Here is a 57,671-nt window from a genome sequence, read left to right as displayed (position 1 = left end):
TCAGGCGTTGTGTAAGACGTACAACATCCTGGAAGTGAACATTTACATCAACCATTCCATGGCAGATCAGTAAATGGTTCTGTAATCCTGAGGCAAAGTTTATGGGCGAGCTGCGGTGATACGCAATGCTGTCGCTAAAAGGTTCATTTAAAATATTGGAGGTATAGCCATGATTGTAATGGGCCCAATCGGTAACAGGCCTCAGTGCGGCTCCGGCCTCAAAGATAGTAGGTTTTTTGAATAATGCCATTAAAGTTATAAAGCCGCCATACGACCCCCCATATACCCCAATATGCTGGGGATTTACACCACATTCTTTCGCCAGGTAACGGGCGCCATCCTCAATATCGTCCAGGTCTTTACCACCCATATATCGGTAAATGCCTGTACGCCAGTCGCGGCCATAACCCGCGCTGCCCCGGTAGTCCACGTCCAGCACGGTATAGCCATTATCCACCAGCAGGTTGTGGAACATATATTCCCTGAAATAGGAGCTCCACCATTTATGAGCATTTTGTAAATAGCCGGCGCCATGTACAAATATCACAGCCGGTTTGCTGGCATGCGGTTGCGTGGGGCGCATTAACCGGGCATATACTTTGCCATTATCGCGGGCGGTGAAGGTAACCACTTCCGGGTCGCGCCAGTTGTAAGACTTAAATTCCTCGCTTTGCGCCTGATTGGTAATTTGAACAGGTTTTGTCTTTGCTGTAACCGGGGTATTGGGTTGCAGATATAATTCCCAGGGTTTATTACTATAAGAAGATAAAATGGCAATCCATTTTTCATCGGGCGAAATGGTAGCCAGGTTGGAACCGGTGAGCGAAGTAAGGCGTTCCGCCTTTCCGCCTGTTACAGGCAAACGATATAAATGTTGCTCGCCAGGTTGTACTTCATTAGTAGTAAGATAAAAATACTTTTTGCCGGGTCCCAGCTCGGTTTTCAATACTTCATAATTGCCACTGGTAAGCGCCTGTTTTTCTTTTGTTGTAACATTAATTGTGTACAGGTGCGAATAACCGGTGCTTTCAGACTGAAACCAAAACGTTTGGCCGTTCAGCCAGCCTGAGTTATATGCAGGGAAGCCGTTGGTGCTTGGTCCGCCTATCCAGGCTTCATCGTGTTGCCGGTCGAGCAATGAAAGTTTGCCTGTTTCCCCATCGAGCAGGAGTAACCAGCGGTCTTTGTTATCCTGTGCCCTGGCTTCCACCACGGCGTAATTACTGGCTGGTGACCAGGTGGTATTCATGAAATTCAGGGGCCGCAGGGAGGGATGCTGGCTTTTTTCTTTATAAACAGTAGGATAATCTTTTAAATATTCAGGCAGGTCGCGGATGCCGGGAATAGAGTCCGTTTTTATCGCGAACACCGTGTCTTTCTCAGTATCAAAAACAAACAATTCCTGGGTTGGCAGGGGAGCGCCTACTTTAGTACGGGCCGAAAGGTCTTCAGTAAACCCGCTTTCTGTAACATAGCTGGGTACAACGGTGGTTTTGCCGGCCGGGGTTGGAGTTAACCGGTAAGAAATAAAACGGCCATTGTTGCTGATGGTCAGCATGGACGGGGTTTTACCGTCGAGCAGGATCGTGCGTAATGCCTTTTCCTTGAATTGCTTCGAGAGAGAATCGGCCTCGTCTTTATTTTGTTTACGTCGTTGCAGCACAAGAGAGTTTTCAAGTGCTTCCTGGCGTAACCATTTTTCCTGCTGATTATTGGCTGTTGCCGAACGGTTCACTGGTGCTGGTTGATTACCGCGTCCTGCGAAAGTGGTGACTGGAGGGGCAGCGGCGGTTCCCGTTTGAAAGTTAGTGAGCTGACTGGTTTCTCCGGTTTGTACATCCCAGGCCCAGGCATTCTGTTCGCGGGTATATACTATTTGGCGATCATTAAATGAGAATTGTGGATTGCTTTCAACGGCCACTGTTTTGGTTATACGGCGGCGGATGCCGGTTTTTATAGAGGAAAGATAAATATCTCCCTCATAGGCATATACATATTGATCATGTTGGGCGTTGTACCGCGCCTGATTATCGCCAACGGCGGTTTGGCGAAATGCGCCTGTTGATTTTTGTGGGGTAGTGGCGGTGGGGGTAATATAATATAATGAATCTACTACTGCTTTTTCGGGGTTCCAGTTAAACAGCAGGTATTTACCATCCGCTGTCCATTGCAGGTTTGAAGGAGAAGTGCCCATCCATTTGGGATCGCGCATGATCTTTTCTACAGTTAACGGACTAAGCTGGGCATAGGTAATAAGGGTTGATTGCATGGCAATCAGAAACAGCAATTTTCTCATAAATGAAATTTAACGAAAAACCAGCAGAATGTTAAATATTGAATATTGAATGCTTGCCCGTCGGCCGTGAAAACCTTTTACGTCCACATTAGACATTCAATATTTATTATTTATAATAATATACCACTTAAAAATAAATAAGCAACTGAGAAATAAATGACCAGCCCCGTTACGTCAACAAGGGTGGCCACAAAAGGCGCAGAAGAAGTGGCAGGGTCAGCGCCTAATTTTTTTAATAAGATGGGCAGCATGGAACCCGATACCGTTCCCCACAAAACAACGCCTATTAGTGAAAAACCTACGGTACAACCCATTAGCACTGTGTGGCTACCGTAAGTATGAAAAATACTGTTCCATAATACCACCCGAATAAAACCAATGAGGCCTAATATGCTTCCCAGCAACAGCCCCGAAATGATCTCTCTGCGTAGGACCCGCCACCAGGCAGAAATGGTGATCTCACCAACGGCCATGGCCTGAATGATAAGGGTAGAAGCCTGCGACCCGCTGTTCCCACCGCTGGAAATAATAAGGGGAACAAACAGGGCCAGCACCACGGCTTTGGCAATCTCTTCCTCAAAATAGCCCATGGCGGTAGCGGTTAGCATTTCCCCCAGGAACAGCACTATTAACCAAACCACCCGTTTTTTAAACAGTTTGATGATGGGCATTTCCAGGTAGGGTTCGTCCAATGCTTCAGTACCCCCGATCTTTTGAATGTCTTCACTGAACTCTTCGTTGGCCACCCACAATACGTCGTCGATGGTCACAATTCCCAATAGGATGTTTTTATCGTCAACCACCGGCAGGGCCACGCGGTTATTCATTTTAAAGATCTGGTTGGCTACCTCCTGGTCGTCATTTACATTCAGGGTGATATAACGGTTATCAATAATTTCCCCTACCATTTTTTGAGGGTTGGCCAGAATGATCTCCCGGATCCGGATGTCATCCACAAACTCACCCCGGTCGTTCACCACGTATATCACGTCAATGGTTTCACTGTCTTTGCCTACCTCCCGAATATGCTCCAACACCTCCTGCACCGTCCAGTCAACATCAACCGCAATATAATCGGGGGTCATCAGGCGGCCCACACTGCTTTCGGGGTAGCCCAATAGTGAAAGGGTTACCCGGCGTTCGTCGGGATCAAGCAGTTTTATAAGCTCTTTTACCACCTCACTGGGTAATTCTTCCAGGAAGGCGGTACGATCATCCGCGGGGAGCTCGTTCAGCAGTTCGGCCGTTTTAAAGGGGGGTAAGTCCTGTATGATCTCCTTCTGGGCTGCCAGGTCAAGAATTTTGAATACGCTGGAGGCCCGGTGAATACTCATATTGCCGATGATCTGGCTCGAATATTCTGGGAACTCGTTAATGAGCTCCGCCACATCACTGATGTTCTGGTCGTTCAGGAACTCCCGCATCTGTAACATGTCTTCCTGCCCGATCAGGTGCAGAAACTGCTCTTTGGCGTTTTCAATTTCCATGCTCATGGGCCCAAATTTACCGAGTTATAATTTGAAAATACATAATTTGGAAATTTGAAAATAGGGATGACCAATTCTTCCCTTCATTATTCTACATTCGATATTCAATATTCAACATTTACGATGATTTTACCCTGCTTATTTATAGCGCCCACAAAGGAAATGGGGCGGGGCGTATTTACTTCCGAAAAGCTGAAGGCCGGTGCAATTGTAGAAATAGCGCCCGTGATCGTAATGAGCCAGAAAGACCGTGTGCTGATTGACCAAACCTTATTACACGATTATATCTTTGAATGGGGCGATAACCTTGACCAGTGTTGCATGGCGTTGGGCTATGTGCCTGTATATAACCATTCCTATAAATCGAACTGCGAATACGAAATGGATTACGACAGCCACACCATTTCTATAAAGACCGTTCGGGGTATTAAGGCGGGAGAGGAGTTATACATCAATTACAATGGTACCTGGAACGATGAAAAGAAACTGTGGTTTGAGGCGAAGTAAAAAAAACAGTCCCGGCAATATTGACGGGACTGAACGGTGTTAGTTGTAAAAGTGTGTCCAAACAGACTGCTCTATTTATTGTCTGATCTTTTCTTATTGAAGAAGGGCTTATACTTCAGGGCAAATAAAATACCATAACTGTTCATCCGCATTTCACCTTTGCCCAATCCGGTTAAGGGAATTTTTAAATAAGGCTCCGCCTGTACCGAGAAGCGCTTGCCCAAAGAACGTTCCATCCCTACCGAGAGGTTCAGTATAGAGAAAAAGTAGTTTGAATTGGTATCATTATACAAATCCTGCGGATAGGTTGGGCCGCCATTCCACCGGTAATACACATCATAATCTTCCTTATCCATCAGGTAGGTTGACAACCCCGTGCTGGCAAACCACCGGCGTTTTTCGTTAAAGGAAAAATCGTACCGCACATTAACGGGTATTTCCCACATAGAACAGTTCCCCTCTACGCTACTCACTGTTTTCATGTTTGGCATTGAGTAGTCCTTATATTTAAAATGTGAGCTATCTGTCTTGTAGAATTTTTTGGTATAAATAACACCGGTATTTACTGACCAGCGGTCCGAGAACCGGTAGCCAATTTGCAAACCAAAATTATAACCGGGTTTGTACAGTGGCCCAAATGCTACAGCACTCATATCCGGACCAACGATCGCCCCAATTTCCAATGGCTGTTGTATTTTATCCTTCTTCTTTTGTTGGGCTACGGGTTTAGTAGAATCGCCTGCAGACGCTGCCACTGTCTTCTTTACAGAATCAGTGTGGGCGCCGGTAGTTGGATTTGCAGTTACTACTTCATCATTCGTAGTCTTGTCAACGGTTGTGAGGCGGTTTTCAGGTGCCAACGTAGGGCTATTGTTAGCAGAGACTGTTGGTTCGGCTTGTTTATTTTGATTGCTGGTTGTGTTGCTGGAACGCCTGCCTGGTTTTTGTTTGGCTGGTTTATTCGACCTGCTGGTACCAATGACAGGGGCCATAACAGCGTAATTTAATGTGGCTGGCGCTTTCTGTATACGTACGCGGCCTGGTTTTGATCCTTTTTGGGACGTTGGTTTTTCAACCGGTTGGGTGGAAGGTTTGTTGGATGCCGTTACCGGAGCAGCGACCCCCTGGTTAATGCCGGGCTTGCTGGTGTTGATACCCGGTTTTGTTGTAGTGGTAGCAGGGGCAATTGTTGCCTGGTTGCTACCAATAGGTTGTTTTCCTGAATAGGGTGCAGTAGTTACCGGTGTTTCATGGGTACCGGTAACTGCTTCATGCTGGTTAGTGTTGGTGGTACGGGTATTGCCCGTTTGATTTTCTGGTAAAGGGGATGTGTTATCAGCTGCCGGAAAAGCGCTGGATACATTTTTGGCAATTGGGGTTGCCGGGTGATATTTTAAAATACCGGTCAATGCGCCGCCGGTAGTGGCGGTGATCAAAAACAGCCAGAAGAGGAAGCGACGCCGCTTCTTCTCCTTCGGCATTTCAATGTCGAGGCGTTGTTCCAGATGATCCCACCCGGAAGCACTAGCTCCCACCTCGAAACCTTCTGCGGCTTCGCGGCTTAAACGGTCTAGGTTATCGTCATCTAGGGGATACATACGCTTTAATAATATTTTTATTCTGCAAAAGTTTTCTCAGGTTATCTCGCGCTTTTGATAAATTGGATTTTGAGGCACCCACTGAAATACCCAGTGTTTGCGAAATTTCTTCATGGCTAAGCCCTTCTATTACAAATAAATTGAAAACAGCCCTATAGGCGGGTGATAGCAACCGGATGCTTTCTATGATCTCTTTGTAAGATAACATATCAATACCAGTTTCACCTTTATCAGCAATGGTTTCCGATTCATGCGTAAGCACATGGCCATCCACAGATGAATTGCTCTTTCGGTAATGATCTATGCAGGTATTGATTAATATTCGTTTGAACCAACCCTTGAGTGAAAGTAAGGTATCATCCTGCCTGGTCTCATCAAATTGGTGAATGTTCTTAAACAGCTTTACAAACCCTTCATTCACAATCTCTTCGCATTCTTCCATGGCATTGGTGTACCTGTAGCATATTTTCATGGCAAATCCCCGAAGCAAATAATATAGCTCCTTTTGGCTATTGCGCTCATTTTTGCGACAGCCACTCAGTAACGAGGAAATGTTTGAGTTATCTAGCAAGGGTGTTGGTTTGCGGGAATGTTTCTTTGCTAATTAATTGTTTTTCATAACTCAATCCCTATTACGAAGGATCAGTTTGGTCGGTTGCCTTAGGTCGAAAAATATTTCCAGCTGCTAAGGTAGATCAGATGATGTAAAAAAGCAATACGACGGGGTGTTTGTTCTGGGAGGCAGGGGGTAGGAAGTAAGAGGTAAGAAATAGGATGTAAGAAATGGCCCTTACTGGCGCAAACGTAGGGTCCCTTAGCTGGCGCAAGCGTCCGCTTGTGCCAGTATTCCCTCATCAACCCTATCAACCTGTTAACCTTGTCAACCCGTTAACGTGTTAACCAGCCTTCCTGGTCAACTGATCAACTACTTCTTAAGCATACTCGTAGGCGGCTGCCCAATGAACATCATGGTGCCCCGGATATAGGCCTGTATCTGAATATAATCTTTTTGTGGAAGCAGCCCCATCAGCCGGAATTCCTGGAATGTACCGGCAGTGCTCATCCAGGGAGTTACTTCCTGGTTTAAACGGGCTTCTATCACTTTCTTGTTCTTTTCAATAAGCGCAGCAATATCCAGTACCGACTGGTTGGCCAGTTGTTTCATGATCTTTTTCCTGAACAGGGCCTTGGCAATATTCACCATCATGTCTTTGGTGTCAAGCGCAAAGGTTACATCGGGCATCGAAAGCACCTGCTTTTCTGCATCCAGCACAGGTGTGCCTGACAGGTGCAACATCCCTTTGCGGTTACCGGTGAAGGAAACATCTACCTGTATTTTGCCATTATTGGTACCGCTCAGGTTAACCTCTTTTATCACAAAGGTGCGTCCTTCTACTTCAAAGGGCTTGTTTACCAGACTATCGGTCATCAACTTATTAAAGAAGCTATATTGGTACACGGCATCGAGATAAGTGCTGATCCCGGTGGAGTATTGGGAATTGCTGATGGGCGGAAGGGCGGCGTGTGTAACCAGCCGCTGGCTGTCCGACGAGAATTTTGGTTCCCCATTATAGCCAATTGAAAAATATAAGGTATCACGAAATAAATTGAAGTTGCTAACCCGCAAGGCAGATGGATTAAGGTTCAAAAATCCATACGTGCTGATGGGAATAACCCGGCTGCCGCCACTGCGCCATTGGCGCAGCATCTCGTTGTTATTAAGGGTTTGAACAAATTTGTCGAAGGTACCGCAGGTGCTTTCTACAGAGGCTTTAATACTATCGAGTATTTCACCGGTCAGGTCGTTTTGCATCAGGGTGACCTCGCATTTATCCAGCGCGTTTATTTTGTCTAATTTGGTATTGGTAAGCAGCTGGTGATTGGGTAATAAAGTAAGGGCAGAACTGATATTGAGATCGACGCGGCGCAGGGGTTCGTTGCCAAAACCACAGCTGCCACTCACCCAGGGTGATACCTGTTTGTCCATGGCGCACACCGCTTTACTGCCTGCGATCTGGTAACTACCGCGAAAACCGATGGTCACTTTATTGTTTACGCAGCCAAACGTAAAAGGCGAGCGTACAAAACGGAATTTATAACGGAAATCACAACCCGATTGGGTATAGTTGGGCCATTTATCGTTGGTGAATTCTTTAGCGGTGCCGGAATCCATCATCGCCAGTAATGGCTTCATATAGATCTTAAAGGGAATATTGATAATCGAAGAAGGCAGGGGAGGCAACAAGCGGGCCGGTGTTTCGGCTGGGGGTTGAATGGTTACTTTTTTACTGCTGTTACAGGCTGAGATACAAATCAGTAATGCTACTACAGGAAGGAAACCAGGAATGTGTTTCATAGTGGAAAGGGAAAAGTTTCTAGACTCAAATATACTTCTTACCTCCGACTTCTTACCTCCTACCTCCGATTCTCCTTAGCAGAAGGCAATTTTCAGGAACTAAATCTTGAAATTTAAAACTAGGCAACTAAAAGCTAATTTAGTGCCAAGATGACGACGACCTATTCTGCAACCTATCATACGGCAAACGGCCGCTATTATCAGGCGGTTATTTTTTTATCGGCGGTAACCATCACCATTCGTTATCGCAATGAAGAAAACCAGGAAAAGGATGTGAACTGGCTTACAAAAGACATTATTGTATTTAATAAACTGGTTGTAGGGGGGGAATTGCAATACCGGAATGCCAGTGGGGAAATTGAACGCCTGGGTATTAGGGACCAGCAATTGATCGACGCCCTTCAAAAGACCCTTTCACATCATCGCGTGTTTGGAAACGCGCCCACCCGCGTGCTGGGTAACATTTGGATAAAGCTGGGCGGTATAGCCCTCATCATTTTACTTTTGTTGCTGGCGACTTACATATGGTTGGTGCCGGTACTGGGTGAAAACATGGCCAACCGGTTTTCAAAGCAATCAGAGATCAGCATGGGCGAGCAAATGTACCAGTCGGTAAAATCGCAGTACCGCATCGATAGCCAAAAAACAGCTATTCTTAACGAGTTTTATAAACAGCTCCATTACAATGTAGGATATCCCGTTTCCATTACTGTAGTGGAGTCGAATGAAATGAATGCCTTTGCCATTCCCGGTGGACATATAGTCGTGTATGATGCCATTCTGGACCGGATGAAAACACCGGAAGAACTGGCCGCCTTGTTGGGCCATGAAGCTTCTCATATAGCTTTACGGCACTCCCTGCGTAATATCTTTCGCAGTATGGCCCGGCAAATGTTCCTTTCTGTTATTGTAGGCGATCAATCGGGTATAGCATCGGTAGTGGTCAATAATGCCGATGCCTTAAAAGGACTGCAATATTCACGTTCGCTGGAAACCGAGGCCGATGACAATGGGCTGCAATTGATGGTAAAAAACAATATTAACCCGCAAGGTATGAGGCGGCTGATGCAACTGTTGCAAAAAGAAAGCGGTGGCGGTGAACCAGCCGCATTCCTAAGCACGCATCCGGTATTTAAAGACCGGATAAAAAATATTGAAACGAAGCTACAACAGCTGCCCGCTGTAACCACTGCCAATGATAGCCTGAAAACGATCTTTCATTCCATATACGAGTAGGCTGCTTACAGTATAATTTCAGCCACATGTTTTTTGATGTTGGAAGCCATCTTCGTCATAGGTAGATCATTTTCGTCAGAACCAAATGGGTCTTCAATTTCTTCAGCGATCAATTCCAGGCTGGCCAGTACATAAAATATAAAGGCTACCACAGGTATGGCCAGGTAACCCAGACTAATGGCCAGGCTGAAAGGCAGCGTCATTACATAAAAGAAAATGAATTTCTTTAGGAACACGCTATAGGAAAAGGGGATGGGGGTGTTCTTGATACGTTCACAGGCGCCGCAGATATCCGTAAATGAGAGTAGTTCATTATTGAGGATGATCAGTTGATCGCCTTTTATTTTCCCTTCTTCATACAGTCTGTTTACCCGTTGCATCAGCATGGAGGCTACCTGATTGGGCATATGGCGATTGCTATCCAGGTTCAGTTCAGTGTGTTCCTGTTCATCCAGCGCCAGGCGGGTTGATTCTGCATGCAGGTGATGTGCCAGTACCGAGGCATACATGGGAATTGTTTTTCTAAAGAAAGCGCGGTGCGCTTCTTCTTCAACAGGCAGCATACTTTGCAGTTTTATGGCCAGGTTACGGCTGTTGTTCACCAGTGAGCCCCATAGTTTACGGCCTTCCCACCAGCGGTCATACGCGGTATTGGTCCTGAATACGAGCAGCATCGATATCACGAAGCTGAGAAGCGTATGCATGGTAGTTATATTGGTAATATGGCTGTTCTTGGATAGCATAAAGATATGCAGTTCCAGAAAAGTAATGACCCAGCTATATATACAAATAGCTATAATAAGCGGCGATAATTGACGTAAGGTGTCAGCCTTATGAAAGCGGAAAATAAAAGTAAACCAGTCTTTAGGATTATATGTGATCATAGTCGAGGTTCTTACTGGCAAGGTACGGATAAAATAAAAAAAGCATTGAGGCGAACCTCAATGCTCTAAACAGCTTAATTCCTTCAATCAGGTCTGGGACTTAAAATTTATTAGGTTTCGTCCAGGCATTGGCCGGGAACGATGGGTTTAGATCGTAGCTTTCGTAAGTGATCGTTTGAGCGTGTTTACCAGCCTGCATGATCTCAGTATACGGTAACATAATACCGCCTGTTTTCTTGAAATCAGAGTAGGTAATGGTTGTAGTACCACTCAGCGGGTCAACCATGATCAATGCTTCCAGTTTGTTGCTCTTGTTGTTGATGATATAACCGGCACGCATGCTGTTTACTGTTACCATTATGGACGACAGGTCATATTGCGTTGTTTGCAGGGTGGCGGTAGATTTTTCGAGGATGGGTGCTTTTAAACCTAAGATCCCACAATACAGATAGCGTTTCAGTTCTGTTACACGTTGGGGCGTCAAAGCTGCATAACCAGTGCCATCAAAGCTCCAACCGCTGTTGCCTTCCATTTGCTCCAACAAAATGACATTGCCTTGCAACGATGATTCCAAACGTACGATCTGACGGTTGAAATCGGCCATCATTGTCAACGTAAGGTTATTGGTGCTCATCACCGCTTTCAGCGAGTTAAGGTTGTCGAGGCTTTTGCCGCCATGTACCTGGTTGGCTGCTTTCATCAGGTTCATTCCAGCTTCCAGAATATCATTTGATTTACTGGTAGTAACTATTGGTGCGGCGGTGGTAGTAGTTGGTTTTGCGATATCGCCATGTTTGGCCATTTCTTCTTCATCGAGGTAGTAGATATCACCATTGATAACAACAATTTGCTTTTGGTTGTTGTCGTTGAAGAGGCTATAGCTGGCAGTTTTGCCATTGTCGTATTTCAGGCCTAACTGACCCTGGTTGATAGTATAAGAACCGCCATCTCCATTGTTAGTGGTAAGCGTGGCAGTACGTTTAAATTTACCATCGGTAAAATAAAAGCCATCTGTTTTACCGCTCGATCTTACAAATTTGTAAAAACCATTAGGTACAGCAGTGGAAATATTAAGTCTTACAAATGTAGCTGCGCCAGACTGGCCGGTTTCGCCGGTAACACTTAACAGGATAATTTTTTCAGAACCATCGTTGAGGAATTTCATTTTCAACTGATTTCCGGTAATTGAGTAAGTACCGTCAATCCGCTTTTGCCAATCTGCTTTGTCTAAACCACTACAAAAAGAGGAGTTGGGTCTGAAATAAAAAGCATAATCAGTTCTTACCATTGAGCCGGCGTCAGAACTTTGATCATACTCATACGCAGTACCTGCGTATACAGCATTGATAGTTTGTGCTAATAGGGTCGAACTCGAGAACAGTAAGCATAAAAATAATAAAACGCTAGTACGGATTCTCACCAAGGTGTTAAGTGTCATGATAACGTTTACAATTTGTAGTTTCAAAAAGTCTGCCGAAATAAAATATTCCTTATAAAAACAAATCCAATAAAACTCTAGATAAATAATTCATTAGGAGCAAGCAAGTAGGAAAGCCTTTCGTTTTATGTATACTACAGCCATATAAGCCACGTTGCTACATGGAAAAAAATACAAACCGCCACAAAAACGTACAGCGTAACTCGAATATTGTGTTGTAATTCATTTTGTTACATGACATCACGAATTGAGATAAGTGGGTTGAAATGAGGCAGATAGGTGGTCATGTTAGTGAAGAAGAATTCGAAAAGACTGGTTTAGAGCGCATTATTTTTCGATGTAAATGCGCTAAAGCCGTATTTAGCAGGATTGAAAATAATGTAAAATGCCTCCCGGGACCGGAAGGCATTTTATAAATATTATATAATTGTCAATTCAACATTACATGCCTGGGATAAGGGCCCGGCCAATTCCTGGTCTGGACGGCCAGGGAATTGCTGCCAGTATTACCACTAATGCAATTAAAAAGAACCAGAAGGCTTTTTTGTATTTGGCATAATCAGAGATCGATTTTTTTGCCTGACCTCTGCCTACGGTTATAAGTGCAATGGCAATGATCATCATCACCGGATGTTCTACCCAGTAAAAGCGATAAAAAGGATCTTTCATTACGCTTACTCCTTCAGGTGTACCATTTATGATACCAAACTTGCCAACGAACAATAATATTAATCCTATCAGCAAAGTGGTATGGGCACTGATCATGGTAAATAACCACAATTTTTTGTCACCAGCCGATAACGCTTTTTTACCGCTGAAACCTGAAAGGCTCTTTACGATTGATGCCAGTAACAAGATCAAAAGTATCCAACGGAGCCAGCTATGTAGTGCAACTAAAAAATTCATAATGTGGGGATTTGGCCGCAAAGCTAATGGGGGCAAGTTGAAATCTCAAATTTGATTCGGGAATAACCTGTCTTCATTCCACCCAATCGGCAATAAAAATGTTGGTGTCATGGGTACCCCCATTGTTGCGGTTGCTGCAGAACACGATCTTTTTACCATCCAAACTGAACATGGGAAAGGCATCAAACCCTTTGTCCCGGCTTATTTTCTGCAGCCCCCTGCCATCCGCCTGCATAATATACAGGTTGAATGGAAAGCCTCTTTTATATTCATGGTTCGACGCAAAGATGATGCGTTTACTATCTGGTAAAAAAGCCGGGGCCCAGTTGGCTTGTCCCAGATTGGTTACCTGGTGGGCATTGCTGCCATCGGCATCGGCAATGAAAACTTCCATTTGGGTAGGCGCTACCAGGTTTTCGGCCAGCAGCTCCTTATACGATTGCAGGGCTTCGGGTGTTTGCGGTCGTGAAGCGCGCCAGATGATCTTTTTGCCATTGGGGCTGAACCAGGCACCGCCATCATAACCCGGCGTATTGGTAATGCGTTTTTCTTTGCCTGTCGCCAGGTCCATCATGTACAGGTCAATATCGCCGTCTTTAACACTGGTATAGATCATCTTTTTGCCATCGGGCGAAAGCGTTGCTTCTGCATCATAACCTTTGCTGTGGGTAAGCTGCTTAACGATGTTCCCATCCAGATCGGCCATAAAAATATCGTAGCTGCTGTATAGTGGCCAGATGTATTTGTTACCATATTTCGATCGGTCGGGCAGTGGCGGGCAACTGTCGCCACCCAAATGGGTGGAGGCATAAATGATATGTTTACCGTCCCTCGTAAAAAAGCCGCAGGTGGTCCTGCCTTTACCGCTGCTTATCCTTTTGTAAGTGAATGGGGTCCCTGGCGCCGGTATCTTGCCAGCAAAGATCTGGTCACAGGGCAGACCGTCTTTAACACTGGTGCGTTGAAAAACCAGCCATTGGCCATCATAACTGAAATAGGCTTCGGCATTGTCACCACCAAAAGTTAGTTGTTGAATATTCCTGAAATGTTTTTCTTCAGGATAAAGAATTGTGTCGGCCTGTTGCCAGGTAGCCGTTACAGGCAATGGCGCATGGTTAAAAGCAGTGATGAAAAAAACAGTTATAACGGCCAGCAGGGACAGCCTCATATATGTATTTGTACCCATTAAATGAAGATAATTTTGTTAAATAGCTTGCATGTCAGAATATTGTCATAAGTACTAGATAAAAATCGGTTAGTTTTGCCTCGGTCGCCGTAGCTTTAGCGAAGGCGAACCGTTGACAATATTTTTAATACATGCCGGCCTTTGAAAAAAATATATATAACGCAGATGAAAAAATGGTTCTCTTTACAGCCTTTATTGTTAGTTGGCTTGTTTTGTTGGTTATACAGTTGCAGGTCCGGAGGGGAAAAGGAATCGCCCGAAAAAATTTTAAGTTCACCACCCTATGCAGGGTTGACCGATAGTATTAAAAGATTCCCGCAAAATCAGGACCTATACCTGGAAAGAGCCATATTGCTTTCTCAAAACAATCGACATGAACTGGCTGCGGGTGATTATAAACAAGCCTGGGAATTAAAACCTGAGGAACATATCGCCCTGCAATATGTATCGAACCTGATGTTGGTGAATCACCCGAAAGAAGCGATAGACCTGTTAAAAGAATGCATTGTTAAATGGCCCGCCAATCCTGATCTGCACCGCCGTTTAAGCGAGATCTATGCACAAATTGGCGAAACCCAAAAAGCCATTGGTCAATACGATGAATGGGCGCAGCAGGACTCCACTAATTTTGAAGTGTGGTATGAAAAAGGCGCCTTGTTAACCCAGTTAAAAGATACACCCGCCGCCATTACCGCGCTGGAACATGCCTACCGGATAGCACCCATCAATTACAACGGACTGGCCCTGGCGAGTTTGTATGGAGCTACCTTAAATCCCAAAGTGATCACCATTTGCGATGAACTGTTGCGTAAGGATACATCTGATATCACCGATGACGTCTTGTACCTCAAAGGCAGTTATTATTCAGATACCAAACAATACGACAAGGCCTTGCAGATGTTTAATCAATGCATAAGCCGTGACTGGAAATTCACTGACGCCTATATTGAAAAGGGCATTGTCTTACATGACCTGAAGAAATACGACAGCGCCTTGAGCGTATTCACCATGGCTGCCACCGTTACCAATACCAGTGCTGATGCCTGGTACTGGATGGGGCGCTGTTATGAAGCAATGGGTAAAAAAGACAAGGCCCTGGAGAATTATGAAAGAGCTGTGGCCCTTGATAAAAACTTTGAAGAAGCACACGAAGGAATAAGAAGATTGAAAAAGTAGTTTCAACTTTCAACTTTCAACATTAAACTCTGAACTAGCATGGCTATAGTAGCACCATCATTTTTATCAGCTAACTTTTTAAATCTGGAAGCAGATTGTAAAATGATCAATGAAAGTGAGGCCGACTGGTTTCATTTAGATGTAATGGACGGCCGTTTTGTTCCCAACATTACATTTGGCCCCATGATCATTGAGTTTATTCGAAAAACAACTGCTAAAGTTTGTGATGTGCACCTGATGATCGTTGAGCCCGAAAAATATGTGGAAGATTTTAAAAAGGCAGGGGCTGATATCCTCACTGTACACGAAGAATGCTGTGTACATTTACACCGCAACATTCAACAGATAAAATCGCTGGGTATGCAGGCAGGTGTGGCATTAAACCCACATACCCCTGTTGAGTCGTTAAAAGAAGTGCTGGATGATCTTGACCTGGTATTGATCATGAGTGTGAACCCGGGTTTTGGCGGACAGAAATTTATTCCCAATACACTGAACAAGATCAGGACCCTGCGCCGGATGATCGATGAACGCGGGCTATCTACCAAAATAGAGATCGATGGCGGCGTTACCCTGGATAATGCACCCGTGATCATGAAAGCTGGCGCCGACGTACTGGTAGCTGGTAACACCGTATTCAAATCAAAAGATCCCAAAGACACAATAGCACAATTGAAAAAGATAACGAGATAAATATAAAGGGTATGGCAAAAGACCTTTTCAGTAACCAGGCTGCGTTGTATGCACAATACCGACCTGTTTATCCGGTCGAATTATATGACTTCATTTTGCAGCATATAACCAACCCCCAACAGGCCTGGGATTGCGCCACGGGTAATGGACAGGCTGCCGTTGAATTGGCCCGCTATTTTGAAAAGGTAATGGCTACAGACATCAGCGAAAAGCAGTTACAGCAGGCCATTCCAAACGACAGGATCACCTATGCCGTTTCCACCGCTGAGCAAACCCCTTTCCCCGATAACAGTTTTGATTGTATTACCGTAGCCCAGGCATATCACTGGTTCCAGTTTGAAGCATTTGGTAAAGAAGTACAGCGCATTGCCCGCCCAGGGGCTATTGTTGCCATCTGGGGTTATAGTCTCATTGTAGGTGAGGACGAGGCGCTGAATACACTCATCCAATCATTTTACCGCGATACCGTAGGCGCGTACTGGGACAAAGAAAGAAGGTACATCGATGAACACTACACAAAGGTGCCTTTTCCCTATGAGCCTTTGCCCTCGAAAGAATTTCGAATAAACGTTCAATGGCACCGGCAGCAGTTGATCGGTTACTTTAATACCTGGTCAAGCGTACAGCATTTTATAAAAGCGCATCAATATAACCCGGTTGATGAGTTGGCGACCGTTATCGCTAACCTGTGGCCGGATGATAGTATAAAGAGTTTTTATTTTCCATTGTTCCTGAAGTTGGGTAGGGTTGTGAAGTAGGTGGTAGGGAGTTGATCAGTTAACCTGTTGATCAGTTGACCAGGAAGACAGAAGGAGGTAAGATGTAGGAGGTAGGAAGTAAGAAGTAGGAGGTAAGATGTTGGAAGTTAATAGATTGACAAGGAAGTTGATAGAGTTGATGGGGTTGATAAGGAAGTAAGAAGTAGGAGGTATGCTGGAAAAAGTTAAAGGACGAAAGAGGAAAGTTGAAGGATTGAGAGGCAACAGAAAATGAGTGTTTAGAGTGAAATGAATCACGAGCCGAAGGCGAATAGTTGTAATGGATCAACCGAGCCGCAGGCGAGGATGTGAATTGAATTAGCATCGAGCCACAGGCGAGAATTGAGGTTTCCCGGCCGCGTTGCGGTTTTCACGTTTCTCGTTTCCCGACTTGTCGGGATTTCACGACTGCCGATTGCCGATTCAGGATTGCCGATAATAATCGACCCTCTGCAATAAGGACTTTCACGTTTCTCGTTTGACGTATCACGACTGCCGATTGCCGATTCAGGATTGCCAACGACTCAATATACATAAGACTTACTTTAAGAAACAAGCACCTTATAACATGACTCGCATCAAATCAGCAATCATCGGTTGTGGCAAAATGGCCCAGGTCCATGCGCAGGCATTAAAGAACATTGAAGAAACAGAACTGGTAGCTGTGCAAAGCCGCAGTGCAGATAAAGCGGCGGCTACGGCAGCCCGCTTTGGGGTAAAGGCCTATTCGGATATTGCCGAAATGATACAAAAAGAGCAGGTACAGGTAGTGGTTATTTGTACACCCCATCCCGCTCACCGCGAAGGCGCTATAATTGCTATGCAGCAGGGCGCTCATGTGCTCACGGAAAAACCACTGGCGGTTTCCCTGGAAGATTGTGATGCCATGATGGAAGCTGCTGCCAAATACAACAAACAGGTAGGTATGGTAAGCCAGCGCCGGTTCTACCCCGCCTGTTATCGCATAAAGCAGGCCATAGATGCCGGAAAGCTGGGCACACCCATGTTAGGTTCGGTAGTGATGTATGGCTGGCGCGATGAAAAATATTATAAAAGCAATCCCTGGCGTGGCAGTTGGGATAAAGAAGGCGGTGGCGTGCTGGTAAACCAGGCACCACACCAGCTCGATCTGTTGCAGTGGTATATGGGCAGTGAAATGGAAGAAGTGTATGGTGTGTGGCAAAATATAAATCACCCTTATATAGAAGTAGATGATACGGCATCGGCCATTATCAGGTTTAAGAATGGCGCAGTGGCCAATATTATCGTAAGCAATGCACAAAAGCCCGGACTGTATGGCAAAGTGCATATACATGGCTCTAATGGTGCATCGGCCGGTGTACAAACAGATGGAGGCGCCATGTTCCTGCCCGGACAACCAGCCGTGCTGGAACCACCGTTAAATGATATCTGGACGGTACCGGGTGAAGAACAACAATTGGAAGCCTTTCATAAAGCAGACCGGGCCGAATTCAATTCTACCAACGATCCCGTTGAATATTATGTTCGTCAACAGAACCGCGACTTTATAATAGCCATAGGGGAGAACAGGACGCCATTGGTGACGGCTAAAGAAGGAAGAAAAACAGTGGAGCTGTTCACCGCTATTTATCGATCTACAAAGGAACGGAAACCCATTCGCTGGCCCCTGTAAATAATTATCAGCTTCCTGAGAAAAAAAGTCTACAGAAATACTGTTTTATAGAAGCGATTGCACGTAGCAATTTTTGCATCACCCAATAAAACAGTGAGTATGGCAACTGCAAACGGAAAGTCGAAGAAGAGGACGCAAAAGGAAGCTGATAAGGACCTTTCCAAAACCTACAATCAGTTCAAGGAATTTGAAGGGCATAAGTATACAGGAATGAAGATAGGACGTAGTCATAAGTGGTACTACGATAAAGGCGAATGGAAAGAAACAAAAGTAACGCCCGATCTATGGACCATCACCTATGCGGTCACCAAACGGCGGGCAGGTAAAGCACCGGAAGGATCGGGTGTACCCATAGGAACAGAATATCATTGGTATATACTGGCCCATCAGCATGTACGTAAGTTAAATGCGAATGATTATACTACTGCACTCACAGGCCTTAAATATAAACTCGCCCATAAAAGGGCCGATAAAGACAGATGGAATATAAGCGATAAAGCCCAGCGTAAGCGGTTGATAAAAATGTTGAAAGACATGATCGTTCAACTCGAAAACGCACCGGAAAACGTAAGTCAGGCCCCTGAAACGAAGATCGTTCCTGCCCCTAAAAAAGCAATGACAAAACCAGCAGCTGCCTCCACAAGAAGAAAGAAAACTGCTACCCGTAAAAAGAAAGCGGTAAAGGAGGTGTGAAAATAATTCCTCAGCTATCCATGTCGTTAATTTTCAGTAGATAAGCTGAAGTTGGCCATGGCAGCGGATTTGCATAAATATATATGAAGCAAACACTTTGTTATGGTAATAAATGAAAAAGAATTTCCAGTAGTTGTGCAGGCCTATCAACCTGCTGCTGATGGAGAATTATTTGTGGCCGAACAAATGGTGAGAAATCAAGCTGAAACAGATTCGTTCAGCAGCCGATACGCCGGTTATATTATAAAGGCAAGAGTGGTAAAAGAAAATGAATTGGTTACAGATTATGGCAATAACAATGGACATCGTGCAAGACGTACGGCTGTGCATCGCCGGGGAATGCCGGCATGGGCAATTCTTTTACTAATAGTTGTTGTACTGGTTGTGGTGGGATTCACCACTGGGTGGATCCAAAAAACCTTTGAATTAAATTTGTAATAGAGAAATTAAGTTCGTTCCGTTTTCGTTAACCGGAGGATAATTGTTAAGCCGAGTTATAAACGTACCCGCGTTATCCACCGGTTTTTTTAGCTAATTAGTGTTAGGAAAAAATATATGAAAAACCAAAAAAGGAAAGCTTCAAGTTGTAGTTTATATTGTACAGCTTGAAGCTTTTTGTTTTTAATGTGCTGTCTGCTATGGTAATTTATCACCCGGTAAACCCAAACCGGTTACAATTTCATATTCAAAAATACCGGCTTCTATAGCAGGATCTTTATCCATCAGGCGTTTCACTTCTTCTTTATCGATCGTATTATAGATGGCAATAGCTGCCAGGTTGCTGTCATTGTCCTTTATGGGCATGGTCAATACCATGTGGTTATCACGGCGTTGCTCAAACACATAGGGCAGGTGTTCGCTTTGAATGATGCGGGGAGTATCGCTAAGACCATAATTTTCACCCTTCATTAATACTACCAGCGTATAAGGTTTAATACTGGCCAGTTTGGTCATGATCTCGGGTGATACAAATTGAAATGCTGGGTTACTCATTGGTTGATTTTTGATTTAGTATAGATTTGAAATGGAAATCTGCCTTCGGAAATGGGTAAAAGGGCGGGACTTATATAACGCAATTTAATATTTACACCGAATTGCAGCCGGGTCTGTTTTAAATAAGGACAAAAAAAAGGGCCGAATAGACATTCAGCCCTTTATAAAAAACCGTCTTCCTGATAATATGTTGATGTAGTTACAATCAGATTAAGGAACCACCTGATCTTCACATGACCTGCAAGCTGTTTTTTACATCTTGATTCGTCGCATGGTTGATACCCTAATTTCCAACCGAATGCCAAATAAGTAAAATGCTAGTAACCAGTTTTTTAATTTCGTGCCAGTTCCCATGCCAGTCCCCGGTAGGGAACAATTTTCCAGGATTTGGTTGGTATAAGATCACTGGTACATAAAACCACTTATCAGTAAAGCATATGTGTAAATTGATGTTGATCAATTGCAAGTGTTTGTTTGCGTTATAAGTACGGGTTGATAGAGTTGATAAGGGTTGACCGGTTGACGAGTTGATCAAGCAGTTAACACGTTGACACATTAACAAGGAAGAAGAAGATTGAGATGAATTCATTTCCTACTGCACATTCAATGTTGTTCCCATTAACGGACCTGAGCGCAGCGAAGGTCCCGTCTGCCGTCTGCCGTCTGCCGTCTGCCGTCTGCCGTCTGCCGTCTGCCGTCTGCCGTCTGCCGTCTGCCGTCTGCCGTCTGCCGTCTGCCGTCTGCCGTCTGCCGTCTGCCGTCTGCCGATCAGCGCGGCTCGAATGTCGCGAGCCCCCATTGCCCATTGCCCATTGCCCATTGCCTTCTCCCAGTTGCCCGTTCCAACATTTTCAATTAATTTCGACCGCAACAAAAACTTTACCCGGGTGAAAATCGTTCCTTTTTTGCTGGTATTCTTCGCAGTTTGTATATCCGGTAGCGTAATGGCACAGAAAAAGGTAGCGTGGGTATCGGGCCGGGTGGTAGGAGAGAATGAGCAACCATTGAATAATGTGTCCGTCATGATCTTAGGGCGGCTAAAAGGCGTTATTACCTCCGATTCCGGCACCTTCCGCTTAAAAGTACCTGCCGATAAAGCCTTCGCCCTCGTATTCAGTTATACAGGCTATAAAACCGAGCAACGCAATTTCCTGTTGAATGAGAATGAAGAAGAGGCGGTGGCTATCAGGCTCGAACGCGGTGCCCGCGAACTGGAGCCCGTGGTAATTACCGACCAGCGCCAAAGACGGGAAGCCGGCCTGGTGATCATCAACCCCAAAAATGCCATCAACATTCCTTCGCCCACAGGGGGAATAGAAAGTCTGATAAAAGTATTTGTCGGTTCCAACAATGAATTAACCTCGCAGTACTCGGTACGCGGCGGTAACTACGATGAGAACCTGATCTATGTAAACGATTTTGAAGTATTCCGGCCCTATTTGGTACGCAGCGGGCAGCAGGAAGGGTTAAGTTTTATTAATCCCGAACTGGCGCGCAATGTGAGCTTTTACAATGGCGGCTTCCAGGCAAGATATGGCGATAAAATGTCATCGGTGCTGGATATTCAGTATAAAAAGCCAAAGCAATTTGGTGGTTCAGCCTATGTGGGCCTGCTGGAGCAGGGGTTACACCTGGAAGGGATTACTAAAAACAACAAGTTCAGTTACCTCATAGGGGTACGTAACCGCAGTAACCGAAACCTGCTAAAAAGCCAGGAAACACAAGGTAATTATGTGCCTTCATCAAATGACCTGCAGGCATTGTTCACCTATCAGATCAATGCAAAGAACAGCATTGAACTGCTGGGAAATATCTCCCAAACCAAGTTTACCCTGATCCCAGAATACAGCCAGCTTACCTCCTCTGTGTTCTCGCCCTATTTCAGCGCCAACCTGGGTATGGATATCTATTTCTCGGGCCGGGAAGAAGACCGGTACCGGACCAATATGGTGGGATTGTCATTTATACAACAACCCAAAAAGAACCTGAAGCTGAAATGGATGTTAAGCCGTTTTGAGAATGATGAACGCGAAGGGATAGACATTACCGGCGCCTATATTTTTGGGGAGCGGGAATTTGATAAAACGAAGTCCGACTTCGGGCTTATCAATAATCCACTGGGCGCGGGTCTGTATCAGAACTATGCCCGTAACAAACTCAATATCCAGGTTTGGAATGCCTCCCACAAAGGGATGCTCGACCTGGGTAAAAATTACCTGCAATGGGGACAAAGTGCAGAACGGCAAACTGTGACTGATAAACTCCATGAATGGGAATACCAGGATTCAGCCGGTTACAGTCTGCCCTATGACCCCTATAGTTTGGGGTTGAATAAAGTATTGAATTCAAAAGCCGATCTTACCATTACCCGCCTAAGCGGATACGTTCAGGATAATATCATTCTGCACGATTCAATGGGCGTGGTGTTGCAGGCCGGTGTGCGGTATAATTACAACGACCTGAATAATGAATTACTGATATCGCCCCGCGTTGGCTTTAGCTGGAAACCTGCCCACTGGAAGCGGGATGTCATTTTCCGTGGCGCTGCCGGTATTTATAACCAACCGCCTTTTTATCGCGAATTACGCCGGTACGATGGCTCGGTGAACAAAGACCTGAAAGCCCAGAAAAGCTGGCAGGCATCTGCCGGGTTCGATTATAATTTCCGTTCGGGTAACCGCCCTTTCCGCTGGACAATGGAAGCCTATTATAAAAACATGTGGGATGTGGTGCCTTATGATATCGACAATGTACGGTTGCGTTATTTTGGGGAGAACAGTGCGAAGGCTTACGCGGCCGGTTTAGAAACACGGTTGTTTGGCGAGTTGGTTAAAGATGCTGAAAGCTGGATCAGTCTGGGTTTTATGCGCACCCGCGAAAACCTGAAAGGCGATACCTATTACAATTATACGCTCGATTCGCTGGGCGCTTTAAAAGACAGCTCCCTGACAGAAGCAGGCTGGTTACGCCGGCCCAGCGACCGGTTACTTACGTTTGGGATGTTCCTGCAGGATTACCTCAGTACCAACAAGAATTTCAAAGTATATCTTAACTTCCTGTATGGCAGCAACCTGCCTTATAACATTCCGGGAAGTGTAAAATACCGCAATGCGTTGATCATCGATCCATATATCCGGATCGATATCGGGTTCAGCGCCCTGTTGCTGGATAGTGAAAAAAGCAACCGTCGTAGCCATAGTCCCTTCCGTAATTTTGAGAATATTTGGGCTACCCTCGAAGTGTTTAACCTGATTGACAGGGATAATACGATCTCCTACATGCTGATCAAAGACTTTTCCAACACCGTTTTTGCCATGCCAAACCGGCTTACACCCCGGTTGTTGAATTTGAAGCTGGTAGCCAGGTTCTAAGGAAAAGAGATCATTAAACTATAGTTTATTTATACTAACACAGGATTATCCATATGGGTAACCCTGTTTTTATGCTGGTCATACTTACAGGTATACCGGAAATAAGCTGGATTTATAGCAATCATAAGCCCTGGATATCCCGTACCTATAAAGGAACGGCATATATACGGGATACATGCGGGACATATACGGGATATCTACGGGATATCTATACTACTGGCTTGAATAAGAGGTAGTTCTACACACCTGTTTCAGGGGGGTATTATAGTGAAAATGACTACTTGCTGTCCATAATTGGTAAAGATTCCCTTTTCCCGTTTTCCAACATATTTTCCGGAAATGAGAATAAAACGTTCCAACAGCAATGTGTAAGTTGTTGTATTACAGCTGGTTGTTTTTTGGCACTTTAATCGAATACCTATGATGACCCTGAACGAAAAATGATAGCAAACAACTCTTAACCGTAAATGACTAGCATATGATGGCTGTAAACGTGATATCAACCCGTCCTAACCCATTTGTTTCATCCCTTACCCTTGAGATTACGGCATCGGAAGACCAGCCAGGCGTGGTAAGAATGGCCGATACCACCGGAAAGATCATCAGTCTTTTTTTGTGGAAGCTGAAGAAAGGGATTAATATAAGCAATATTAATAATTTGAATAAATTAAGCAATGGCTCCTATTTACTTGATGTAATGGACCAAAGCGGTGCCATTTTATGCAGCACCCGAGTAGAAAAGTAAACAGTTTTCCAGTTTGTGATAGAAAAATCCGTACCTGGGTTTTTTCTGATAAAAGGGAAAAATAGAATTTATACGCGAAAATCGGCCCCACCTTTCCCAAATTAATAAAGTTTTATCCCAAACTGAGACAATAGGTCGCCTGCTCATGAAGTATAATGCTGATTATGAGTGTGTTGAAATGTGGCATTCCATTAGTAACCCCTTTATAAACGATTTTGTGATACCATTAAGCCATAATCATAATTCAGAAAAGCACAAAGCAGAAAAAAACGCTGTTTCAATGCGGCAAAAACTTAGTAGGATATTACAAATTGACCAGGCCGGATCAGGTGGTAACGATGGCGCATCAAAAGTTCCAAACCCAGAAAATATGATCCCAAAAGTTGTTGTCCGCCCAAACCCGTTTTTCACTTCTATAACGCTCGATGTAACGTGTGCACAAGGTAAGCATGTAATTGTGCGGATGTTCGATGAGGATGATAAGATCGTAAAAATGTTCAGTTGGTTTCTGGTAAAAGGAATAAACATAACCAATATAAGCGAAGTAGAATTTTTGCCTTCAGGCGTGTATTCGTTGGACATTGTTGATCTGGAAGGTGACGTGTTATACAGCACTCAAATTTCAAAAGGCTAAAGAAATAGTTTTAAAAACCCCTAACCCCGTAGGAGTTGTTTGCAAAAACAACTCCTTTTTTTTTTGAATATAGCTCCTGATTGCGAAAAGATTTAGTTAAAAATTTAGTTACTAAAATTTAGTAACTAAATTTAATTTTGGGCATGACAAAGCTGAGTGTAAACATTAACAAGTTTGCCACGTTGCGCAATAGCCGCGGTGGAAATAATCCCGATGTAGTAAAAGCGGCCATCGATGCAGAGCGGTTTGGTGCCGATGGCGTAACGGTGCACCCCAGGCCCGACGAGCGGCACATCCGCTACAGCGATGTACGGGCCATTAAAAAGATCATTACTACAGAGTTTAATATTGAAGGTAATTGCAGCGAACAAAAGTTTGTTGACCTGGTACTGGAAACAAAGCCTCACCAGGTAACGCTGGTACCTGATGCTGAAGGGCAGCTTACCAGTGATCATGGATGGGATACTATTCAACACCGCGATTACCTGCGGGAGATGATCCAGACATTTAAGCAGGCAGGCATTCGGGTGTCGATCTTTGTAGATCCCGTTATTGAGATGGTGAATGGTGCAGCAGAAACCGGCACCGATCGTATTGAGCTGTACACCGAAGGCTACGCCAGGGAATATACGAACAACAGGGAGCAGGCCATTGCCAGTTATGTGACTGCGGCTAAAAGGGCCAATGAACTGGGGCTTGGCATTAATGCCGGTCACGACCTTGACCTTACCAACCTGGCTTATTTTGCGCAGCACATCCCCGGTTTGCTGGAAGTATCCATAGGGCATGCTTTGATCAGTGATGCATTGTATCTGGGGTATGAGAATACAATACAATTGTATAAAAGACAGTTGAAGTTGAGTTGATCAGGAAGGCTGGTTGATAGGTGATAAGGTTCTTATGCCAACACATCCTGCCATTCTGTGACCTTATCAAACACCGATTTAGCAAAGGGGCACAGGGGTACGATCTTGATGTTATGGGTGCGGGCATATTCAACAGCCGTGAACACCAATTGCTTTCCTACGCCTTTTCCAGCCAGTGAATCATCAACCTCGGTATGTTCAATGGTCATTTTGTTGGGTGTGGTCATTGTGTACACCATTTCTGCCAAAATAGCGCCATCCTGGCCTACATAGAACATACCTTTGCCGTGTAATTGTTTGTGTTGTATTACCATAATAAAATAGGAATAAGCAATAATTACAAAATTAGCTTTCCCGGTAAATGGTCAGGGGTGTTTTGCAACGGCCCGTATGTTGATCATTTTCAACTTATTCCGGCCTGGCTGCAATTCATTGGTAAAAATCGTATTTTTATTTAAATTGTTGGTTATGGATGAGAAGAAATTGAAAGAAGAATTACCACATGGTCCCGATCCACATGAAGACGAAGACGACGAGCGTGAATACGACATTATAGACGAATTAACGCCCCAGCAATTGGCCCAATTAGCGGAATCGATCAAACAGGCTGAGGCAGGCAACACAATACCCCATGAAAAGGCTATGGAACTAATGAGCGCATTGGTTAACAGCCGTTCCCGACAAAATTTGTAGGGTTTTTTTAAATTAAATTTGGTTAAGTCATTTTTGCATAGCACTTTTGTAAGCATAATGAATAAGCAATTACAAAATAATCATTGGTGGTGGCATACAAACTCTACAAGGGGCATGTAAGCTATTGATTGATGTTTATTAACACCATATTCAGCCCCGACAGTATCGTCGGGGTTTTTTTTTGACTGTTCTTAATGCGGCTGATTAATGAAAAAGATAAATATTACTACGAATTGTAAAAAGTTGCTGGCGGATGTGTTCACGCCGGTTGGCATTTACCTCCGGGTGCGCGATCGTTTTCGTGATACAGTACTGCTTGAAAGTACCGACCACCATGCAGCAGACAACAGTTACTCTTTCATTTGCATTAATGCCATTGCAGGCATCGAGATCACCTCTACCAAAAGCATTGAATTTAAATTGCCTGGCCTGCCACCTGAAAAAGCAGCCATAACCAATAGCGCCGAAGTGCCCGAAAAACTATGGGAGTTTATGCAGCGCTTTGAGGTAAAACAAGGCAGTGGCCGCGAAACAAAATTTGCTCAGGGCCTGTATGGCTATACAACCTACGATGCTGTTCAATTCTTCGATACCATTCACCTCGGTATCGAGCGCAAATCTCCCGACGGGCTACCCGTTGTTCCCCTCATGCGGTATCGGTTGTATCAATACGTAATAGCAATCAATCACCATAAAGACGAGTTATACATCTGCGAAAACACCATGACTGGTGTTGAAAGCGAATTGCAGGTAGTAGAATCGTTGATCCGTAGTAAAGATGTACCGGTATATCCTTTTAAAACAAAAGGTCCCGAAGCATCAAACATGACCGACAGCGATTATATGGACATGGTGAAGAAGGGTATTCAAAGTTGTATGCGCGGTGATGTGTTCCAGATAGTATTGAGCCGTTGTTTTGAGCAGGGTTTTACTGGTGACGAGTTTGCCGTGTATCGTGCGCTGCGCAGCATCAATCCTTCCCCTTATTTATTCTTTTTCGATTATGGCGATTACAAACTGATGGGTTCTTCGCCTGAAGCGCAACTGATCATGCAAAATGGTAAAGCAGTGGTTCACCCCATAGCTGGTACCTTTAAACGAACAGGTGACGATGAAACTGATCAACGGGAGGCAGAGCGCCTGTTGCAGGATGCCAAGGAGAATGCTGAACATGTTATGCTGGTTGACCTGGCTCGTAACGACCTCAGTCGACTGTGCGATGACGTAAAAGTGGACCACTATCGAGAAGTACAATATTATTCGCACGTAATTCACCTGGTAAGTGAAGTGAGCGGTAAAGTGCGTACGGGCAGCAATCCGTTTGCACTGTTGGCCAAAACCTTTCCGGCCGGCACTTTAAGCGGGGCGCCAAAATTCAAGGCCATGGAGTTAATAGATGCGTATGAACCAACGGCACGCAGCTATTATGGCGGCGCCATCGGGTTCATGGGTTTTGATGGACAGTGCAATCATGCGATCATGATCCGCACCTTTATGAGCCGGCAAAACAAACTGATCTATCAGGCCGGCGCCGGTGTGGTTGCTGCCAGCAAACCCGAAAGCGAATTACAGGAAGTTAATAATAAACTGGGCGCTTTAAAGAAAGCCATCGTATTTGCCCAGGAAATAATTTAATTAGTACTCTCCGTCTTCGTCCGCCGAAGCCTTGGCGAAGGCGGACCATCACAACATAATTGAACATGAAAATTCTTGTTTTCGATAATTACGACTCCTTTACTTACAACCTGGTACACCTGGTTGAAAAGATCCTGCATCAGAAAGTAGATGTATACCGTAACGACCAGATCCCATTGGAGAATGTAAAGGCATATGATAAGATCATTTTATCGCCAGGCCCCGGTATCCCAGAAGAAGCTGGTTTGTTACTGCCGTTGATAAAAGAATATGCAGCTACCAAATCAATCCTGGGTGTGTGTTTGGGGCATCAGGCAATTGGCCAGGCTTTTGGAGGTAAACTCATTAACCTGAGTTCTGTTTATCATGGAGTGGCTACGCCAATACAACTTGTTAATCGGCAATCGGCAATCGGTGAAAAGGTAGAAGGCAAAGGGCAGAAGGCAGAGATAAAAGGCAAAGGCAAGCATGCAAGTAATAGTGATCATCGAAATTCAGAAGCCCACTCACCACTCACCATTCACCACTCACTCTTCAATGGTCTGCCCGATGAATTTGAAGTGGGCCGTTACCACAGCTGGGTAGTAAGTGAAGAAGGTTTTCCAAAAGAACTGGAGATCACCGCCCGCGATGCTAACAATTATATCATGGCATTGCAGCATAAAACTTATGATGTGCAGGGCGTACAGTTCCATCCGGAAAGTGTGTTGACGCCAAGGGGAGAGGAGATCTTACGGAATTGGTTGAAACAGTGATGTGCTGATGTGTTAATAGAAAACAAATTATTGACCTGATTACTACTAATGAAATGAAAAAGATATTACAATTCCTGTTTGAACATAAAACGTTAAGCCGTGAGCAGGCGAAAGACGTTTTGCTGAACATTGGTAAAGGTGTTTACAACGAACATGAAGTAACGGCCTTTATGACCGTATACCTCATGCGCAGCGTAACCATTGAGGAGCTGCAGGGATTTCAGGATGCCTTGCTGGAATTGTGTGTAAAAGTTGATTTGAATGGCTTCCCGGTGATCGATATAGTAGGTACCGGTGGTGATGGTAAGAATACCTTCAATATTTCAACTCTCAGTTGTTTTATTGTGGCGGGAACTGGCCAAAAAGTAGCCAAACACGGTAACTACGGCGCTTCCTCTATAAGCGGTGCCAGCAACGTTATGGAGCAACTGGGTTATAGAATGAAGAACGATCCGGACAGATTGAAGAAAGAAGTAGATCAGGCTAATATCTGTTTTTTACATGCACCATTGTTTCATCCCGCATTAAAAACAGTAGGGCCCATCAGAAAGAACCTGGGTATGCGTACCTTCTTCAATATGTTAGGACCCATGGTAAACCCGGCGTTCCCTCCCTTTCAACTGGTAGGGGTATATAACCTGGAAATGGCGCGCATCTATAATTACCTGTTACAACTGACCGACAGGGCTTTTACCATTATTCATGGGTTAGATGGATACGACGAGATCTCGCTTACCAATGATACCAAGGTGATCACCAATAATGGCGAAAAGATCATGACGCCCGAGCAGTTGGGAAAACGCATGGTAAACCCTGCTGATATTTATGGTGGCAATACTGTAGAAGAAGCAGCCAAATTATTCACTAAAATATTAAAAGGCGAAGGCAGCTGGGCGCAAAATGCGGTGGTACTTGCCAACGCCGCCATGGCTTTGCATTGCACGGGTAACTATAAGAGTTATGATGATGCCTATGCCGCAGCCGTAGACAGTTTGGAAAGTGGGAAAGCAAATGAGGCGTTATCGAAGTTAATTGCATTGCAGTAGGAATAGGAGGTTGAAAGGTTGACAAGTTAACAGGTTGACAAGTTAACAAGTTAACGAGGTGAAAGGAAAAGGGCAGAAGGCAGAGGGCAAAAATAATGCAGCGAGACTTGAATTTCGCGAACCAATTGCCGATTGCCGATTCACGATTGCCGATTCGGCATCTTAATTCACAAATTGATCACTTTAGTAATGAATATACTTGATAGAATAATAGAACACAAACGTACAGAAGTAGCTGAGCGTAAAGCGCAAACTTCTGTAAAGGAGCTGGAACAGCAGGATGGCTTTAAACGTTCTGTATTATCACTTGGGCAGTTTTTGCTCGATGATGCCAAAACCGGAATTATTGCCGAGTTTAAAAGGAAGTCGCCTTCCAAAGGTATCATCAACGGCCGCGCCGATGTAGTGGAAGTAACGTCAGCATATGCCCGTTATGGCGCTTCCGGATTATCTGTACTTACCGATGAACAATTTTTTGGCGGTAGCACGGCCGACCTTATAAAAGCAAGAGTTAACCAGGTGCCTATTCTTCGTAAGGATTTTATGATCGATGAATACCAGATCGTAGAAGCCAGGGCCATGGGTGCCGATGTGATCCTGTTAATTGCAGCTTGTCTGACACCAGCTGAAGTTAAACGATTAGCATCATTTGCGGCCTCCCTGCAACTGGAAGTATTGCTGGAATTGCATGCCGAAGAGGAGTTGGAGCATATTTGTGATGAAACAAAACTGGTAGGCATCAACAACCGCAATTTGAAAACGTTTGAAGTAGACATTGATCGGAGCCTGCGTATGGCAGAACGTATTCCTGCCGGCAAGATCAAGATTGCCGAAAGCGGTATCAGTTCTGTTGCCAACATCAGGCTCTTTAAAGAAAATGGTTTCCGTGGGTTCCTGATCGGAGAGAATTTTATGAAAGAAGCGCAACCGGGCGAAGCTTTTCATAAATTCATAGCGCAACTGGAAACGAAATAACACAGCGATTGCATGGCCGAAACCCTAACACTTAAAATCTGACTACGCTATGCGAGTAAAAGTTTGCGGTATGACACTGCCCGAACAGCTGGAACAATTAGGAAGCCTGGGCGTAACATTTGCAGGATTTATCTTTTATCCAAAAAGTCCGCGCTATGTTTTCAAAGGCCTTACTACCAGCCAGATCAGGAAAGAAAACAACATTAACAAGGTAGGCGTTTTTGTAAACGCCCCCATTGAAGAAGTGCTTCACATGGTAGATGAATGCCGTTTACACATGGTACAGTTACACGGCGATGAATCGCCCAAGTATTGCGAAAAGATCGCAGACTATGTATCGGTAGTAAAAGCCTTCCGCATCAGTGAATCGGATAACATTGAATGGATGATACGGAATTATATGGATGTGTGCGATATGTTCATGTTCGATACCATGGGCGCGGGCTATGGCGGTACCGGCGTAAAGTTTAACTGGAACATGTTAAAGGATGCCACCATTGGCAAACCCTTTTTCCTCAGTGGTGGTATTGAACCTGGTGATGAAGACAGGCTGAACGAGTTTGCCGCCCTGCCAGTAGCAAAAGCCTTGTTTGCAGTAGATATCAATAGTAAGTTCGAAATAAGTCCGGGTATAAAGGACATGGCGAAAGTAAAAGACTTTGTCACCAAATTGAACAGTAAGTAATAAACTTATTCTATGATCCACATACGAACGGCCAGGGAAACTGACCTGGAAGCTATTCTGGAAATTTACAACGACGCTGTATTGAATACCACTGCGGTCTATGATTACGAACCGCATACACTGGAAATGCGGCGGCAATGGTTCCGGATAAAAGAAGCACAGGGTTACCCGGTATTTGTAGCCGAAGAAGGCGGTCAGGTAATAGGATTTAGTTCAATTGGGCCATGGCGGGCCTGGGCCGCCTATAAATATTCCGTAGAGAACTCGATATATGTAGCTCCTGATCAACGTGGTAAAGGCATTGGTAAACTATTGCTGGAACCGTTGATAAAGGCAGCAGCCGAATTGAACCTGCATACGATTGTGGCGGGTATCGATTCAACCAATGATGTAAGTATAAAATTGCACGAGCGTTTTGGCTTTAAAGAGGTAGGGCATTTTGCACAGGTTGGTTACAAGTTTGGCCGCTGGCTCGATCTTACTTTTATGCAATTGGTGTTGAAGACACCGGAGCAACCGGTTGAAGGGTAGGGGAATAGCAATTAAACCTCATACTATGATAAAGCTAGGGATCATGGGTGATTATGATGCTTCGAATGCTACTCACATAGCTAACAACGAAGCGCTTGATCATGCCGCCAAACAATTTGGAAAGCTCTTTACATACGAATGGGTAGCTACGGAACAGATAGAACCGGAGTTTGAGCTCATCATACAGTCGTACCAGGGATTTCTGATAGCACCGGGTAGTCCGTATAAAAGCATGTCGGGGGTGTTGAAGCTCATTGAATATGCCCGCACGCACCGGGTCCCCACCCTGGGTACCTGCGGCGGCTTTCAACATATGGTCATTGAGTTTGCGCGCCATGTGCTGGGCATTACTGATGCTGAACATGCAGAAACCAATCCCTATGCATCGCGACTGGTGATTAATCCGTTAAGCTGCTCATTGAAAGGACAAACGCTCGAAATTGAAATAACCCAAAAAGATTCGTTGGTATCTCGCCTCTTCAATACCAATACGATCACGGAGAATTATTATTGCAATTTTGGGTTGAATCCGGCATACCAGGAACAAATTCATGAGGCTGGTCTTAGCATGGTAGCCAGTGACAAATACAAAGAAGCAAGGATTGTGGAATTAAAAGACCACCCTTTCTTTATAGGAACTTTATTTGTTCCACAGGTTAATTCCAGCTATGAGAAGCCGCATCCGATATTAATAGCCCTGCTGAATGCCATGGAACAGTACAGTAGCATAGGAACAGTATGCCGAAATAATCGACATGACACAACAGCAGTTAAATAGTAGTACAAATGACGACAACAACAAAATATCAACAACCTAATGTACAGGGATATTATGGAAAGTTTGGGGGTGCATTTATTCCCGAAATGCTGCACCCAAATGTAGAAGAGTTGCGATCAAAATACCTTGACATTATTTACGATCCTGCATTCCAAAAGGAATATAAGGCTTTGTTACACGATTATGTGGGCCGGCCTTCACCGCTGTATTATGCCAAACGGCTGAGCGAACAATATGGCACGCAGATCTACCTGAAACGCGAAGACCTGTGTCATACCGGTTCGCATAAACTGAACAATGCCCTCGGTCAGATATTATTAGCCGAACGTTTGGGCAAGAAACGCATTATTGCAGAGACGGGCGCCGGACAACACGGGGTAGCTACTGCAACGGTGTGTGCATTAAAAGGAGTTGAGTGCATTGTTTATATGGGTGAGAAGGACATTGAGCGTCAGGCGCCGAATGTGGCCCGGATGAAAATGCTGGGGGCTACGGTGATCCCCGCCACCAGTGGCAGCAAAACTTTAAAGGATGCTACCAACGAAGCGATCCGTGACTGGATCAACAATCCCACAGATACACATTATATCATAGGCAGTGTGGTGGGGCCGCATCCATATCCTGATATGGTAGCGCGTTTTCAAAGCATTATCAGTGAAGAGATCCGCGGACAGTTAAAAGAACACACAGGCAGCGAATTGCCCACGCATGTATTGGCCTGCGTAGGCGGTGGCAGTAATGCAGCCGGTACTTTTTATCATTTTCTGGAAGAGCCAACGGTACAACTAATAGCTGTAGAAGCCGCCGGTCATGGGGTACACAGCGGGTTAAGCGCTGCTACCACCCAGTTAGGTAAACCGGGTGTATTACATGGCAGCAAAAGCCTGGTTATGCAAACTGAAGATGGGCAGGTAGTAGAGCCGCACAGTATTTCTGCGGGGTTGGATTATCCGGGCATTGGCCCGTTGCATGCCCACTTATATGATTCAGGCCGGGGTGTTTTCTTAAGCGCTACCGATGAAGAAGCATTGCAGGCTGCATTTAACCTGGCAAAAAAAGAAGGGATTATCCCGGCACTGGAAAGTTCTCATGCCCTGGCCAGTCTGGAATTCCTGAGTCCGGTGAATGCGAAAAAAACAGAAGCGCCCATTCCGGCAAAAGCTATGTTCACAAAGGATTCAACAGTGGTGGTTTGTTTAAGTGGAAGAGGCGATAAAGACATGGCTACTTATATGAAAGCAATGGAAGGGAAATAAATAGAGAAGACCTGTAAGGTCCGCCATCGGATCTTGAAAAATCAGAAAGTATACGCGGTCCTGACAGGTCTTCCATTTCTATACAACCAGACCTGTCAGGTGCAATTAAACCTAATACGAATGCAGGTTCCAATGATGCACCTTACAGGTCAGGTAAGTAACCTGTAACCTGAAACTTGTAACAATGAGCCGAATAAAAGAATTATTCCAACAGAAAAAGAATAATATACTTAACGTATACTGTACAGCCGGTTATCCGCAATTGAACAGCACAGTACCAGTAATGAAAGCATTACAGGACAGCGGAGTCGATATGATAGAGCTGGGCATGCCTTATAGTGATCCCCTGGCTGATGGCCCGGTGATACAGGCAAGCAGCACGCAGGCCCTGGCCAATGGTATGACCATTGCCACGTTGTTTGAACAGTTAAGAGGCTTTCGTCAACAGATATATGTTCCGGTAATTTTAATGGGCTATATGAACCCCATTCTGCAATACGGCTTTGAGCGGTTTTGTCAGGATGCAGCAGATATGCCGATCGATGGCCTCATACTACCCGATCTTCCGGAATATGAATTTGAAACGGAATATGGCCCTATTATGCAGCGCTATGGGTTGAACTTTATTTTCCTGGTCACGCCAGAAACTTCGGAAGAACGTATTCGCAGGCTTGACAGCTTAAGCACCGGTTTTTTGTACGCGGTCTCTTCTTCCTCCACTACGGGAAAAGACAAAGACATGAATGCCGTGAATAACTACCTGCAAAAGCTACAGGATATGAAGCTTAACAATCCTGTGCTGGTAGGCTTTGGTATAAAAGACAAAGCAACCTTTCAACAGGCATGTGAACACGCTAATGGCGCTATTATAGGCACTGCGTTCATCAAAGCACTGGAGAATACCCTCGACGTTGAGGGCGATACCAAAAAGTTTATAACCGATATTAAAAGCTGATATATACAAAGAATGGACCTGGTAATCATAAAATACAACGCAGGGAATATACAATCGGTACTGTATGCACTGGAACGGATTGGGGTGAACGCGGTAGTGACCGATGATGTTGAACAGATACAAAGCGCGGGAAAGGTAATCTTTCCAGGAGTAGGCGAGGCCAGCAGCGCCATGCGGTATCTGAAAGAACATAAGCTGGATACAGTTATTAAAAATCTGCAGCAACCTGTGCTGGGCATTTGTTTGGGGATGCAGCTGATGTGTGCTTATAGCGAAGAGAATGATACTACCTGCCTGGGCATATTCGACGAGCATGTAAAAAAGTTCACGCCCAAAACTGGCGACCTAAAGGTGCCTCAGATCGGGTGGAATAACATCTTCAACTTAAAAACAAAACTGTTTGCCGGGTTGCCCGAGAACAGTTATTGTTATTTTGTACATGGCTATTACGCAGCATTAGGTGAACACACAATTGCTACGGCAGATTATGTACAACCGTATAGCTGCGCGCTGCACAAAGACAACTTTTATGGCGTGCAGTTCCACCCCGAGAAAAGCGCCAAAACTGGCGAGTTGATCCTGAAAAACTTTTTGAGTTTGTAATATGTCAATACAACCGGTTCCCCTGAACGAAGTGTGGGCCATGCGGCAGGCAGTGATGTACCCACAGGAAAGCATCTCATTTGTACAGTTGGAAGATGACGAAAGAGGCCTGCATTGGGGATTGTATGACTATGGTGAGCTGATCTCTGTTATCTCGGTATTTGACAGAAATGGCGCCATACAGTTCAGAAAGTTTGCTACCCGGACCAACTGGCAAGGCAAAGGGTATGGGACCAAACTGTTGCAACATGTTATGGATTGGGCACATGCGCAGGGTAAAAAAAGCATCTGGTGCAATGCCCGCCTAACTGCTACCGGTATTTATAAAAAGTTTGGTATGCAGGTGGTAGGAAAGACCTGGCAGCAATACGGGCTTGATTTTATTAAAATGGAAAAACAATTAGTGCAAACAAAGCATATGCAGATCATTCCGGCTATTGATATTATTGATGGTAAATGCGTGCGGTTAACGCAGGGCGATTATGAGCAAAAGAAAATTTATAATGAGAACCCTTTGGAAGTAGCCATGGAGTTTGAAGATGCCGGTTTACAACGCCTGCACCTGGTTGACCTGGATGGCGCCAAAGCCGGTGCTGTAAAGAACTGGAAAGTGCTGGAAGCCATTGCCGGCAAAACGGGGTTGGTAATTGATTTCGGTGGTGGTATAAAAACCGAAAAAGATGTGAACATTGTATTTAATTCCGGAGCGGCACTGGCTACTATTGGTAGTCTGGCCGTAAAGAATGAAGCCGAGTTTGTAAAATGGTTACTTCAATTTGGCGCCGAAAAATTTCTGTTAGGAGCTGATGTAAAAGAAGAGAAGATCACGGTGGGTGGCTGGCTAGAAACCACTGATATCACGATCTACGATTTTCTTCAAAAGTATATTGATCATGGCGTACAACAGGTGTTCTGCACCGATGTAAGCAAGGACGGTTTACTGGCCGGTCCATCAGTGGAATTGTACAAAAAGATCATAGCGCGTTTCCCTTCGCTGCATTTTATTGCCAGTGGCGGGGTGAGCAATATTAATGACCTGGAGGTTTTGGCTGAAATTGGTTGTAGTGGAGCGATCGTTGGTAAGGCTATTTATGAGAATAGAATATCGTTAGATGAATTGAAGAAGTTTGGTTGATAGGGTTGATGGAGTTGATAGGGTTGATAGCGGTTGACCAGTTGATCAGTTAATCAGTTGACTGGTTAGCAGCAGCGCATAACGGTTTTCATGTCTGCCTTCTGCCTTTTCCAATTTCCCATTGCCTTTCAAGATTGAACATACACGAATAAAATAATAATCATGTTATGTAAACGTATAATCCCCTGCCTTGATATAAAAGATGGCCGTACGGTGAAGGGGACCAATTTTGTAAATCTGCGTGATGCCGGTGATCCGGTTGAACTGGGTGCATTATATGCACAACAGGGTGCTGATGAGCTGGTATTCCTTGATATAACTGCTACCGTAGAAAAGCGTAAAACTTTGCGGGAACTGGTGAATCGCATTGCGCACCACATCAATATTCCATTTACTGTAGGTGGTGGTATCAGCAGTGTTGATGATGTAAGTGCTTTGTTGCAGAATGGCGCCGATAAGATCTCGGTGAATACTGCTGCTTTTAAAAATCCGCAATTGATACAGGACCTGTCGAAGGAGTTTGGAAGCCAATGCGTGGTGTTAGCGATAGATACCCGGCAGGAAGAAGATGGCGAATGGTATGTGTACCTGAATGGTGGCCGTACCAAAACGGATGCCCGTTGTTTTGACTGGGCAAAACAGGCTGTTGACCTGGGCGCCGGAGAAATTTTACTCACTTCTATGAACCACGATGGTACCAAACAGGGCTTTGCCCTGGAAATTACCCGTAAACTGGCCACTCAGCTGCCAGTGCCGGTTATAGCTTCGGGCGGCGGTGGCACCATGGAGCATTTTGTTGACGTATTTGAACAGTCCCAGGCCGATGCCGCCCTGGCTGCCAGCATATTTCACTTTAAAGAAATAGCAATTCCAGATTTAAAAGGATATTTGCAGCAAAAGCAGATAGCTGTAAGAATGTAATCCTATGGTATATTTAACCGCCATCATTGCCCTGTTGATCTTTATCTACTTCAACCGGTATTTACAGCGGAAACGGGATGAACGACGGGAACATTGGCGGGAAAGAAGAGAAGAACAATTACAGCAGTTTTTTGAGGCGAAAAAGAAGCCCAATAGCGAACCGGACGATGAAGTGAGTGACACAACGGAAGATCAATAGCAGTACCACAGCCGGGTACATAAAAACATAATTGACGATCATGAAAGTAGATTTCAAAAAATACAGCGATGGCCTGGTACCTGCCATCATTCAGGATTTTGTAACCCACAAGGTGTTGATGATGGGTTTTATGAATGAGGAAGCCCTGCACAAAACCATGAGTGAAGGAAAAGTGACCTTTTTCAGCCGTAGTAAAAAACGCCTGTGGACAAAAGGCGAGGAAAGCGGCAATCACCTGCTGGTTAAAGAGATACTAAGTGATTGCGATAACGATACCTTACTCATAAAGGCCAAGCCATTAGGACCCACCTGTCATACCGGGGCCGATACCTGCTGGAGCGAGCGCAACCATTCCGACGACTTTTTGTATTACTTGCAGGATATCATAGAGTTGCGTAAGAAAAGCGAGGATGAGAAATCGTATGTGAAACAGCTTTTTGGCAAAGGGATCAATAAAATAGCCCAGAAAGTGGGTGAAGAAGCGGTAGAACTGGTTATTGAAGCCAAAGACAGCAATGAAGAACTTTTTCTGAACGAAGCTGCCGATCTGCTCTTCCATTATTTGGTATTACTTAACGCAAAAGGTTATACATTGCAACAGGTAGTAGGCATTTTACAAAACAGACATTCCAATAAAAAATAATATGAAGAAGCTGATAGCGGCAATATTTCTGATACCTGTAGTGGCGATGGCGCAGAAAAAAGGAGGATTTGTTATTACCGGTACCCTCACCGGTTTACCTGATAATGCGGCTGTATGTCTTGTAGATATGAACACGCCTACAGATACGCTGGCAAAAACCAAGTCTGCCAAAGGTAGTTTTGTGTTGAAAGGGACCATTGCAGAGCCCAATTTATATCAGTTGAATTTTGACGTGATCGGCAAAAAATCTGTATTATTTATTGGAAACGATAACGTTACTATAAAGGGCGATGTCAAGAACGTACAGCAGTTTGAGGTAAAAGGATCTCCCACCAATGATGATTTTAATGAGTTTCAGAAGACCTTTAAGCCCTTGTTTGATAAAATGTCGCAGTTGAACCAGCAGTTAATGGGTCTGCAATCGGCCCCTAATGCTATCAAGTCAACCAGCGATAGCCTGCAAACCGCCTATAAAAAAGCGTACGATGCTACGGTGAGCGCAATAGATAAATTCATTACAGAAAAAAAGGCCTCTCCGGTAGCACCTTTCTTATTACTTGTAACCCGTGAGTTGGAGCAGGACCCGGCTATGCTGGAAAAAAGGTATGCCCAGCTTACGCCTGCTGTGCAACAAGGGTTTTATGGCAAAGTGGTTCAACAGGGTATTGCTGATAGCAAAGTGGGCGCCATAGGCTCTGATGCCATAGAGTTTACACAAGCCGATACAACCGGTAAACCGGTATCGTTGAACTCATTCAGGGGTAAATATGTGTTGGTCGATTTCTGGGCCAGCTGGTGCAAACCCTGCCGGATGGAAAACCCTAACGTTGTTACTGCGTATAACAAGTTTAAAAGCAAGAATTTCACAGTACTGGGTGTTTCGCTCGACAGATCTCGTGAGCCCTGGATCCAGGCTATAAAAGACGATGGCCTGCAATGGACACAGGTGAGTGATCTGCAATTCTGGAATAATGAAGTGGCCCGCATGTACAAAATAGAAAGCATTCCACAGAATTACCTCATAGATCCCAATGGAAAGATCGTTGGTAAAAACTTACGTGGGCAAGAACTGGATGCGAAATTGTGTGAGTTGCTTGGTTGTAAATAACCGGAAGAAAAATTTTTAACAATATAAAAAAGCTGTCTGTTTATCAGACAGCTTTTTTATTGATATCAGCAGAAGGCAAACGGCCCTCCTACGCTAAAGCTTCGGCGGGCGAGGCAATTGGCAGACGGCAGACGTGAAACGGCAGACGGCAGACATTAAAACCGTTATGCGCTGCTACTAACTGGTCAACTGATCAACTCCTAATTAATATCCTTCCCACCCTGCAAGGTGGTGATCATCTTCTCTACATTCATCTTATTCGCATTATCTGGCGCTTTGGGCAGGGCCTTCTGGGCAAAGCCCAACGCTTTTTTATAGTCACCCATAGCTGAATAACCCCTAGCCATGCCTACCTGGGTGGTGAACTCATTCGGGTTCTTGTCGTAGTTTACTTTAAACACTTCAAAGGCTTCCTTGCTTTTTTTCTGTTGCAAGAGCTGGCGCGCATAATTATGCAATTCATTAACTGTACCCATAGGCAAGGCTTCTTTCATCAGCGCATCTGCTTCTGCATCCTTACCAAGCTTTTTTAAAAAACTGGCTTTGGTAGAAAGCGTAACAAAATTCTTTTGACCAATGAACGGTAGGTTGATGGCGTTATCAGCCCATTGCATGCCTTCCTCTATATTGACATTGTTTTGTAAACAGAATTGTGCTGCCTGATCAAAGCTTTGCCAGCCGGGGTTGAATGCTTTTTCGCTGCGGAGCTCACGACGGAATGATTCCAGTTGCAGGTTGTTATAGTCTGTTTCTACTTTAAAAGGGATCTTTAGTTTTTCCCATACCAGGGCCACCGTGGCGCCGTTGTTGGTCTCATCGACAAACTCATACGTTAACCATTCCACGCTTTTATCGAGTGGCTGTGGTTTTACTTTAACGCGTAAGGCATCTTCTTTTTGATCGTAATAAAAGCTGCCCCAGGAGGTGGCATTTTTGGAAAAGATAACCGTGCATTCATCAGGATCATAAGCAATAAAGAAGCCGTATTTACCAGCTGGCAATGCCTGTCCTTCAATGTTTACCGGGGTTGAAAATTCTATGGTCGTATTTTCATTGGCCCCAGCCCGCCAGGGTGCGGCTTTACTGGTACCAAAGCCCTGATCGGTAAAACCTTTTTGGACCAGTTGGCCCCAGATCTTTCCTTCACGGCCCTTAACCCCTGGTCTGTCGTAATGAATGGTAACATCAGTAATACCGATGCGTTCGCCCACCGTGGCTTTTTTATTGCCACCGAAAGGTGGTGTTGATAACTGCGAGTAAGAAACGATATAGCATGTCAGTGCTAAACAAGCAATCAGTATCTTTTTCATGTCAGTTAGTTTTAAAATATAAGCTACGTAGTATTTTAAAGCCACTGGATGGAATTTATATATGTGGTTATAGGGTTGGATGGTGTAAAAGAAAAAGCCCCGACGGTACCGTCGGGGCTTCTATAATAAGTTACAAATTGACTATTGATCCTTCTTGCCAAACAACCTTCTGAAGAACCCTTTTTTCTTCTTTTCATCTGGCGGCAATACGGTGTCTTTAGGTACCTGGTTCTTGGTATTGATAGCTTCTTTCAACACCTTTAGCTCTTCCATTGCTTCTTTAGATTCGGTTGGAATGCTTTGGGTATCAGGTTTGCCCAGGTAGTCGGCGCCAGCGCCATTGCCCACATCAGTGCCTTCAGCCCCTGGTGGCGGCGCCTGATTTGCATAACCTACATCTTCGAAAGATTCGTTGCGCATGTTCTCAGGCGCTACGAATTTGGCGGTTTTATCGAGCCCTAATGTTTTATCAGCAAAAGCGCGCGCAAAGAAAGATTCCCAAATAGGTCTTGCCGCAGCGCCACCATAACCGAGACCACCTTCCAGGCGAATGAAACGGTCGTCGCAACCGATCCACACACCGGCCAGCAATTGAGGGGTATATCCAAAGAACCAGGCATCGGAGTTGTCATTGGTTGTACCGGTTTTACCGCCCATTTGAGAAACGCCCAACCGGTCGCGTAAACCAGCTGCGGTACCAAAATCAACAGTTCCCTGCATCATGCGGGCCATGGTGTAGGCGCTGGCCTGGCTGATCACCTCTTTACGTTCTGTATCAAAACGGGCCAGTACATTACCGTTCTTGTCTTCAATGCGGGTGATGTATACTGGTTTTATGCTAAAGCCACCTGTTGGGAACATGCTGTAGCCCCACATCATTTCATAGAGCGACAGCTCGCAGGTACCCAAACTGATAGAAGGGTAGGGCTGCACTTTGGTGGGGATATTTATTTGATGTAAGAACTCGGCAAAACGTTTTGGCGTGGTTTGTTTTATGATGTAGGCTGCTACTTCATTGATGGAATAGGCCAGGCCGGTAGCCATGGTGCGCATACCGCTTATTTTAGGGTTTGGTTTTGCAGGTACATAACCAGAGCCGGGAAAATACTGCTGGGTGGCTTCGCACATGGTCTCAGGCGTAAACCCATATTCTTCAATAGCCAGTGCGTACAGGAATGGTTTTATAGAAGAACCTACCTGTCTTTTTGTCCTCAGGTTGGCATGATCGAATTTATAGTTCTTGAAGTCGATACCGCCTACCCATGCTTTTACCTGGCCACTCATGGGATCGGTAACCATAAAGGCGGTTTGCAGCATTTCACGGTGGTATTTGATGGAATCGAGCGGCGTCATTACAGTGTCTTTCTCCCGTTTGCTGTTCCAGGCAAACACTTTCATGTGCACTTTCTGTTTGAACGATTTCCTGATCTCTGCTTCACTTAAGCCTTCTGCTTTGAGGTTACGCCAGCGGTCGGAGTTGCGCATATTGCTTTCCAGTACATTTTCATGGCCTTTCCAAACCGCATCGTTCTTTAATTCACGCTGGCCGGCCAATGCGCGTTGTAATACCGGCAGGTGTTTGGCCACGGCTTCTTCCGCATACAATTGCATGCGGGGGTTGATGGTGGTGTACACGTGCAGGCCATCCTCATAGATATCGTAATTTTCGCCATCCTGTTTTTTGTGTTCGTTGCACCATTTTTTTACATCGTCCCGTATTACATCGAGGAAATAAGGGGCGATACCATTGTTCTCGTTCAGCTTTTTATAGTTGAGGCGAATGGGTTGTTTTTTCAGATCCGATGCATCGGGTTCAGTAAGGTAGCTATTGCGCGCCATTTGATCGAGCACGGTATTGCGGCGCTCGAAGGAGGCTTTGTAATTGGTACGGGGGTTATAGGTGCCAGTAGCTTTTAGCATCCCGATAAGCACGGCGGCTTCTTCCACGTTCAGGCGATCGGGTTCTTTTGAAAAGAATGTACGGGCTGCATTGCGAATGCCATAGACGTTATCGCTGAATGAAACAGTATTGAGATACAGCGCGAGGATCTCCTGTTTGGTAAAATTCCTTTCCAGCTTAACCGCAATGATGTTCTCTTTTAATTTCTGGATCATGCGGGTAAACTTGTTCTCCGCTCTTTCATCGAACATATTCAACGCCAGCTGTTGGGTAATGGTACTGCCACCCCCTTCTTTACCCATAAAGAAAACCGCGCGGGCCAGCGACTTACCGTCGATACCGGAGTGATCGTAAAAACGTTCATCCTCGGTAGCTACCAGGGCATCCACCACATGTTTTGAAATGTCTTTGTATTGCACAAAGCTGCGGTTGCCCTTTTCTTTATAATATTTCCCAAGCATGGTCCCATCGTCACCATATACCTCGCTAGCCAGTGTAATGGAAGGGTTTTCCAACTGGGCCAATGAAGGCATTTTCCCAAATAAGCCAAAGCTTAAAAGGGTGAGGAACAATGCAATTACCAGGAAACCTATTAAAAAGGTTTTCCAGAATATTTTAATGGCGCGCGTCATAGTCGGGTATTTTGTAAGCCGGGAGTTTACAACCGGAATTTTACGATTGCAAAAATCATGCTTTATGACCGATAAAACCAGGAATGGCTACGAAAGTATTCTTAATAATTTTCAGGACGCCGGGTTCTAATTAAATTCTAATTAGAACCCGGCGTCCTGACTTGTCGGGAAGGAAATAGGACTATTAAAATTTACCAGGGAAGTTCTGGTTCAGGAAGTTTTTGAGCGCATTTACATCTTTGGTGTTCATTAAAACCTGCAGGTTGTTCTCGGTAATGATCACGAAAGAGTATTTGGCGGCTGGCAGCCAGGGAATGATCTCGGTGGCGGCCAGTTTTTTGGTTTTATCGATATACGCTATGGCCTCGTTTGCATTTAGGAAGGTCCCGATGAGTACCAGTTTGATATCGTCGGTAACTGTCTGGTTATTAACCGTAAACCCTTTAGCGGAATATTGCTCGCGGTTATAGCGGTTAAATGCATTACGGGCTTCGTTTATGTAAACGGGGTCCACCTTATCCAGTACAATGGCCACATAATGTGGTATTTCTGCATTATGGGTGAGCACCAATGGCTTGGGCGCCTCCACTTTGGCTTTTACAGAATCTTTTTTAGCTATAGGTGGCGGTGGCAGCGTTACTGTTGGTTTAGCCGCTGGTGGCGGGGTAACAACTGGTTTTTCTGCTGGCTTAACCGCTGGCTTCTCTGTTTTGGCAACATCCTGTTTAGGCTGTTGGGTAGCAGGTACCGTTGGTGGTGGCTGCTGGGTTACAGCCGGTTTAACCGGTTGCTGCTGTGCAGGTTGAGTAACCACAGGCGGCTGCTGTTGTTGGGTAGGCGCTGGTTGAACTACCCCTACAGGTTGTTGCTGCCTTACAGGTGGTGGTGTTACAATAGCTACAGGCTCCCCTGTGCTATCTTCAGCCGGCCGCTGAATTTCTAGCCGGGTGAGGTAGTCTTCAATTTGTCTGCGACGACCCAGTACATCAATCAATGTTTTTGCTTTGGCGGCCATAGGCGTACCAGGGAACACCCGAATGATATCCTGTAATGATTTCTTGGCCGAATCATCCTGGCGTTGCTGAATGTAGTAGACTGATTGTATGTACAACAACTGGGGAGTCCAGTAATTTTCATGGTACATACTATCGGCCATTTTCTTTTCAGCCTGCGCTTCATCGAACCGGCCTTCAATATAGAGGTTATAAATATTATCGTACCGGCGGTTCATTTCCAGTCTGGCGGTACTATCAGGGGTAACGCCGTTTGCACTGGAAACGATCTTTTCAAAGCTTGTTCCCGGATATTTTTGCTTTAACTCGTTTTCGGCTGCGGTGGCTTTGGCTACTTCGCCAATTTTATAATAGCAATATGCCAGCATGAACAAGGCTTCGGGTCTGTTTTTGCTGGTAGGGAAACGGGTCAGGAATGCTTCCAGGGTATCAATAGTTGACCTGTAATCTTCCAATCCATCGAGGTATGTTTTACCCAATAAGAACTGGGACCTTTCAACCGAGTCGTTTGATGCGGTGAGCTGGGGGGGCGTAAGCGGCACCGCTTTTAATAATTCTTCATATGTAAGCGGACCGGCTGAAGCGGCATTACCACTTGCGGCAGGATCATCGTTTTGTACTGAGGTAGGGGTAGCCTGTTTTATGGCTGCCAACCGCTGCCAGTTGTCGACGTTTGGCCTGTTGCCAAACTGCCCTCTGAATTCTGTGTATCCCTTTGCTTTCAGGGTGGCATTATAGAAATACCATTCACCTTTTTGGTTGCTGCTGCTGAACAGATCACTGGGGCCACTATTATCATTGAACGATAATGGACCACCGGATGGTTCGCCGTTATCATCTTCCTTCACACCCTGTTTTTTACGCAACTGTTTGGCCAGTTTCTTTAAATAAGCCTCCAGTTGGTCTTCGGGCATGGCAGCCAGTTGTTGCAGGCTGTCTTCCCGGTGTATGGTGTTTTGGTAGGCAACGATCTTGCCGAGGGTTCCCTTAAGTTTGTTAAATGCCTTAACGTCAATAACACTGGGATTTATAGAGGTGATGCTATCGTAAAAACGTTTGGCATCGGGATAGTTCTTTTCTTTAAAGCAAAGATCGCCAAGCAATAAAAATACTTTGGAACGCATGGCCGGATCATCGCCAGGGTAGGAGGTAGCTTTTAGTAACAGTGCTTTGGCGCCGGGGATGTTGTTGCGTTCCAGCTCCATTTCTGCAGCGGCGTAGTAAATAATATCGCGGTAAACCAGGTAACGGTCTTTCCGCGCCATTTTCTCCAGTTCTTTAATATTTTCCTGTAATATTTTATCGTCTCCTTTATGGTCGCGAATGGTGTTCAGGCGGGCATATATTTCCAATACCGGGTTCAGGGTATGGCTAACCGTTCTTTCAAACCATTTGGCGCCTTCATTCGGTTTATTGGCGCGATCGTACAACTGGCCAATAAGGAATTCCCATCGGGCTTTTTCTTCCCTGCCCTCTGCATTGTCGAGCGCCAGTTCAAGGTAGTAAGCGGCGCTGTCATAAAGTTGTTGTTTATAAAACCACAGTGCCTGCATTTCCCGCAGATCGGTCTTTAACCGGGCTGGAAATAAAGGGTCATGTTTCAGGGTCTCTATTAAACCGGCTGCTTCGGGCAATTCATCTTTTGCCAGGAAGGTCCTGACCTGCCAGATGAGCGATTCATTACGGCTGGGCGGGCGTGACCAGGCCTTATTTAGCAGGCTGGGATTTTCTTTGGTGGAAATGGAGAACACGCTGCCACCCTGATCGGCATTGGCGTTGGAGCCAATGGGTTTATCGTACCCATCTTTTTCTTTAGGTGAAAATGCGTAGTTGATGTATTGAAAAGTATAATAGGCCGAGTCGAGCACATTCTTGAAATAATAGGCCTGGCCCATCAGCATATACATATTATCTACCCAGCTGTTGCGCAGGTCGTGCAACAGAATGGCGGCATTGGCTTTATATATAACCGAATCGAGCTCTGTTTTGTCTTTTGCAGTTACCGACAGGTCGTAATTATAAAATGAAAGCAGACGGGTATAATCGTCTTTGTGCTGTGATTTACCCCGGGCAATTACATCAGCCAGTTTTTTGTAGGCGTTATAATGAAAATTGAACTTGGTAGTACCGTTTTGGGTGAAAGCGCGCCAGGCGTGAAACTTTCTGTCCTCTGTTTTTTCGGATGCAAGTTTCCGATTCTCATACTTTTGAGGCTTTTTCAGGTCAAAAGAAAGCGTTGGCTGCGCGAATAAGTTGGGCAGCGTAAAGATTAGAATAATGGTTAATGCAAGTATTCTCGTCAATTCCTTTATTTTTCTACCACAAACTAAATTCTTATAAACTGATTTTCAAGAAAAATATTTTGCAAATACGTTAATTTTTATACTCATAACGATTCTTTAAAATAACTTATTACCTTTAGCGTTTTGAAACTCTCTCTATGGCTAAATTCGATGCCCAATCTACCCTGAAGCGCTTGCAGAACCGGTACCGACTGGTAGTGATGAACGATGATACTTACGAAGAGGTTGTGACGTTTAAATTATCCAGACTGAGTGTTTATATCACACTTAGCACCATTTTTGTGTTGTTGACGGGGTTAACTGTAGCGCTTATTGTGTTCACTCCGTTGAGGATGTATATTCCTGGATATGGCGATGTAAACACCATGCGTGAGTTACGTGAATTGAAGGTACGTACCGATTCACTGGAGCAGGCGATGCAGAACAAGGATAAGTATCTTGATAACGTAAAAAGTGTTTTACAGGGGAATGTCAGTGTTAAGTTAGACACATCTATGCTGTCTATTCCTCAAACAGAGAATATAGAAGAATAAACCAACCATTTCCGTATGTTCAATCAAAAATCCAAATCCGAATCATCTAGCGAAGTATCCTCAGCGCCCGGAACCGGGGCGGCCACCATTATTGCAGCCGGAACTACATTAAAAGGCGATATCTCCAGCAACGGCGATATTCGAATTGATGGCAATCTGCAAGGCAACATCCAATGTCAGGCCAAAGTAGTTATTGGCTCCAATGGATCAGTTGAAGGCGATATTTCGGGACAACAGGCCGACATTATGGGCAAAGTTTCCGGCACCATTAAAGTAAAAGAGTTATTGCAGTTAAAAGGCGGAAGCCACGTGAGCGGGAATTTATATGCAGGCAAACTGCAGATAGAGCCCAGCGCCAATTTCAATGGCCAGTGTCATATGACAACTGCTACCAATGGTCAGGTAAATAATGAAGTAAGTGCTGATAAAAAAGGCAAGAAAGCTTCAGAAGCCCTGGAAGTGTAGATCCTGGTTACGCCCCTCCTATGTACTTGTTGAACGCACCTATTCGATAACCTATTGTTACCGGAAAAGGTATGTCATGCCAAGGTAGTTAGCTAATGGAAATCATAACCCTGAAACTTATTATAGTCCCCCCGACGATACTGTCGGGGGGACTTTCTTTTTCCCCTGGTACGTCTGCCCCACAGTGCAGGCAGGCCGGTAAAGCCTGATCTGCGGCTGAATGAGTCCTCTGCGGGGCAACTTGTTAACTTATTAACTTTTCAACCTACCTTTGCCATCCATTTTTTTAACGATGTCAAATAATTCGGTTTCCAGATCATTTCGCCCATTATTGTTGTTGTTCATTATTACTACTGCATTGTTTATTACCAGCAGGGCCCGGTTTGCCCGGTGGGATGTAGATGCGGATGTATTGATTATCGGTAACCTGGTTTTATTTGCCGCGGCAGCGATCTCTTTTTATTTGTTTTCGCGGTCCTGGAATTCTAAAAACCCACAGGCCATTTTGCGTACGGTATATGGGGGTATGTTCTCGAAGATGATGATCTGTTTGATCGCGGTGATCATTTATCTTAGCATAGTAGGCAAGGGTTTTAATAAAGCAGGGATCATCGGGTGTATGTTCCTGTACGTAGTGTATACAACCCTTGAAGTGGTTATCCTGATGAAATTGAGCAAGCAAAAAAAGAATGTCTAAACAGCAGGCGCCTTTAGAATACCTCAGTAAATTTATTCCTCCGGCAGCCGTACCACGGGTGCTTGAATACCTGCATCAATATAAAGTGCATTTAACTATTACGCGGGAACGAAAATCGATCCTGGGTGATTATCGCCACGCCACCTCTGAAAAGAATCACCGGATCAGCGTCAACGGTAATATGAATCCCTACGCTTTCCTGATCACGCTTATTCATGAACTGGCTCACCTGGTTACCTTTATTCAATTCAAACACCAGGTAGCGCCGCATGGCAGAGAATGGAAGGATTGTTATGCCCTGTTGTTAAAAGATTTTCTGGGTAAGGAGATCTTTCCGCCTGTGGTAGAACAAGCGCTTAAACAGTCAATGCACGACTTGCCGGCCAGCAGTTGTGCCGATGAAGGACTGATGCGGGTGTTGAAAATGTTTGACCGGGATAATGGACTGGTAATGGTAGAACAGTTGCCCGAAGGCCAGTTGTTTGATATTGGCGAAGGCCGCATTTTTAAAAAAGGGAAGAAATTACGCAAGCGCTTCCAGTGTATTGAGGTTAATACGGGGAAGCTGTATTTGTTCAGTCCTATTTATGAGGTGAAAGCCGTATCATAACTCCTTCAACATCCAGATCTCACATCCAAAATGGCCGGTATTTCCCATGGGGCCATCCAGGTATTTGAACCCGAACTTCTCATAGACCGACATGGCTTTTCGGAGTTCAGGCATAGTCTCAATATATACGTTGCGATAGCCGGTATCACCAGCAAATTGAAGGGCTTTTTCTATCAGCATTTTTCCAATGCCTTTTCCCCGGGCGGCAGGCGTCAAATACATTTTCACCAGTTCGGCGGTATCGGCCGGCAAACCGGGTGATGGAAAAATACCTGCCCCGCCAATAAGCACTCCATTTTCTTCGGCCACATAATAAATACTACCAGGCTGCCGGAACAATTCGTACAAAGCATCGGTAGTAGCATCGTAATAAACGGTACCAGGTTTGTTGGCGCCAAATTCTGCCAGTGAATTTCGGACAATGATGGCCAGGGCCGGGTTATCGGCAGGTTGAATGGTTCTGATGGTAACTGGTGACATATAGCGAAGATACCAAGATAAATGTCACAAGACACATCCTGTATCCCGATAGCTACCGGAACAAACAGAACAAATACCAATGGGAATGATCAACAGGGAAGTATCTACGAGTAAAAGGAAATGTAATAAACGGGGTGGGAAGTGATCTTTGTAACGGGGAGAAAAACTACGCCAGCATAGCCATTACACTATAAATGATAATTAAGGCCACAAAGATGCCTCCGAAGAAGAGACGAATGGGATTTTTCATTTGCTACAGATTAATCAGGTTAAAGATTTGGTTACTTATTTAATTGGATAAAATACTATGCCAAATGCACGGTTATCCACATTTGGATTATACTAAATTTTACAATTTCAGAAAATACGGTGTGTTGCTCGTAACAACACCAGGCAAAGGGGTAAGAGATAATAGCGATAGTTATTGAAAACACTTTTCAGATAGGCTTTGCATGTACACCAGCAACAGAAGTGTTTTTACTACAATTCCAGAATGAATGCAAAGATATAAGTTGCTTACTGATGTTGTTTTTAATGCTGATAAATTAGATATCCACGATGTAATGTATTGATGATAGTAAATGAATACATTAGATGATTTAGTAAATGTACGAACTGGCTTTATTGTGATTGTACGAGGCATAAAGGTTTCATCCTAGATGATTCTAAAATAAACGCAGATAACGTTAAGTTTATCTTATCAAATGTTTCCTAATTTGAAGAAATAGTTACATATTTATGTTAAGAATTGCAGAAACAAACGATTTTGCTAATTTTGCATATCCAACGTCCAATGCAAACCGAAAACCGAAGAACATATAATAGTCCTGTATCTATGAAAGCCAGCAATGCTGTGGTATATTGTAATGGAATCAACAATATTTCCCGCCTGGTTAAGGGTGGGTTTTTTTATGCCCATACCCGTTAGTGATAGAAGGATAGCAAGTGCGGTTAGTAGTAAGGGTAAATTCCTAGGTGCAAATAAGTTAACCAGTGAGTAGCGTGAATAAGCGGGGTTGAAAAATGAAATAAGGAGATATTAGTTCGATCTTTATATCATCAACAAATGAGTTCAATGTAATCCAACGTCCAATAGAAAAACCAGTTTAAAAGTCCAACGTCCGAAAAACCGAACCGTATTCCTGTGTGAAACCATCCAAATGTCCAATGTCCGTAAAAACCGAATCCATGTCCCTTTGAAAAGACCAAAATGATCCGAAAGTCCTTTTGAAAACTAATCCAGGTATCCTGTGAGAACAGAAACCGTCTCTCAAAAAATTGCCCCCGCTATCCGTTGCGGGGGCAAACTTTTTATAGAGGGGTTTGATCTTTATTAATTGGGCATCTGCAGAAGGGCCAGGCAGTAATTGTGTTGAGTGGCTTTATTCAATCCGTACAATATGTTAACTTGTATACGAAATATGCGGCCTGTAGTTACTATATGTTTATTCATAGTATTGGTATCTAATGCGGTAGCCCAAATTCCGCGCACTACTGAAGGCCAGTTTCAATACTATGGCGAAATACTCGCCGAAAATACCAACCATACAATAGAACGGGCAAAGTCATTTTTTAACCAGCCCTTCCTGGTGCATTGGGATACTGTAGCCAGTATTGAGCGGCCACCCAATATATTAATGACTGGCAAGGGATATATTAGTGTAAAAGCCAAGCTGCACGACATTGGTGCTCCTTCCTTTGTTCCGATAAGCCTGCATATGAGCATTGAAATAGTGAACGGGCGTTATCGCTATACCATAAATCATTTCGAAGTAATTGATAAAGAACGCAATTCGCAATATCGCCTGGAAGATAAACCCGAATCGGTCAAACCGTTGGTTTACGATCAGCTATTACAGAATACCCATAAGCGGGTAAGTTTTATGATAGGCTGGTTAAAGCGGTATATGAAGGGAGAGGAGTAGGTGGCGAGTTGATCAGTTGATATGGTTGATAAGGGGGCATCCCGCTAAGGCGGGACGCCAGTAAGGGGAAGGTTCGAATGTCGCGAACTCATTGCCTATTGACTATTGCCCACTGCCTCGTCAGCCGAAGCTTTAGCGTAGGAGGGCCGTTGGCCTTCAGCAGCATCTTAATAAAAGAAAAAGCATCCCGATCAAATCAGGATGCTTTTTTTATGATGTAACCGACTTCTACTAAGCAACGGCTTTACCCACCAGGGCTGCAGCTTCGCTTAACAGAATGGCTGATTGTACTTTCAGACCGCTTTCTTCGATCAGCTTTTTAGCTTCTTCGGCATTGGTACCTTGTAAACGAACGATGATAGGTACAGTAATGTTGCCGATTGATTTATAAGCATCGATAACACCTTGTGCCACCCGGTCGCAACGAACGATACCACCGAAGATATTGATGAGGATCGCTTTTACTTTGGGATCTTTTAAGATGATGCGGAAACCAGCTTCTACTGTAGTAGCATTGGCAGTACCACCTACGTCCAGGAAGTTAGCAGGCTCACCGCCGCTCAGTTTGATCATATCCATGGTAGCCATGGCCAAACCGGCACCATTTACCATACAACCTACGTTACCATCGAGTTTTACGAAGTTCAGGTTGTATTTGCCAGCTTCTACTTCAGTTGGATCTTCTTCGCTGATATCGCGCAGGGCTTCCAATTCGGGATGACGCATCAGTGAGTTGTCATCAAGACCCATTTTACAGTCAACGGCAATGATCTTTTCGTCGGCTGTTTTGAACAATGGGTTGATTTCCAGCATAGCGCAATCCAGACCTACGTATGCATTATATAAATTGGTAACGAACTTTACGCAGTTTTTAAACGCTTCTCCTTTCAGACCCAGGTTGAAAGCTATTTTACGGGCCTGGAAGGCTTGTAAGCCACCACCGGGGTGAACCCACTCTTTGAAGATCTTATCGGGGGTGTTGTGGGCTACTTCTTCAATGTCCATACCGCCTTCGGTGCTATACATGATCACATTCTGACCTTTTGTACGATCGAGCAGAATTGATAAGTAGAATTCTTTTACCGGGTTAGGGCCAGGATAATAAACGTCCTGAGCTACCAGTACTTTGTTCACCACTTTACCCGCCGCACCTGTTTGAATGGTAACCAGGGTACCACCCAGCAAGTTAGAAGCGATAGTTTTGATTTCTTCGGCACTTTTACCTACTGCCACACCGCGTTGTTCGGTGCCTTGAATTTTGCCTTTTCCGCGACCACCTGCATGGATCTGGGCTTTTACAACAGCGAAGTTGTTGCCAAATTGAACTTTTAAATTCTTATATGCTTCTTCGGCCGCGTCGGCTCTGTCAACCGGTATCCCTTCCTGCACCGGTACATTGTATTTTTTCAGTAATTCCTTTGCCTGGTATTCGTGAAGATTCATGCCGTAAAAAATTTTAGCGAAAGTAAGCAAAAATCTATTAAGTGTTTAGTTAGTTACCGTTAACGGGCTTACAGTTTCCGGGAACGATTGCGGAGGGCACTGGTCACTGGTTACCAGTCGCCGGTTACGAGGAGGCTGGTAACCTGTACCCGGTAACTGGAAACTTGTATATTTGCACGCATTTTCAAACCAGTATTCACGCCATTAATATTATTTAATCAATATGCCCGATTTACTTCAGCAACTGCATGAAACCACTTCCTTTATCCAAAGCAGGTATTCTCCAACACCTGAGGTGGGTATTGTTCTGGGAAGCGGGTTGGGAAATTTTGCGCAGGAAATAAAAGTAGAAGTAGAAATTGAGTACGACAAAATACCTCATTTCCCGGTTTCTACCGTAGAAGGTCATCATGGCAAACTGATATTTGGCGAATTAGGGGGGAAAAAAGTGGTGGTTATGGCCGGCCGCTTTCATTTTTATGAAGGTTATGGCCCCGATCAGGTGGTTTACCCCATCAGGGTAATGAAACAACTGGGTATTCAAACCTTGTTATTGTCCAATGCCGCAGGTGGCGTAGGTACCGGATTTAAAGTAGGCGATATCATGATCATTACCGATCATATCAGTTTTAATATTGTAAACCCACTTTTAGGTAAGAACATCGCTGAGTTGGGCCCGCGTTTCCCCGATATGAGTGAGCCTTATTCAAAAGTTCTCATACAAAAGGCCCGGCAAATTGCTTCCGGGTTACATATAAAGCTGGTAGAAGGTATTTACTTTGGCGTTACTGGCCCAACATTTGAAACAAGGGCCGAATATAAACTGATACACCGTCTGGGTGGCGATGCCGTAGGGATGAGCACCGTGCAGGAAGTGATCGTTGCCGTGCATATGGGGCTGCCTGTATTTGCAGTTAGTGTTATTACTGATATTGGTATACGAGAAGAAGATAATGTGATAACACACGAAGAAGTGTTACAGGCTGCCAAAGAAGCAGAACCAAAGCTTACAGCGCTATTCAAACAACTGGTAGCTGAGTTATAATAGCCGAAACTGTCGGCATGCCGACCGCTTCGCTTTAATCAGCACAATTAACTTTCTTATAACCGGTAACGGCTTTTTAATTATTAATTTGTCGCCTTGTTTAAAAATCGTTCATACGTGTTAAGGAACTCTTACATATTCCTGGGAATCATATTTATGCTTACCTGCTTTGCAACTGCTACCAAGGCGCAGAGCGATGTTTTTCGTCAGGCGCAGGGCAGGTTTAGCGGCATGGGCATGGGATCGGGTGGCAGTGATTCTATTGGTCACCGTACCGGATTGGAAGATTCGATCACCATCTACTTTCGTTTTCTCGATACCAGCCGCTTGCGGGGATTTGATTCTGTACTGTATGAATTTCCCAGAAAGATCTCACAACCCTGGTACCACGTTACCCTGGGTAATCTGGGGAATGCTTCCCGAAGCCTGTTGTTTGAACCGCTCATGAAAGCAGGGTGGGACTATGGCTTTCACACCTATGACGATTATAATTTAACGGTTGAAGATGCCCGTTTTTACAATACCACGCGGCCTTATTCGGAGCTTAATTACCTGCTGGGTTCAAAGTCGGAACAGTTCATTCGCCTGATGAATACCCAGAACCTGAAACCCAACTGGAACATGGCTTTTGAATACCGGCTTATCAATTCACCCGGTTATTTTCAGAACCAGAATACCAATCATAATAATTACCGGTTCACCAACTGGTATCAGTCTAAAAACAAACGTTGGCAGAATTTCATCGTAATAGTTGGTAATAAATTACAGTCTGGTGAAAACGGTGGTATTGCTTCCACTGCTTTTTTAGATAGTGCCGGTGGTGGTTTTGATGACCGTTCTAACATCCCAACCAAACTGGGACCCGATAACCCCGGCAGCCGTAACTTTTTCAGCAGCCACATTGCCACAGGCAGGTTGTATACCAATGCTACCTATATGATGCGGAACCAGTACGACCTTGGGCAAAAAGATTCCCTGGTTGTAAATGATACCACTGTAATTCCGCTGTTCTATCCGCGGGTGCGGCTGGAGCATACCATTGCATACAGCACGTATCACAATCGCTTTCAGGATACCTGGGCCGACAGTGCCTATTATGATAGTTTGTATTTGTTCCACCTGGCAAAGAAACCGGATACTTTTTATGTCAAAGAGTATTGGAAGGACCTTACCAATGATTTTTCATTCTATACTTTCCCTGACGCCAAGAACGCGCAACAGTTCCTGAAACTGGGCGCCGCTATCCAAAACATGCACGGCAGTATGGTGGATTCCTTCTACTTTAAAGACAGCGTGTATACCAGGGATTATTATAATACTTATATACACGGTGAATACCGAAACCGCACCCGTAATCAGAAATGGGACATAGAAGCGCTGGGTAGTTTTTATGTAGCGGGTTTTAATGCTGGTGATTATAATGCATACATCAGTTTGCGTCGTTTGATCAGCAAACAGATCGGTTATCTGGAGGTTGGTTTTCAAAACACCAATCGTACGCCGTCCTTTATGTTCAACTCCCTCAGCAGTTTTTACCTGGATACTGCTGCCGTACCGCTTGATCTGAAAAAAGAAAATACCAATGTGTTGTTTGGTACGTTTGAACAACCCAAATTGAGATTGAAGTTGCAGGGAAAATATTACCTGGTTACCAACTATACCTATTACAGCGGTTATATACAGGTAGCGCAGGCCTCTACCATCTTCAATGTGATGCAACTGTCGGGTGAAAAGATCTTCCGGATAGGTGGTGGTTGGAACTGGAAAGCATGGGTTACTTTACAGCAACGGGTAGGTGACGGACCGGTTAACCTGCCGCTTATTACTACCCGTAACCAGGTGGGTTATGATGGTAGCCTTGGATTTAAAAACCTGCGCATTAGTTTTGGTGGTGAAATGCGTTATTTCACCCCTTACAAAGCCCCTGAATACTCTCCATTACTAGGTCAGTACTTTAACCAGGAGGTGAATACTATCAGGTTAGAACGCCCTGATATTGCCGCTTTCCTGCACTTCCGGATCAAAAGCTTTAATGCCTATGTACGGGCCGAGAACCTGAACTCCATCAATATTGCGAACGGTGGAGGATTTACCCTCAACAATGTTCCCACCAATGGATATCCATACCCCGGTTTGCAAATCCGGGTAGGTGTCTTCTGGAGTTTTGTGAACTAGGTAGTAACTACAGGCGCTGTTTGACCAGTCTTCTTCTGCTTGAAGAATTTGCGGTATCGTGATAAAATGAGGTTTGTCCAGAAACCGATCAAAACACCTGGTAAGATCCATAGCAACCAGCTTAAGGAGCCAATGTTTACATTTACCACAATAAATGCGGTAACGGTTGCGGCAAAAGCGCCACCCATACGACTCCCATGGGTAAAGAACCAGTGTTGTTTATTATCAGGCCGATGGTAAAAATGGCGAATGTCCTTCCAGCCACTAATAAAGCAAAAAACACCAAATGAAAGGGGCACGGTTCCCCACATTCCCCGTTGGATGAACCAGAAATAGCTGAATGTCACCAGGGCTAATCCCGCGGTGATGCCCGTAATACTGATGATCCAGTCGAGTGGTGCCGGCTGCTGTTGCAGATGCAGTTTTTTAAGATAAAGCGCCCTGTACCCCGAACAGGTAAGGTAATAGCTAAAAAAGCCCACCATAAACAGGAATGGAATGTTCCTGACAATAGATAAAAAAGTAGCCGTAATAAATACCCCGGTCATGCCATAAAAGAATAGCTTCCCATTAAGCCGATGGTTTCGTGCTCCTTTTGTATTGAGCATAGAGAACAGGCCGCAGGCGAGTGCGGTAAAGCCACTGATGATGTGCAGGATGAGCATAATTTTTAACAGGCTGGTCATAATTGTACTTTTTGAAGGTAAGGGCAAAGCGCCGTTACCTGTTACAAAAATGCCTGTAAATCAGTGCGTTTTCCAAATGCGAGGGATGAATTGGGGGTGTTTGGGACGGAATGTCGAATTCATGTCTGCCGTCTGCCTTCTGCCAGCCTGTCCCGACTTGTCGGGATCTGCTTTTTTCCCATTGCCGACCGATTCAGGTTTTCTGCCAGTTGCGCATTGAGATTACGGGATACCGGAATTAATTCTTCCACCCCCTGTAAATGCAATTTATACCCCTGGGCATTGCCGCTTACATGTTGTACTACTTTCAGGTTTACAATAAAAGCCCGGTGACACCGGAAAAATTGCGGGAAAGGTGATAGAACATCTTCTGCTTTTCGCAGGGTATTTCGCAACAACTGGGACGCGGGTTTATTATCTTTTATAAAATATATCCGCACATAATTGTCTGCCGATGTAACGTACCTGATCTCTCCGGGTAACACCATAAATTGCTCCTTTCCGTTTTCACTGATAAATACCACTTGCTCCGGAACCGGTTCGGTGGAGGAGGGGGCACTTACGGGTTGGTTCAATTGTTCTTCGAGCCGGGAGGCACCGGATTGGTATTTTTTTAACAGCCGCTGCTGTTTTAATAATACATTTAGCCAAAGTGGAAAAACGCCCACTACCAGCGTGATCCATAAAAAATTGAGCAGGTTATGCCACGATAAACTGTTTTTATAAAGCCAATGCGTCAACAGCCAATTGCCGATGGCAATAGGAACAAGATGCCAGCACATGTGAATGCATTCTTTTCCCACGGTCCATTTTTCTTCCCGGTAAACAGTTGGAAACAGCCTGGGCAGCAGCAACGTGTTTGCTGTAACAAAAATGAATGTTACCAGCGCATATAAAAAAGCATGAAAGAGTAGTATGGGGCTTTTTAATTCATCAAGACCAAATGGTCGTAACAATACCAGTATCAGGAATACACAAAGGGCGGCATAAAAAGTATACCGGAGTGATTGACGTGAGGGAATATCTAAAGGAAACGGACGGTTTAGTATCATAAAACAG

54 protein-coding genes (1 of these 54 only partly in view) are annotated in these 57,671 nt (G+C 44.7%); 35 read left to right on the top strand and 19 right to left on the bottom strand.

Annotation, left to right across the window (positions count from 1 at the left end; all coding sequences use genetic code 11):
* Positions 1-2,296 carry the 5' portion of a S9 family peptidase gene (locus J7I42_RS32790; protein WP_209144345.1) on the bottom strand. 131 nt of this gene lie to the left of the window's left edge, so 2,296 of the gene's 2,427 nt are visible here — the first part of the coding sequence; its start codon is at positions 2,294-2,296; its stop codon lies off the left edge, out of view.
* A gap of 110 nt (positions 2,297-2,406) precedes the next feature.
* Positions 2,407-3,789 carry a magnesium transporter gene (gene mgtE / locus J7I42_RS32785; protein ID WP_209144343.1) on the bottom strand — a complete coding sequence of 461 codons (1,383 nt, stop codon included), beginning with the start codon at positions 3,787-3,789 and terminating at the stop codon, positions 2,407-2,409.
* Between the two features lie 48 nt (positions 3,790-3,837).
* Between mgtE and J7I42_RS32780 the strand changes: the two genes are divergently transcribed.
* Positions 3,838-4,290, top strand: a complete 453-nt coding sequence (locus J7I42_RS32780) for an SET domain-containing protein (RefSeq protein ID WP_209144341.1) — start codon at positions 3,838-3,840, stop codon at positions 4,288-4,290.
* Between the two features lie 71 nt (positions 4,291-4,361).
* On the opposite strand, the gene J7I42_RS32775 is transcribed toward J7I42_RS32780, so the two are convergent.
* The 3 genes from J7I42_RS32775 to J7I42_RS32765 all read right to left on the bottom strand — a co-directional run bounded on the left by J7I42_RS32775 (position 4,362) and on the right by J7I42_RS32765 (position 8,244).
* Positions 4,362-5,888 (bottom strand): porin family protein, encoded by a 1,527-nt coding sequence (locus J7I42_RS32775; protein WP_209144338.1) that lies wholly within the window; start codon positions 5,886-5,888, stop codon positions 4,362-4,364.
* The gene (locus tag J7I42_RS32770; protein ID WP_209144336.1) at positions 5,872-6,459 is read right to left on the bottom strand and encodes an RNA polymerase sigma factor; all 588 of its coding nucleotides are present in this window, start codon (positions 6,457-6,459) and stop codon (positions 5,872-5,874) included. Before J7I42_RS32770 ends, J7I42_RS32775 begins: the two co-directional genes overlap by 17 nt.
* Before the next feature lie 354 nt (positions 6,460-6,813).
* On the bottom strand, positions 6,814-8,244 hold the full coding sequence (locus tag J7I42_RS32765) for a DUF4403 family protein (RefSeq protein WP_209144334.1): 1,431 nt from the start codon (positions 8,242-8,244) through the stop codon (positions 6,814-6,816).
* A gap of 150 nt (positions 8,245-8,394) precedes the next feature.
* On the opposite strand from J7I42_RS32765, the gene J7I42_RS32760 reads away from it, so the two are divergent.
* Positions 8,395-9,480 carry a M48 family metallopeptidase gene (locus J7I42_RS32760; RefSeq protein ID WP_209144332.1) on the top strand — a complete coding sequence of 362 codons (1,086 nt, stop codon included), beginning with the start codon at positions 8,395-8,397 and terminating at the stop codon, positions 9,478-9,480.
* A 5-nt stretch (positions 9,481-9,485) separates the two neighbouring features.
* On the opposite strand, the gene J7I42_RS32755 is transcribed toward J7I42_RS32760, so the two are convergent.
* From J7I42_RS32755 to J7I42_RS32740, 4 genes are all read right to left on the bottom strand, one after another.
* Positions 9,486-10,364 carry a bestrophin family protein gene (locus tag J7I42_RS32755; RefSeq protein WP_209144330.1) on the bottom strand — a complete coding sequence of 293 codons (879 nt, stop codon included), beginning with the start codon at positions 10,362-10,364 and terminating at the stop codon, positions 9,486-9,488.
* Positions 10,365-10,464: 100 nt separating this feature from the next.
* Entirely contained in the window at positions 10,465-11,652 is a 1,188-nt protein-coding gene (locus J7I42_RS32750) for a hypothetical protein (protein WP_209144328.1), read from the bottom strand.
* A 591-nt stretch (positions 11,653-12,243) separates the two neighbouring features.
* Positions 12,244-12,708: a hypothetical protein gene (locus J7I42_RS32745; protein WP_209144326.1), complete on the bottom strand. Its 465-nt coding sequence runs from the start codon at positions 12,706-12,708 to the stop codon at positions 12,244-12,246.
* A 73-nt stretch (positions 12,709-12,781) separates the two neighbouring features.
* Positions 12,782-13,876: a TolB family protein gene (locus J7I42_RS32740; protein WP_209144324.1), complete on the bottom strand. Its 1,095-nt coding sequence runs from the start codon at positions 13,874-13,876 to the stop codon at positions 12,782-12,784.
* A 183-nt stretch (positions 13,877-14,059) separates the two neighbouring features.
* Here J7I42_RS32740 and J7I42_RS32735 point away from each other — a divergent pair, with 183 nt between their 5' ends.
* From J7I42_RS32735 to J7I42_RS32710, 6 genes are all read left to right on the top strand, one after another.
* On the top strand, positions 14,060-15,070 hold the full coding sequence (locus J7I42_RS32735; RefSeq protein ID WP_209144322.1) for a tetratricopeptide repeat protein: 1,011 nt from the start codon (positions 14,060-14,062) through the stop codon (positions 15,068-15,070).
* Between the two features lie 39 nt (positions 15,071-15,109).
* A complete protein-coding gene (gene rpe / locus J7I42_RS32730) occupies positions 15,110-15,763 on the top strand; it encodes a ribulose-phosphate 3-epimerase (RefSeq protein ID WP_209144319.1) in 654 nt (217 codons plus the stop codon).
* An 11-nt stretch (positions 15,764-15,774) separates the two neighbouring features.
* Complete coding sequence (locus tag J7I42_RS32725; protein WP_209144317.1) at positions 15,775-16,521, top strand: class I SAM-dependent methyltransferase; 747 nt, start codon at positions 15,775-15,777, stop codon at positions 16,519-16,521.
* A gap of 568 nt (positions 16,522-17,089) precedes the next feature.
* The gene (locus tag J7I42_RS32720) at positions 17,090-18,175 is read left to right on the top strand and encodes a Gfo/Idh/MocA family protein (RefSeq protein WP_209144315.1); all 1,086 of its coding nucleotides are present in this window, start codon (positions 17,090-17,092) and stop codon (positions 18,173-18,175) included.
* 99 nt (positions 18,176-18,274) lie between these two features.
* Positions 18,275-18,868 (top strand): hypothetical protein, encoded by a 594-nt coding sequence (locus J7I42_RS32715; protein ID WP_209144313.1) that lies wholly within the window; start codon positions 18,275-18,277, stop codon positions 18,866-18,868.
* Positions 18,869-18,970: 102 nt separating this feature from the next.
* The gene (locus J7I42_RS32710) at positions 18,971-19,306 is read left to right on the top strand and encodes a hypothetical protein (RefSeq protein ID WP_209144311.1); all 336 of its coding nucleotides are present in this window, start codon (positions 18,971-18,973) and stop codon (positions 19,304-19,306) included.
* Between the two features lie 198 nt (positions 19,307-19,504).
* Here the strand turns inward: J7I42_RS32710 and J7I42_RS32705 are convergent, their stop codons facing one another.
* Both J7I42_RS32705 and J7I42_RS32700 read right to left on the bottom strand, forming a co-directional pair.
* Complete coding sequence (locus J7I42_RS32705) at positions 19,505-19,861, bottom strand: YciI family protein (protein ID WP_209144309.1); 357 nt, start codon at positions 19,859-19,861, stop codon at positions 19,505-19,507.
* A gap of 592 nt (positions 19,862-20,453) precedes the next feature.
* Positions 20,454-20,885 (bottom strand): hypothetical protein, encoded by a 432-nt coding sequence (locus J7I42_RS32700; protein ID WP_209144307.1) that lies wholly within the window; start codon positions 20,883-20,885, stop codon positions 20,454-20,456.
* Between J7I42_RS32700 and J7I42_RS32695 the strand changes: the two genes are divergently transcribed.
* The 4 genes from J7I42_RS32695 (at position 20,884) to J7I42_RS32680 (ending at position 25,477) form a co-directional block, all read left to right on the top strand.
* Entirely contained in the window at positions 20,884-23,232 is a 2,349-nt protein-coding gene (locus J7I42_RS32695) for a TonB-dependent receptor (RefSeq protein WP_236065627.1), read from the top strand. The genes J7I42_RS32700 and J7I42_RS32695 overlap by 2 nt on opposite strands.
* Before the next feature lie 478 nt (positions 23,233-23,710).
* Positions 23,711-23,977 carry a T9SS type A sorting domain-containing protein gene (locus J7I42_RS32690; protein WP_209144303.1) on the top strand — a complete coding sequence of 89 codons (267 nt, stop codon included), beginning with the start codon at positions 23,711-23,713 and terminating at the stop codon, positions 23,975-23,977.
* Positions 23,978-24,347: 370 nt separating this feature from the next.
* A complete protein-coding gene (locus J7I42_RS32685) occupies positions 24,348-24,611 on the top strand; it encodes a hypothetical protein (protein ID WP_205510812.1) in 264 nt (87 codons plus the stop codon).
* A 143-nt stretch (positions 24,612-24,754) separates the two neighbouring features.
* The gene (locus J7I42_RS32680) at positions 24,755-25,477 is read left to right on the top strand and encodes a pyridoxine 5'-phosphate synthase (RefSeq protein ID WP_209144301.1); all 723 of its coding nucleotides are present in this window, start codon (positions 24,755-24,757) and stop codon (positions 25,475-25,477) included.
* Between the two features lie 32 nt (positions 25,478-25,509).
* Here the strand turns inward: J7I42_RS32680 and J7I42_RS32675 are convergent, their stop codons facing one another.
* Complete coding sequence (locus tag J7I42_RS32675; RefSeq protein WP_236065626.1) at positions 25,510-25,791, bottom strand: GNAT family N-acetyltransferase; 282 nt, start codon at positions 25,789-25,791, stop codon at positions 25,510-25,512.
* 154 nt (positions 25,792-25,945) lie between these two features.
* On the opposite strand from J7I42_RS32675, the gene J7I42_RS32670 reads away from it, so the two are divergent.
* The 16 genes from J7I42_RS32670 (at position 25,946) to J7I42_RS32595 (ending at position 39,395) form a co-directional block, all read left to right on the top strand.
* Complete coding sequence (locus J7I42_RS32670) at positions 25,946-26,170, top strand: hypothetical protein (RefSeq protein ID WP_209144299.1); 225 nt, start codon at positions 25,946-25,948, stop codon at positions 26,168-26,170.
* A gap of 207 nt (positions 26,171-26,377) precedes the next feature.
* A complete protein-coding gene (locus J7I42_RS32665; RefSeq protein WP_209144297.1) occupies positions 26,378-27,805 on the top strand; it encodes an anthranilate synthase component I family protein in 1,428 nt (475 codons plus the stop codon).
* Between the two features lie 65 nt (positions 27,806-27,870).
* Positions 27,871-28,560, top strand: coding sequence for an anthranilate synthase component II (locus tag J7I42_RS32660; RefSeq protein WP_209144295.1), 690 nt, complete (start codon positions 27,871-27,873; stop codon positions 28,558-28,560).
* A 53-nt stretch (positions 28,561-28,613) separates the two neighbouring features.
* Positions 28,614-29,606 (top strand): anthranilate phosphoribosyltransferase, encoded by a 993-nt coding sequence (trpD, locus tag J7I42_RS32655; protein WP_209144294.1) that lies wholly within the window; start codon positions 28,614-28,616, stop codon positions 29,604-29,606.
* 189 nt (positions 29,607-29,795) lie between these two features.
* Complete coding sequence (gene trpC, locus J7I42_RS32650; RefSeq protein ID WP_209144292.1) at positions 29,796-30,581, top strand: indole-3-glycerol phosphate synthase TrpC; 786 nt, start codon at positions 29,796-29,798, stop codon at positions 30,579-30,581.
* A 49-nt stretch (positions 30,582-30,630) separates the two neighbouring features.
* Positions 30,631-31,266: a phosphoribosylanthranilate isomerase gene (locus tag J7I42_RS32645; RefSeq protein WP_209144290.1), complete on the top strand. Its 636-nt coding sequence runs from the start codon at positions 30,631-30,633 to the stop codon at positions 31,264-31,266.
* Between the two features lie 12 nt (positions 31,267-31,278).
* Positions 31,279-31,797, top strand: a complete 519-nt coding sequence (locus J7I42_RS32640) for a GNAT family N-acetyltransferase (RefSeq protein ID WP_209144288.1) — start codon at positions 31,279-31,281, stop codon at positions 31,795-31,797.
* 25 nt (positions 31,798-31,822) lie between these two features.
* Positions 31,823-32,575 carry a CTP synthase C-terminal region-related (seleno)protein gene (locus tag J7I42_RS32635; RefSeq protein ID WP_209144286.1) on the top strand — a complete coding sequence of 251 codons (753 nt, stop codon included), beginning with the start codon at positions 31,823-31,825 and terminating at the stop codon, positions 32,573-32,575.
* Between the two features lie 8 nt (positions 32,576-32,583).
* On the top strand, positions 32,584-33,831 hold the full coding sequence (trpB, locus tag J7I42_RS32630) for a tryptophan synthase subunit beta (protein ID WP_209144284.1): 1,248 nt from the start codon (positions 32,584-32,586) through the stop codon (positions 33,829-33,831).
* Between the two features lie 184 nt (positions 33,832-34,015).
* On the top strand, positions 34,016-34,786 hold the full coding sequence (gene trpA / locus J7I42_RS32625) for a tryptophan synthase subunit alpha (RefSeq protein WP_209144282.1): 771 nt from the start codon (positions 34,016-34,018) through the stop codon (positions 34,784-34,786).
* 12 nt (positions 34,787-34,798) lie between these two features.
* Positions 34,799-35,389, top strand: a complete 591-nt coding sequence (hisH, locus tag J7I42_RS32620; RefSeq protein WP_209144280.1) for an imidazole glycerol phosphate synthase subunit HisH — start codon at positions 34,799-34,801, stop codon at positions 35,387-35,389.
* Position 35,390: 1 nt separating this feature from the next.
* Positions 35,391-36,524, top strand: a complete 1,134-nt coding sequence (gene hisA, locus J7I42_RS32615; protein ID WP_209144278.1) for a 1-(5-phosphoribosyl)-5-[(5-phosphoribosylamino)methylideneamino]imidazole-4-carboxamide isomerase — start codon at positions 35,391-35,393, stop codon at positions 36,522-36,524.
* A gap of 162 nt (positions 36,525-36,686) precedes the next feature.
* A complete protein-coding gene (gene hisF, locus J7I42_RS32610) occupies positions 36,687-37,445 on the top strand; it encodes an imidazole glycerol phosphate synthase subunit HisF (protein WP_209144276.1) in 759 nt (252 codons plus the stop codon).
* A 4-nt stretch (positions 37,446-37,449) separates the two neighbouring features.
* Positions 37,450-37,644: a hypothetical protein gene (locus J7I42_RS32605; RefSeq protein WP_209144274.1), complete on the top strand. Its 195-nt coding sequence runs from the start codon at positions 37,450-37,452 to the stop codon at positions 37,642-37,644.
* A gap of 40 nt (positions 37,645-37,684) precedes the next feature.
* On the top strand, positions 37,685-38,287 hold the full coding sequence (gene hisIE / locus J7I42_RS32600) for a bifunctional phosphoribosyl-AMP cyclohydrolase/phosphoribosyl-ATP diphosphatase HisIE (protein ID WP_209144272.1): 603 nt from the start codon (positions 37,685-37,687) through the stop codon (positions 38,285-38,287).
* 1 nt (position 38,288) lies between these two features.
* Complete coding sequence (locus tag J7I42_RS32595; protein WP_209144270.1) at positions 38,289-39,395, top strand: TlpA disulfide reductase family protein; 1,107 nt, start codon at positions 38,289-38,291, stop codon at positions 39,393-39,395.
* A gap of 200 nt (positions 39,396-39,595) precedes the next feature.
* On the opposite strand, the gene J7I42_RS32590 is transcribed toward J7I42_RS32595, so the two are convergent.
* The 3 genes from J7I42_RS32590 to porW form a co-directional block, all read right to left on the bottom strand.
* Positions 39,596-40,705, bottom strand: a complete 1,110-nt coding sequence (locus J7I42_RS32590) for a DUF2911 domain-containing protein (RefSeq protein WP_209144268.1) — start codon at positions 40,703-40,705, stop codon at positions 39,596-39,598.
* Between the two features lie 141 nt (positions 40,706-40,846).
* On the bottom strand, positions 40,847-43,237 hold the full coding sequence (locus J7I42_RS32585) for a transglycosylase domain-containing protein (protein ID WP_209144266.1): 2,391 nt from the start codon (positions 43,235-43,237) through the stop codon (positions 40,847-40,849).
* Between the two features lie 184 nt (positions 43,238-43,421).
* Entirely contained in the window at positions 43,422-46,553 is a 3,132-nt protein-coding gene (gene porW, locus J7I42_RS32580) for a type IX secretion system periplasmic lipoprotein PorW/SprE (protein WP_209144264.1), read from the bottom strand.
* Between the two features lie 137 nt (positions 46,554-46,690).
* Here porW and J7I42_RS32575 point away from each other — a divergent pair, with 137 nt between their 5' ends.
* The 4 genes from J7I42_RS32575 to J7I42_RS32560 all read left to right on the top strand — a co-directional run bounded on the left by J7I42_RS32575 (position 46,691) and on the right by J7I42_RS32560 (position 48,858).
* Entirely contained in the window at positions 46,691-47,086 is a 396-nt protein-coding gene (locus J7I42_RS32575) for a hypothetical protein (protein ID WP_209144262.1), read from the top strand.
* Positions 47,087-47,101: 15 nt separating this feature from the next.
* Positions 47,102-47,551 (top strand): bactofilin family protein, encoded by a 450-nt coding sequence (locus J7I42_RS32570; RefSeq protein WP_209144260.1) that lies wholly within the window; start codon positions 47,102-47,104, stop codon positions 47,549-47,551.
* A 292-nt stretch (positions 47,552-47,843) separates the two neighbouring features.
* Complete coding sequence (locus J7I42_RS32565; RefSeq protein WP_209144258.1) at positions 47,844-48,248, top strand: hypothetical protein; 405 nt, start codon at positions 47,844-47,846, stop codon at positions 48,246-48,248.
* The gene (locus J7I42_RS32560) at positions 48,241-48,858 is read left to right on the top strand and encodes a SprT-like domain-containing protein (protein WP_209144256.1); all 618 of its coding nucleotides are present in this window, start codon (positions 48,241-48,243) and stop codon (positions 48,856-48,858) included. The genes J7I42_RS32565 and J7I42_RS32560 overlap by 8 nt, the downstream gene beginning before the upstream one ends.
* Here J7I42_RS32560 and J7I42_RS32555 read toward each other — a convergent pair.
* Entirely contained in the window at positions 48,853-49,338 is a 486-nt protein-coding gene (locus tag J7I42_RS32555; RefSeq protein WP_209144254.1) for a GNAT family N-acetyltransferase, read from the bottom strand. The two genes, J7I42_RS32560 and J7I42_RS32555, sit on opposite strands and share 6 nt — an antisense overlap.
* 1,400 nt (positions 49,339-50,738) lie before the next feature.
* Here J7I42_RS32555 and J7I42_RS32550 point away from each other — a divergent pair.
* Entirely contained in the window at positions 50,739-51,263 is a 525-nt protein-coding gene (locus J7I42_RS32550) for a hypothetical protein (protein ID WP_209144252.1), read from the top strand.
* Positions 51,264-51,494: 231 nt separating this feature from the next.
* Here the strand turns inward: J7I42_RS32550 and sucC are convergent, their stop codons facing one another.
* On the bottom strand, positions 51,495-52,706 hold the full coding sequence (sucC, locus tag J7I42_RS32545; protein WP_209144250.1) for an ADP-forming succinate--CoA ligase subunit beta: 1,212 nt from the start codon (positions 52,704-52,706) through the stop codon (positions 51,495-51,497).
* Positions 52,707-52,929: 223 nt separating this feature from the next.
* On the opposite strand from sucC, the gene J7I42_RS32540 reads away from it, so the two are divergent.
* Positions 52,930-53,751: a purine-nucleoside phosphorylase gene (locus tag J7I42_RS32540; protein WP_209144248.1), complete on the top strand. Its 822-nt coding sequence runs from the start codon at positions 52,930-52,932 to the stop codon at positions 53,749-53,751.
* 156 nt (positions 53,752-53,907) lie between these two features.
* Complete coding sequence (locus tag J7I42_RS32535) at positions 53,908-55,926, top strand: putative porin (RefSeq protein ID WP_209144246.1); 2,019 nt, start codon at positions 53,908-53,910, stop codon at positions 55,924-55,926.
* On the opposite strand, the gene J7I42_RS32530 is transcribed toward J7I42_RS32535, so the two are convergent.
* Positions 55,923-56,612 carry a hypothetical protein gene (locus J7I42_RS32530; protein ID WP_209144244.1) on the bottom strand — a complete coding sequence of 230 codons (690 nt, stop codon included), beginning with the start codon at positions 56,610-56,612 and terminating at the stop codon, positions 55,923-55,925. The genes J7I42_RS32535 and J7I42_RS32530 overlap by 4 nt on opposite strands.
* Before the next feature lie 119 nt (positions 56,613-56,731).
* A complete protein-coding gene (locus J7I42_RS32525) occupies positions 56,732-57,664 on the bottom strand; it encodes a LytR/AlgR family response regulator transcription factor (protein ID WP_209144242.1) in 933 nt (310 codons plus the stop codon).
* Between the last annotated feature and the right edge of the window lie 7 nt (positions 57,665-57,671).

This window comes from Niastella soli, from assembly GCF_017742245.1.
In the GTDB taxonomy this organism is placed as follows: domain Bacteria; phylum Bacteroidota; class Bacteroidia; order Chitinophagales; family Chitinophagaceae; genus Niastella; species Niastella soli.
The sequence above is the reverse complement of the archived record's forward strand: the minus strand, read 5'-3'. Positions and strand labels throughout refer to the sequence as shown.

What these genes read in the sequence shown, in the direction of transcription:
- J7I42_RS32640 (WP_209144288.1), top strand. Translation starts at nt 31,279, where the DNA reads ATGATCCACATACGAACGGCCAGGGAAACTGACCTGGAAGCTATTCTG.
- J7I42_RS32685 (WP_205510812.1), top strand. Translation starts at nt 24,348, where the DNA reads ATGATCCCAAAAGTTGTTGTCCGCCCAAACCCGTTTTTCACTTCTATA.
- J7I42_RS32670 (WP_209144299.1), top strand. Translation starts at nt 25,946, where the DNA reads ATGGATGAGAAGAAATTGAAAGAAGAATTACCACATGGTCCCGATCCA.
- J7I42_RS32590 (WP_209144268.1), bottom strand. Translation starts at nt 40,705, where the DNA reads ATGAAAAAGATACTGATTGCTTGTTTAGCACTGACATGCTATATCGTT.
- J7I42_RS32725 (WP_209144317.1), top strand. Translation starts at nt 15,775, where the DNA reads ATGGCAAAAGACCTTTTCAGTAACCAGGCTGCGTTGTATGCACAATAC.
- J7I42_RS32745 (WP_209144326.1), bottom strand. Translation starts at nt 12,708, where the DNA reads ATGAATTTTTTAGTTGCACTACATAGCTGGCTCCGTTGGATACTTTTG.
- J7I42_RS32560 (WP_209144256.1), top strand. Translation starts at nt 48,241, where the DNA reads ATGTCTAAACAGCAGGCGCCTTTAGAATACCTCAGTAAATTTATTCCT.
- J7I42_RS32645 (WP_209144290.1), top strand. Translation starts at nt 30,631, where the DNA reads ATGCGAGTAAAAGTTTGCGGTATGACACTGCCCGAACAGCTGGAACAA.
- J7I42_RS32605 (WP_209144274.1), top strand. Translation starts at nt 37,450, where the DNA reads ATGGTATATTTAACCGCCATCATTGCCCTGTTGATCTTTATCTACTTC.
- rpe (WP_209144319.1), top strand. Translation starts at nt 15,110, where the DNA reads ATGGCTATAGTAGCACCATCATTTTTATCAGCTAACTTTTTAAATCTG.
- J7I42_RS32530 (WP_209144244.1), bottom strand. Translation starts at nt 56,612, where the DNA reads ATGACCAGCCTGTTAAAAATTATGCTCATCCTGCACATCATCAGTGGC.
- hisH (WP_209144280.1), top strand. Translation starts at nt 34,799, where the DNA reads ATGGACCTGGTAATCATAAAATACAACGCAGGGAATATACAATCGGTA.
- J7I42_RS32740 (WP_209144324.1), bottom strand. Translation starts at nt 13,876, where the DNA reads ATGAGGCTGTCCCTGCTGGCCGTTATAACTGTTTTTTTCATCACTGCT.
- trpD (WP_209144294.1), top strand. Translation starts at nt 28,614, where the DNA reads ATGAAAAAGATATTACAATTCCTGTTTGAACATAAAACGTTAAGCCGT.
- J7I42_RS32540 (WP_209144248.1), top strand. Translation starts at nt 52,930, where the DNA reads ATGCCCGATTTACTTCAGCAACTGCATGAAACCACTTCCTTTATCCAA.
- J7I42_RS32660 (WP_209144295.1), top strand. Translation starts at nt 27,871, where the DNA reads ATGAAAATTCTTGTTTTCGATAATTACGACTCCTTTACTTACAACCTG.
- J7I42_RS32750 (WP_209144328.1), bottom strand. Translation starts at nt 11,652, where the DNA reads ATGGTAAGAACTGATTATGCTTTTTATTTCAGACCCAACTCCTCTTTT.
- J7I42_RS32570 (WP_209144260.1), top strand. Translation starts at nt 47,102, where the DNA reads ATGTTCAATCAAAAATCCAAATCCGAATCATCTAGCGAAGTATCCTCA.
- J7I42_RS32715 (WP_209144313.1), top strand. Translation starts at nt 18,275, where the DNA reads ATGGCAACTGCAAACGGAAAGTCGAAGAAGAGGACGCAAAAGGAAGCT.
- J7I42_RS32585 (WP_209144266.1), bottom strand. Translation starts at nt 43,237, where the DNA reads ATGACGCGCGCCATTAAAATATTCTGGAAAACCTTTTTAATAGGTTTC.
- hisF (WP_209144276.1), top strand. Translation starts at nt 36,687, where the DNA reads ATGTTATGTAAACGTATAATCCCCTGCCTTGATATAAAAGATGGCCGT.
- J7I42_RS32665 (WP_209144297.1), top strand. Translation starts at nt 26,378, where the DNA reads ATGAAAAAGATAAATATTACTACGAATTGTAAAAAGTTGCTGGCGGAT.
- J7I42_RS32735 (WP_209144322.1), top strand. Translation starts at nt 14,060, where the DNA reads ATGAAAAAATGGTTCTCTTTACAGCCTTTATTGTTAGTTGGCTTGTTT.
- J7I42_RS32695 (WP_236065627.1), top strand. Translation starts at nt 20,884, where the DNA reads ATGATCTTAGGGCGGCTAAAAGGCGTTATTACCTCCGATTCCGGCACC.
- J7I42_RS32555 (WP_209144254.1), bottom strand. Translation starts at nt 49,338, where the DNA reads ATGTCACCAGTTACCATCAGAACCATTCAACCTGCCGATAACCCGGCC.
- hisA (WP_209144278.1), top strand. Translation starts at nt 35,391, where the DNA reads ATGTCAATACAACCGGTTCCCCTGAACGAAGTGTGGGCCATGCGGCAG.
- J7I42_RS32565 (WP_209144258.1), top strand. Translation starts at nt 47,844, where the DNA reads ATGTCAAATAATTCGGTTTCCAGATCATTTCGCCCATTATTGTTGTTG.
- J7I42_RS32575 (WP_209144262.1), top strand. Translation starts at nt 46,691, where the DNA reads ATGGCTAAATTCGATGCCCAATCTACCCTGAAGCGCTTGCAGAACCGG.
- J7I42_RS32635 (WP_209144286.1), top strand. Translation starts at nt 31,823, where the DNA reads ATGATAAAGCTAGGGATCATGGGTGATTATGATGCTTCGAATGCTACT.
- J7I42_RS32700 (WP_209144307.1), bottom strand. Translation starts at nt 20,885, where the DNA reads ATGACGGACACATTATTCAATGGTTGCTCATTCTCTCCTACCACCCGG.
- J7I42_RS32775 (WP_209144338.1), bottom strand. Translation starts at nt 5,888, where the DNA reads ATGTATCCCCTAGATGACGATAACCTAGACCGTTTAAGCCGCGAAGCC.
- J7I42_RS32720 (WP_209144315.1), top strand. Translation starts at nt 17,090, where the DNA reads ATGACTCGCATCAAATCAGCAATCATCGGTTGTGGCAAAATGGCCCAG.
- J7I42_RS32525 (WP_209144242.1), bottom strand. Translation starts at nt 57,664, where the DNA reads ATGATACTAAACCGTCCGTTTCCTTTAGATATTCCCTCACGTCAATCA.
- J7I42_RS32710 (WP_209144311.1), top strand. Translation starts at nt 18,971, where the DNA reads ATGGTAATAAATGAAAAAGAATTTCCAGTAGTTGTGCAGGCCTATCAA.
- J7I42_RS32690 (WP_209144303.1), top strand. Translation starts at nt 23,711, where the DNA reads ATGATGGCTGTAAACGTGATATCAACCCGTCCTAACCCATTTGTTTCA.
- J7I42_RS32675 (WP_236065626.1), bottom strand. Translation starts at nt 25,791, where the DNA reads ATGGTAATACAACACAAACAATTACACGGCAAAGGTATGTTCTATGTA.
- trpA (WP_209144282.1), top strand. Translation starts at nt 34,016, where the DNA reads ATGAGCCGAATAAAAGAATTATTCCAACAGAAAAAGAATAATATACTT.
- sucC (WP_209144250.1), bottom strand. Translation starts at nt 52,706, where the DNA reads ATGAATCTTCACGAATACCAGGCAAAGGAATTACTGAAAAAATACAAT.
- J7I42_RS32760 (WP_209144332.1), top strand. Translation starts at nt 8,395, where the DNA reads ATGACGACGACCTATTCTGCAACCTATCATACGGCAAACGGCCGCTAT.
- J7I42_RS32755 (WP_209144330.1), bottom strand. Translation starts at nt 10,364, where the DNA reads ATGATCACATATAATCCTAAAGACTGGTTTACTTTTATTTTCCGCTTT.
- J7I42_RS32595 (WP_209144270.1), top strand. Translation starts at nt 38,289, where the DNA reads ATGAAGAAGCTGATAGCGGCAATATTTCTGATACCTGTAGTGGCGATG.
- J7I42_RS32680 (WP_209144301.1), top strand. Translation starts at nt 24,755, where the DNA reads ATGACAAAGCTGAGTGTAAACATTAACAAGTTTGCCACGTTGCGCAAT.
- hisIE (WP_209144272.1), top strand. Translation starts at nt 37,685, where the DNA reads ATGAAAGTAGATTTCAAAAAATACAGCGATGGCCTGGTACCTGCCATC.
- J7I42_RS32535 (WP_209144246.1), top strand. Translation starts at nt 53,908, where the DNA reads ATGCTTACCTGCTTTGCAACTGCTACCAAGGCGCAGAGCGATGTTTTT.
- J7I42_RS32705 (WP_209144309.1), bottom strand. Translation starts at nt 19,861, where the DNA reads ATGAGTAACCCAGCATTTCAATTTGTATCACCCGAGATCATGACCAAA.
- trpB (WP_209144284.1), top strand. Translation starts at nt 32,584, where the DNA reads ATGACGACAACAACAAAATATCAACAACCTAATGTACAGGGATATTAT.
- mgtE (WP_209144343.1), bottom strand. Translation starts at nt 3,789, where the DNA reads ATGAGCATGGAAATTGAAAACGCCAAAGAGCAGTTTCTGCACCTGATC.
- J7I42_RS32550 (WP_209144252.1), top strand. Translation starts at nt 50,739, where the DNA reads ATGTTAACTTGTATACGAAATATGCGGCCTGTAGTTACTATATGTTTA.
- trpC (WP_209144292.1), top strand. Translation starts at nt 29,796, where the DNA reads ATGAATATACTTGATAGAATAATAGAACACAAACGTACAGAAGTAGCT.
- J7I42_RS32765 (WP_209144334.1), bottom strand. Translation starts at nt 8,244, where the DNA reads ATGAAACACATTCCTGGTTTCCTTCCTGTAGTAGCATTACTGATTTGT.